The organism is Bradyrhizobium sp. UFLA05-153 (genome assembly GCF_054185185.1).
Genome location: NZ_JBBIAM010000005.1, coordinates 112,096 through 166,228, shown reverse-complemented (window position 1 = coordinate 166,228; position 54,133 = coordinate 112,096). Strand labels below are relative to the sequence as shown.

Here is a 54,133-nt window from a genome sequence, read left to right as displayed (position 1 = left end):
GCGGCACAGGCGAAAGCTTGCAGCACAACGAGCAGTCACCGCAGCGTCTCATCGGTGCCCGTATCCCATCTTGCACATTTTAACCGCGCGGCTTTGCCGCTGCTTTGCATCGTGTTCCGATGTGTCGAATGATTAGTCTGACGATTGTGGCGAAATATTTTTTGCCGCAGACGTTTCCAGCACTGCTAAAGTTGAAATGCGAGTTGAGTGATTATCTAGCTGTCGTCCGAGTTGACTATGGCCAACCCGAACGACAACCTTTAGGACATAATGACCGGCGAGGAAGACTTGCACATGCCCGATAAAATCGGGTCCACCTTGCCGACACTGCCCGCCCTTCGTCATCCGAAGGGCGGGCTTTTTTTCACCAGCGACTCGCGAGGTCAATTTTTTTCTGGCGACGTGTCATATGTTGTTGCGTGCAAATGGGATGATCCGGCGCGGCTGTAAATTGTCGAAGTCGACATTGTAAGAAATGACGATGGCCGCCGAGCAGAGCGGCCATGCGTAGCCTACAAGGCGAGCGGGCGACTTGTCCGGACGCGATCCATACAATCCGAAGTTCTAATGTGCGGGTCATCTTTGCGTCACAAACGCCGCCATTTATTCCGCCGCACGGCCGATGTTTGGAAAGATTTCTAGAGCGAGGCCATCTGAGAAAGGGCGCCTGCTCATGGACCGGGAAGTCTTCGAATTCATCGCTAACCTCGCGCCCCTGACTGACGCTGCAAGCGTCACGAATGCGATGGGTGAGATGCTAGAGCAGCACGGCATCGACCACTTCTGCCTCAGCTTTCTCCCTGGCCCGAACCAGACTTATGACGATGTGGCCATCGAGGACCGGATGCCCACCGGGTACGTGCCGACGTACATCGAAAAGCAGTACACGCAAGACGACCCCGTGTTTCACCACTCGAGAACGACTGTGCTGCCCTTCCGGTGGTACAAGGAAACGCCGATCGATCCCGAGCGAGAACCGCGCGCCGCCGAGATAGTGCAGTTAACGAGAGACTTTGGCATGGTGGATGGCGTCGTAGTCCCGGTCGCCTCGGCTGCGGGCAGGATGGGCCAGGTGTGGTTCGGCGGGCGCGAGTTCGATCTGCCTGAATACAAGCTGCCCGCGCTGCATCTGATGGCGCACTATGCCTTCGACCGGTTGCTTAGGCTCAAGGGCTTGCCAGGCCAGCCAGAACAACCGCTCTCGCCGCGTGAGCGGGAAGTGCTGACGTTGGTTGCCTTGGGCATGACGAGCGCGGCCATCGCCGACCGGCTTGCCATCACGGAGCGGACCGTGATCGCGCACATCACGCACTGTTGCCGGAAGCTCGGCGCGGCAACCCGCACGCAGGCTGTAGCCATCGCGATACGCGACGGGATCATTCAGCCGTGGTGACCGGCTCCGTGCCGGTAGCTATAAAGGTCGGATGATCACCGAGGTCCTTGCCCAAATCCGCGCGCCCAATTTCACGGCAGGCATCGTCCTGTTCGACGACAAGGTGGTCGAGACCGCGCCGATCGTCGGCTACATGCGAAGCTGGTCGAGAGATCGGGTGCGGGCCGAGTGCCAGCAGCGCGGCTGGACCGTGTCGGTGGTGCATCAGATGCAGCGCGATGACGTGACCGCGCCCCCGATGCCGAAGGCGGGCATCGTGCAGCACGAGGAGAGCTTTGAGGCCGTTCGCGCTGACGGGTCGGTCGAGTTCTTCTATTTCGATGACAATGCCGGACGGCGGGTGATCACGGGCAGGCTGTCGCGCGAGGCGGCGTTTGCAAAGGCGCACGCCTAGCCAAGTGAGCGGCAACGCGTCGGCCGCCCTGGTATGCGAGCGAAAGAGAGTCAGATTTGCCGGGACGGTTTAGGCCGCGTTCTTGACCCTCGCGCGAGTCTGCGCTTTCGTCATCGCTCAGGCTGGCTTTGGGGGGAACAATCACAGTGCTGAAGCAATGGATTGCAGCGATGATCGTGGTCGCGTGCTGTGCGCCTACCCCTGCGGCTGGTCAACCGATCCTGCTGACCTGCACCGGCACGTTCGGCCAGTTGGGGACGGAGTGGATACAGGGCAAACTGTCGCCGACCTCTGCCGCCATCGATCTCGACCGGCGCACCGTGCAGGTTCTCGGCGTCACCTACGACATCGCCCTCATCAAGGAGACTGAACTCGTGCTGTCCGGCTCGTCGTCCGAACTTGTTTTTTTTGGCACGGTTGACCGTACCGCAGGCACCATAAGCATCTCTGGCATGCTGCCCGAGGAATACGCCAAGCTCCAGAACGGCAAGTCGGCCCAGGCGTCGACGAATTTCTCTCTGACATGCGCGCCTGCCAAGCAGCGCCTATTCTAATCGACGCCCGTGATCCCACGGGTTTTGTTCCCAGGGCAAGCAAACCGGCACCGCGCCTTTTTAGGGAGAAGAGCGTAAATGAAGACTGCACTACTCGCCGTGGCATTCGCTACGGTAGCACTGCCTGCGTTCGCAGCAGGCGATGACTATCCGATCAAAGTGCGGTGCGACCGCTGGCCCAAGCGCGAGCTTGTCGACGTGAAACTTGATGACAAAAAGGTCGCCGTTGTTTTTCGCGGTCGCAATGAAACCTACAAAGAAATATGGGCAGAAAAGACGTTTCCTATCTACAGAGTGACGGGGAAAATCAGCAAGACTGGCGACGGGGCGACGCCAACCAAAATCGCCTTGGGCCAAAAACTCCCACCAGACAACGAGCAGAGTTGGACGGTTTATTTTGGCGATCATGGTGAGGACTCTCTGACTATGTCGCTTACCAGCCACAACTACGGCGAACTCATCTACCGCTGGAAGGGTCAGTTGAATATGCAACCGGGTGTCAAGGAGGACCACTGTTCCATCAGCGACTACTGAATTGGCCAAAGGTAGGGATTTCCCAAATCTCGTCGTCCATGTCGTGGATCACTCACAACCAAGTGCCGCGCGGCGTTTCAGGCTTTTCGCTCCAGAGGGGATTGCCCGCTGCTTCTGCGGCGAGGTAATCACGAGTCCCACCTTGCACGATCACGTCCGAATCGCCCACCAACTGACAGCCGCATGAAGCTCACCGCCGAACGTCCTTTCGCCAAACCGGAAACCGCCGCCCGCAAGCTGATCGAGATCGCCAACGGCATCGTGCCCGTGCAGGACGGCCGCATCCACATCGAGAAGATCAACGCGCCATTCCTCTACACGCTAAAAGCTAGCGGCGGGGAGTTCGGCGCCGGGATCAAGGATGCAGTCGAACGCGGCTGGCTGGAGCTGCACGAGAGCGGCACATATGTTCGGCTCCTCACCGGCGGTGAGATGATATAAATTCTGTGGGCAAGCGACTGTGTGCGCAGGGGACTAATCCATGGCGAAGGAAATCAAACAGCTGCGTAAACAAGCGGAAAAAGCTGCGCGTGCCGCAAAGGCAGCGGCGGATGCGGAAGTGTCAGAAGAACTACAGGCTCTAGCACGAGCCTTCCAAAGCCAAGCGGACGTTCTGAAATCGAAAAAGGGAGCAGGCAAGAAGAAGCGGTGACTTTGATCCCTGAGGACGCTCGTACAATGGGCGATGGGTTAGGTAGGCAAGCTTCTTTTACTGATCTTGATGCTGTTGGCCGTCGCCGCTGCCGTTGTCGGAAGCGTACATTTGGGTGTCGCGACAATACGGCGCGTGACTGACTTGCTGCTTGGACGGTGCTGGGGGATTTCAGGGGGCCCAGCAGCAGGCGCCGATGTTCGTGCGGCTCATTCGAGAGACGACCAAAACGCTCTCGCCTCCATCGCGAACTTCGAAGAGGCCGCCGGACACAAGGCAGCTCAATCTGTTCAAGTAGCAGCTCTTGAGTGAGCGCCGCCCGCGATTCACCAAATGTGCTGTACTGGGCGCCCGATCACGGTTTCAAAGCGTTCTTCCAGCACGGCGCGCTTGATCCGCTCCGCCAGATCTCGGGAAGCTCGCGGCGACAGGAAGCGCACATCGTTGGCCTCCTTCCACGCCTCGACGATCTTGATCGCGCGGCCAAGCGTGGTGCCGTCGTCAGGTTTGCTGGTCACTGTTTGGTCCTCTGTTGGAGAAAGTCTAGGCCGCCGACCGCGCGCCGTCTAGCGTTGTCGTCGGCCGAAGTTTTCGAACTTGTAGACGATCGAGGGCTGATCCGGAACGACGCTCGCCTGCCAACCCTTGTCCTTGATGTAGGCCCGCGCCTCGTCGTCGCTCATGCCGACGAGCGCCTTGAGGATCGGCGCGGCGCGGCGGACCGTGCCGTCCGTTTCGTACCCGGCAGCGAAGTCCGGGCCGACGACGCGGATCAAGGCGAGATCGGGTTTGGCGTTCATAGGGTGTGTACTCATGAAGCGGCAGCGTCAGCTTCTGTGAAGGGTTTCGGATGCCGGCCGCTTGAGAGACGGCGCCGCGTATTCGGCGGCTCAGGAAGCGGCCGACCGCGATCCTGACGCTGGGGCATCTGACCGGGTCAGAAGCGTCACGCGGGCGTGCCGAGCGCAGCACCGGCGACGAACGGCCAGAGCTTTCGCCAGCGCGGCGTAGTTTCATCCCATGCCCCTCAGCTAGTTCGGCAAGATCCTCCTTAGAGGAGGGAAGCTTGACGAATTTGTTTCTCTTTTTGTTTGCGATCTTTTCTCGCCCGAAAGATTATTCTACATCGCCGGGAACTTAATCAGCCCCGCTGGTTCGGAAACATTATCTCGGTTAGCGGCTGGAAGCAGTGGCGGGCAACGGCAGAGGTTCGTTCCCGAGCGTGGAGTTGATAACGGACGCAGGAGCAACAGGCGACCTGTTATCGAAATCGGAGCGTGGACACACGCGCAGCGATTCGGACATTTCCGGTGGGGATTGAACATGCGAAGACTCTTGATTGGAATCATCGCTGCAGTGGCGTTTTCCCTGTCTGCGCAAGCCGCCGACGTCAATCTGCTGAACGTATCCTACGATCCGACGCGGGAGCTCTGGCGCGACATCAATGCCAACTTCATCCGGCTGTACGAGAAGGAGAAAGGGGTCAAGGTCACGATCAAGCAATCACACGGTGGTTCGAGTACGCAAGCGCGCGCCGTCATCGACGGATTGGATGCCGACGTTGTTACTCTGGCGTCCTATCTGGACACCGACGCGATCAGCAAGAAGGGGCTTATCAAGAGCGATTGGACAGACAGGCTGCCTAACCGCTCGCTCCCTTACACGTCAACCGTGGTCTTCGTCGTTCGCAAGGGAAACCCGAAGGGGATCAAGGATTGGCCTGATCTAGTAAAGCCCGGCGTTGAGATCATCACCCCGAATCCGAAGACTTCCGGAAACGGCTACGTCAGCTTCTTTGCCGCCTGGGGTTCTGTGACCGTGCGCGGCGGCTCGCGCCAGGACGCGATTGACTACGTCACGAAGCTCTACAAACAGGTACCGGTGCTCGACTCAGGCGCCCGCGGCGCGACGACGACCTTCGTTCAGAAGGGGATCGGCGACGTGCATCTGGCCTGGGAAAACGAAGCGCATCTCGAAGTGCGCGAGGCGAAGGGTGAATTGGAGATCGTCAATCCACCGATCAGCCTCTTGGCTGAGCCGCATGTAGCCGTGGTGGATGATAACGTGGATCGGAAGAAGACTCGGGAAGCCGCGGAAGCCTACTTGAAGTACACCTACACCGATGAAGCTCAGGAGATCTTCGCCAAGCACTTTTACCGGCCGACCAATGAGGCTATCTTGAAGAAGTATGTGGGTACGGTTTTCGGAGACATCAGGCGGTTCCCGATCACGGACATCGCCAAGGATTTTCCCGACGCTCACAAGCAATTCATCGGTGAAGGCGGCGTGTTCGACTCGATCTATAAACCCAAGAGGTAAATGCGTCTGGGCTTACCGATGTAGTTGCTTGGTCGCCCTCGCGCCAAAAGCGCAGGGCGGCCGTTCAAATGATGGCTGAATATGGCAAGCGTTAACAGGCAAGTGCTGCCAGGGTTTTCCCTGACCTTGGGATACACGGTCTTTTATCTTAGCATTCTCGTCCTTCTTCCGATCGCTGCACTGCTCTTCAAAGCGGGCTCACTGTCTTTCGAAGAGTTCTGGGGGGCGGTGTGGACGGAACGGGCACGGGCCGCCTATCTCTTGACGTTCGGGGCCGCTTTTGTCGCTGCGGTAGTGAACCTGTTCTTAGGGCTGCTGATCGCCTGGGTTCTCGTCCGTTACCCGTTTCCCGGGAAGAAAGTCGTGGATTCGCTGGTTGATCTGCCGCTGGCTTTGCCAACCGCGGTGGCCGGCCTTGTTTACGCGGCCCTCTACGTGCAGAAGGGCTGGCTGGGGCAGTATCTTGTCCCCTTGGGCATCCACGGCGCCTACACCCGCCTCGGCATTGTCTTGGTACTGGTCTTTGTCGGCATGCCCTTTGTGGTGCGAACGGTGCAGCCGATCCTCGAAGACATCGATCCCGAGGCGGAGGAAGCCTCCGCTTCGTTAGGTGCGACGCGCTGGCAAACCTTTCGGAACATCATTCTCCCGACGCTGTATCCGGCCTTGATCACGGGCTTCGCCCTGGCCTTTTCCCGCGGCGTTGGCGAGTACGGCTCGGTGGTCTTTGTCTCGGGAAACAAGCCGTTCGACACCGAGATCGCCCCGATCCTGATCGTCGCGCGGCTTGAGGAGTTCGCTTACGGCGAGGCCACCGCGATCGCCGTGGTGCTGCTCGTCATTTCCTTTGCCATGCTGGTGTTGATCAACCTGCTGGAGCGTTGGAGCGTCCGTCATGAGCGTTGAGGCGGCGTCGGCAACATCCCGACCCGTTGTGGCGGCACAGTCTCGGAAGGCCCAGGAGGATCCTGCCTGGGTGCGCTGGGGTCTGATTTCCATCGCCTTGATAGTCGTTGGCGTGCTGATCGTCATTCCGGTGATCAACATTTTCGTCGAAGCCCTGAGCGAGGGCGTCGCCACCTATTGGAGCAATCTGGTCGACGATCCGGACACGCGGGATTCGATCTTGGTGACGCTGACCGTGGTCCCAATCGCGCTCCTGGCCAATTTGATCTTCGGGATCTGCGCGGCCTGGGCAATCGCCCGATTCGATTTTCCTGGACGGACCTTGCTGACGGCAGCGATCGACTTGCCATTTTCGGTGTCGCCCGTAGTTGCCGGGCTGATGTTTGTGCTGATCTTCGGACTTCAGGGGTATTTCGGGCCGTTCCTCCGCCGGGACGGCTATGCTGTGATGCCCTATCTGACCTCGTTCTTGGCCGTGGTCATCTTCATCCTACTGTTCTTTCTGTTCTGTCCCAGCAGCCCGAAGGCGCGAGGCGGTCTCTGGAGTTATCCGCTTTCAGTGTTGTTGGTGGGAAGTGCCATTGTGTTTGGCGTTTTCTTCTTTGGTCAGCAGTACTTCCAGGTTTGGCCTCGCAACCAGAGCCTGAAGATCATTTTCGCCACGCCAGGGCTCGTGCTTGCGACCGCATTCGTCACCTTCCCGTTCGTGGCGAGGGAGCTGATCCCCGTGATGGAGGCCGCCGGCCCGGACGAGGAATTGGCGGCCGTCAGCCTGGGCGCCAGTGGCTGGCAAATGTTCTGGACCGTGACGGTACCGAACGTCAAATGGGGCCTGGTCTACGGGATCATCCTGTGCAACGCCCGCGCCGTCGGAGAATTTGGTGCTGTTTATGTGGTGTCCGGTCACATCGCCGGCCAAACCGACACCATGCCCTTGCGTATCGAAAAGCTATTTCAGGAGTATAATCTGCCTGGATCTTTCGCAGTGGCATCCGTACTGACGCTGCTGGCGATTTTGACTTTGATTGCAAAGATCAAGCTAGAAAGAAAGGGTCCCGTGGCGGCTGATCTTCCTAGACTAAAGAGCGATGAGGCACAGTCATGAGTATAGTGCTTCAAGACGTTTCCAAGACCTTTGGCAATTTCGTGGCCCTCGACAAGGTCAATCTCGAAGTGCCTGACGGAGAGCTGCTTGCGTTGCTTGGTCCCTCGGGCTCCGGGAAAACCACGCTGTTGCGCATCATCGCCGGCCTCGAGGTCGCCGATTCCGGAACCGTGCTCCACGGGAGCGAAGACATCACCGACTATTCGGCGCGCGATCGCAAGGTAGGCTTCGTTTTTCAGCATTACGCCCTGTTTCGTCACATGACCGTGGCCGACAACATTGGTTACGGTTTGCGCGTGCGGGGGGCGCCCAAAGCCAAGATTCGTGAGCGTGTCGAGGAACTGTTGCAATTGATTCGGCTCGAGGGCCTGCAGGCCCGCTATCCGGGGCAACTTTCTGGCGGCCAACGGCAACGCGTTGCACTGGCTCGGGCCCTGGCCGCTCAGCCCAGAGTCTTGCTCCTTGACGAACCTTTCGGCGCTCTCGATGCGAAGGTGCGGCAGGAACTGCGGCAATGGCTGCGCAGGCTCCACGAAGAAATCCATGTCACCAGCATCTTCGTCACGCACGACCAGGAGGAAGCTTTCGAGGTGGCCGACCGCGTTGTGGTGATGAACCATGGGCGCATCGAGCAGATTGGTAAGCCCGACGAGATTTATGATCATCCAGCCACTCCGTTCGTCTATCAATTTCTCGGCAATGTGAACCGCTTCCATGGTCACCTTCGCGAGGGGCGGTTGCGACTGGGCGACGCCGAGCTTCATTTGCCCGAACACGGAGAGGTCAAGGATGCGGACGTGGTCGCTTACGTTCGTCCCCACGAGATCAAGGTGCGCGCGCAATCGCACGGCACATCTGTTATCCCGGCCACCATCAAACACGTAAACTCTGCCGGACCGTTGGTGCGTCTCGAACTGGAGCGCACAGACGACGGCACTCGGCTAACAGTCGACTTGACCAAAGAGGAAAGCAGCCAGATATCGTTGCAACCCGGCTGCCAAATCTTCGTCGAATTGAAAAACGTGCGCGTGTTCTCAGAGGACCCCCATGTCTGAAGCTGTCCTCAATCCAGTCCTCTTGGCACGACACGGGTTGTCGGTCCCATCGATTGAGCGTGACTGCAGCCGGAAGTTACGGCGAACCGGTCAGTCCATCGACGTTCGCTGAAGTGAAGAAGAGGAGTGCAGCGATGAATCGAAGATGGATTTTGGCCAGCGGTGGCTTGCTGCTGTTGGGAGTAGCCGCCGTCGCGATGGCAACTGCCGAGCCGAAAAAGGGCGCTGTCTTCATTGCGGGGGATCAACCCGTCACCGAGGATCAGGTACGTCAGAGACCGCAATCCGACGTCTGGTCCATTGCGGAGATCGTTCGCGAAGGAAGATCTCGAAGCCATCGGCTCGAAAAACGGCCAAACTAGTAAGGTTGCGTCGACTACGAATGACAGAAGATCCCCGCGATCCGTTCGAGACTCTTAACACCTTGCTCGGGTACGTCATTGCCATCCTCGCTATTGCCATGCTGGTTTACGCTATTTTTCCAGCATTTCACTTGCAGCCATAAGGCGAGCAGCACACCAATTCCTCGCGGCGTGCCGAATGGGCTTGGAGCCTGGTATCGAAGCATCGCTACCGCGCCTATCGCGGTGGCCGTTGCGCGCATTGGGTCAAGATCAAAAATCCGGCGCATCCGGGCTATAGCCGCGTCCAGGGTGCCCCATGGGCGGCGCGCAGAAAAAATACTTGAAAAGGCTTGAAAATAGCTATTCCCGACACCTGACGGACACTCGCGGCGTTAGGTATTGAGACTGTTGAGTTTTTCCGGGAAATAAGCTTCCCCTTGTGGGAGAGGGGGGATCGCATCGGCCTCGATGCGGAGCGCGGCATCAACGATGGCCGGGAAGCGGTCGGCCCAGTTATACCCGTTGCGGGTGAAGCAGCGGACCTTCGGGCCATCCCGGCGCACCATCAGCCGGTAGCCGTCGTGCTTGATCTCGTGAAGCCAGTCAGCCCCGGACGGCGGCCGGGCCACCTTCGACGGCAGGCACGGTTCAATGAAGCCGGGTGGGCGCTGCCGTTGGACCATGACGGGAGGATAGGGCAGCGTGCGACGGGTTCAATCTTCGAGAAAGTGCCCTCGCGTTAACCCTCAACCTTTGGCAGTGTGGTAGTGCTTCGTCGGGGGGCTGCTGGTATGGCCAAACAGACAATCACACACGATCCCGACGACGGGCTTATCGTCGGGCAGGTTGGCCGATGGGCCGCTGAGAAGCATGACCGCCTGCGGAAATATATCGACGCTTCGCACAATGCGCGCGCGAAATTCTTGCCGCCGATCGGGAGGGCGCGCGCGAGTTACATCGAACTTTATTCGGGTGCAGGCCGTTCGGTCATCAAGCATACGACGAACATCATCGACGGCAGTGCCGTGGTCGCTTTCAAGGCGTCGAAGGCGACCGCCCATCCGTTCTCCGATATGCACCTGTCCGATCTGAAGCCGGAGAACTCATCGGCGCTGGGGCAGCGCATCAAGGCGCTTGGCGGTGCCGCTACTACGACAAGCTATGTGGGCCCAGCCGACATCGTGGTTGATTCAGGTCATTCGAGCCATCAATCCTGCCGGTCTTCATCTCGCCTTCTTGGACCCGTTCAATCTGGCGCAGTTGCCGTTCTCGATTATCGAACGCCTGTTGAGGGTGCGACGGATGGACCTGATAATCCATGTCAGCCTTCAGGACCTGCAACGTAATTTGGACGAATACACTCGTGAGGGTGGGACCTTCGACAGCTTTGCGCCGGGCTGGAGGGATGTCGTCAACGTGCGACAAGCGATGGCACCCCTGCGCGCTGCTATAGTCGAGTATTGGTTGGGCCTTGTCCGTTCGCTCGGAACGCAACCTGCGACAGGCATTCCCCTGATCGTCGGCGGAAAAGGTCAGCGCCTCTACTGGCTTGTCTTCGCAAGCTCAAATCCGCTTGGCGTGAAGCTGTGGAACAGCGTGCAGAACCTGACGAAGCAAGGATCGCTTTTCAATGGCTGACACCTCGATCGAATGGACGCACGCAACGTGGAACCCGGTTGCGGGCTGCACAGTGATCTCTCCCGGCTGCACGAATTGCTACGCGATGCGCATGGCGGCCCGTCTCGATGCGATGGGCATGAAGAAGTATCGCGGGCTCACCCGCAAGAGCGGCAAGCGCGCGGTGTGGACCGGCAAGGTCAGGCTCGATCGGGAAGCGCTCAGCATCCCGGCAGGTTGGAAAAAGCCTCGCCGGATTTTTGTGAACTCGATGTCGGACCTTTTTCACGACGCCGTGCCGGCCGAATTTGTCGCCGCCGTCTGGGGCGCGATGCAGGCAACGCCGCAGCACACCTATCAAATTCTGACGAAGCGGCCGGATCGGATGGCGGACATCACCGCCTCATTGCCTCTGCTTCCGAACGTCTGGCTCGGGACGAGCGTCGAAAGTGCCGACTATCTCGGGCGCATTGATGAGCTGCGCAAGGTCGATGCCGTCGTCAGGTTCGTTTCGTTCGAGCCACTACTCGGGTCGGTGGCCGGCGCCGATCTTAGAGGTATCCATTGGGCGATCGTCGGCGGCGAGAGCGGCCCGCGCGCGCGACCGATGGAGGAACGGTGGGTAGCGGAGATTGAAACCGCATGTCGCAAGGCGCGGACGGCCTTCTTCTTCAAGCAGTGGGGCGGCGTTCGCAAAAAGAGCACCGGCAGGCACTATCGCGGGCGCACGTTCGATGAGATGCCGCGCGCCGCCACGATGTCCTGATCACCGGCGGTCCGCCAGCAAAGGGCTTCGCAAAGGAAGTCGATGCGCCAGAAAACGATTGTTGTCGCCAAACTCATAGGGTGCCTTCCGATAGCTTGGTTCGGCGGGAATGTAGTTTTGGTATTTTAGCTACCGGCACGTGGATTTTTGTCGCTCTCTTTTCTTTTTTGCCAGACGCTGTTTTCGAATTGATCGCTGTGACTTTTCTTTGGCTCAGTCGTATCGGTCTCTATGTCGCGCTCTTGGTTTTCTGGGCGTTTGAGCGTCCACCGACCGCTCCTAAAACCCGCGCCTCCAGCTCATGAAGAACCGGCGTGGCCCTTGGCTTCGTGACAGCACCGCAAAGGCCAGTGAGTTCGGCTACAGCGCCAGCCACCAAACCGCCAGCGCGACCATGACGACGATCACCGCGACGAAGATCAGCGCCCCCGTGTTCGACATGCGCCACATCGCGCACCGCCTTTGTGTGCGAGATGGTACAATAGTTAAGCGCGATATGATCTGAGGCAACCCGCAGCAAGAACGATGCCGGAGCGTCAGTCCTGCTCAGCGAGCGATGGTTCCACTCGTCCGCCTTGGCAAGAGCGGCTGCCGCCATCTCGCGCCGGACCTGATCCACGACCGCGTCGATACTGCGCCGAACCTGCATGTCGCGCGAGCATCGGGCCGCCATGCGGGATAGATGCGTCAGCGTAATGCCAGCGAGTTCATCGATCAGGGCATCGACATCGTCCCGGCGCACCAGTTCGCGCCGCTTCTCCATCAGCCGCAGTTGCAGCATCTCGGTCTTTGCCCTGACGTGATCTGCGTCCGCCTCACTGCGCGGCGATTGTCGCCTCTCGCGCCGCAAGTATCGAAGGTAGGCAACGCGGCTCTGATCAAGCGGGAAGCCGTCACCTTGCCGCTGGATCACGCCTTCCGCTTCGAGCTTGCCGATGTAGGCCCGGCTGCAATCGAGGCGGATCGCTAGTGCCGACGCGCTGACCTTTCCGGATCGCGGGCAAAAGGCGACGGGCGCGCGATCATTGGTGACGGCCTCAGTAATCGTGTTCGCTCGCGTTGCGTCGCGGCAGGATACCTCACTTCCGCTTCCGGCGGCATAGCGGACGATAACTCCGACTTGCCCCTGGGCTCAGTCGGTCGCGAATGACCCGAGGAGAAATTTGCTCCGCCCTGAACCACTGCATCAAGCTTAGCCTGCGCACGAAGACGGTAGGCTCGCGGCGTGGTATCATTGCCATCGGTAGGCGGCTCTCCGGGGAGAGGCAGATGCCAGCCACAATCGGACGGCGAGAGTTGATAGCTGCAGTTGGCGGTGCCGTCGTCGCTTGGCCATTGACTGCGCCCGCGCAGCAGCAGCCCATACCCGTCATCGGTGTTGTGCTTCTCGCCAAGCGTGGGGAAAATACGCATTTTGAGGACGCATTTCGTCAAGGCCTGACGCAAGCTGGTTACGTCGAAAATAAGAATGTCGTCATAGAATGGCGGTGGGCGGAAGGCCGTAACGAACGCTTGCCGGGCATATTGGCCGAACTGGCCGGTCGTCGGCTTGCTGCCATCGCAGTGCCGGGATCCACAGCGGCGGCGCTCGCTGCGAAGGCAGCCACACAAACCATTCCAATAGTGTTCATGATAGGGGGTGACCCCGTCGAGTTCGGCCTCGTCGCGAGCCTCGCGCATCCGGGAGGCAACCTCACAGGGGTTGCCATGCTTGAGGTCCCTGTGGTCGCGAGGCGGCTCGATCTGTTGCATCAATTGGCACCCACTGCGGCGACTATCGCACTGCTGACAAATCCAGCAAATCCATTTGAAAAGGCGGAACGCCGGGTAGTTGAAGCTGCGGCGCGATCTCTGGGGCTGCAACTGCATGTCGCTGAGGCGACACTTCAAGATGAAATTGATGCTTCATTTCCGGATCTGGTCGCCCTAGGCGCCCGCGCGATTGTGATTGGGGCCGATGGATTTTATTTCAACCAGCGCAGGCAAATCGCAGCTCTGGCCGTCCGGTATGCCGTCCCTTCCGTCGCGGCATGGCGCGAGTACCCCGCGGCCGGCGGCTTGATAAGTTACGGGACCAACCCCGCCGACCTTTATCGTCTGGTAGGAATATATGTCGGTCGCATCCTCAGGGGAGAAAAGCCGGCCGATACGCCGGTGCAGCAGGCGACCAAGTTCGAGTTGGTTGTCAACCTCAAGACTGCGAAGGCGCTCGGCCTCACCATTCCAGACAAGCTGCTCGCGCTCGCCGACGACGTGATCGGATAAGGCCGGGTACGTTGGCGTGTCGCCCATCGCGTCATTTCGCGGTGATGCGGAAGTTGGTCGCCATCGGGGCATAGCGGACCATGCCGGATTTGCCGCTGGCTCAACCGGTCGCGAATGACCCGGAGCGACCCGGCACGCGGTCAGACAGGCCGCTCAATAGCCCCACCGCAAGACGACAAGATGCTAGTATCTGAATGCATCAGCGTGGTCCGATGGAGGGTGCCATGCGACGTCGGCAGTTCATCCTGTTTGTTAGCAGCAGTTTTTTAGTATGTCCTTCCATTGCTTTGGCTCAACAGGGTGCGAAGCAGACAAAAATTGGCTGGCTTGCTGCTTACTCACGAGACGAACGCATCACTGCGAAGATGTTGCAGACCTTTCGCCAGCACCTTGAACATCTCGGCCACATCGAGGGCCGGGACATTGCTATCGAATTTCGCTACGCGGACCTCAACAACGACCGACTTCCGGCCCTCGCCGCGGAGCTTGTCGAGCAAAAGGTAGGCATCATCGTTACAATAAGCACGCCAGCGACTGTAGCTGCCCGCAAAGCCACCAGCACGATACCTATCGTGGCGATTTCAATTACTGATCCAGTCGGACAAGGCCTCGTCGAGAGCCTCGCGAGACCGGGCGGCAACGTGACCGGCCTGACTTTTGGTGTGGGTCTCGACATCTTCAGCAAAGGTCTGGAGCTTCTGAAGGAGGCCGTGCCGGGCTTACAGACAGTTGCGTTGCTGATGAACCCAGCTAATCCTGTCCATAAAGCTGTGGCAAGCCAAATGGAAGCAGTCGCGCTCACGTTGAATTTGCGTGCTGGCGTGTTCCAAGCGCGTCATCCTGAAGAAATCGCAGCAGCCTTTGAAGCGATTGCGCAATCCCACTATGGAGCCGCGTGCATTGTCGCGGATACACTTTTTGCTCGGGAGCGCTCACGGGTCGTGAAACTTGCAATGACGTATCGGCTTCCGTCCATGCACCAATTGCGCGAAGAAGCCGAGGCAGGAGGGCTAATGTCCTATGGGCCCGATCCCACGGAAATGTATCGTCGCGCGGCCGCGTATGTTGACGCCATCATAAAGGGTGCAAAGCCTGCCGACCTACCTGTCCAGCAGCCCACGAAATTTGAGCTTGTGATAAACCTCAAAGCTGCCAAAGCGCTCGGCCTCAATGTGCCACCCTCATTACTCGTTCTCGCCGACGACCTGATCGAATGACTTCTGTAGTTGACCCATCGCGTCATGGTCGGTGCGACGCGGAATTTGGTCGATCGGGACATAACCCGACATTGAGTAGGACGCACCTTCCCTGTAACTGCAACCACGACTTCTTTCGTACCCAAATATGCTCAGTATGTGCGGTCGCGCGGTCCCCGCCTTTCGGGCAGGCCCCAAAGGACCCGCACGACCTTTGGGAGGGCCGCCATTCCTTCGACGGTCCCGCCACGTCGCCGTCGCGCGCATCACCTCGACCATACGCACGGCTCGCACGGAGCGTCGCCCGCGCCACCATCGCCACGACGGGCACGCCTCAAAGGCAAATCGGCCAGTGTGGCCGATTTGGGCTTACGGTGGCTACGAACTTAGGAAGGCGAGGTCAAACCGGCGTCGGATTGCCGCATGTGTCGGAAATCGAAGGTGTGAGAGGCTCCACTGTCCGTCACCGGAAGTGGGGGGTCCTCCGATGTCATCCCTAAAAGGAAAGACGCTGTTCATCTCCGGCGCGAGCCGCGGCATTGGGCTAGCGATCGCATTGCGCGCGGCCCGCGACGGCGCCAACATCGCGATCGCCGCGAAGACCGCTGAGCCGCATCCGAAGCTCAAGGGCACCATCTTTACCGCCGCCGACGAGGTGCGCGCGGCCGGTGGTGAGGCGCTGCCAATCATCTGTGATATCCGCGATGAAGCCCAGGTAGTCGCAGCCGTTGAAAAGACCGTCGCCGAATTTGGCGGCATCGATATCTGCGTCAACAATGCCAGCGCCATTAGCCTGACCAACTCCCAAGCAACCGACATGAAGCGGTTCGACCTTATGATGGGCATCAACAGCCGCGGCACTTTCATGGTGTCGAAATACTGCATCCCGCATCTGAAGAAGGCGGAAAACCCGCACATCCTTATGCTATCGCCGCCGCTGGACATGAAGGCAAAATGGTTCGGGCCCTCCACAGCCTATACCATGGCGAAGTTCGGCATGAGCATGTGCGTGCTTGGACTATCGGCCGAGCTGAAGAGTGACGGCGTCGCCGTCAACGCGCTATGGCCGCGTAGCGCGATCGCCACCGCGGCAGTCGCCAATCTCTTGGGGGGCGACGCCATGATGCGCTCCAGCCGCACGCCCGAGATCATGGGTGATGCGGCCTATATCATCCTTACGAAGCCATCGCGCAAGTTCACCGGGCAGTTCTGTATCGATGACAAGCTGCTCTATGCCAGCGGAGTGCGTGATTTCGATCGCTATCGCGTGGATGCCTCCGTCCCGCTGGCGTTGGACAAATTTGTGCCCGACGACGACGAGCCGCCGCCGGGCGTCACGGTCGTGCCGTTTGGCTAGGCCCTCGACCATTGCAATCGTCCGCGCACTTCCGGCGGCGCAAGGGTCAGCCATCAGGGGCAAGGCCGCAGGCAGGCCGCGAAGCCGGGGCTAGAGCGCGTCCGCCGAAGCTGGTAGGACGGATACGACCGGCCCGGCGGAAGGCCACTCAGCGGCCTTCTAAAGGGCCTCCAGCGGATTGGGACACAACGGAGGACACTCCGGGTCTAGCTCCTTGTAATCATTATGTTATTTCCTCTTTCCCGGTTCCCGCAAGGGGAGAAGGAAGAAAGCGCGCGCGGCCTACTTCTGCGGCGGGCCGAGGTCGAGCGGGGGCAGGTCGATCTGCGGCACCTCGATCTTCACCTTGTCGAGATCGACATTGACCGGCTTGTCGAGCAGGCCCGTCACCACGGACGGGAAGACGATCACGAGCAGCACCATGATCATCTGCAATCCGATCCAGGGCACAGCGCCCCAATAGATGTCCGAGCTCTTCACCGAGCGCGGCGCGACGCCGCGCAGGTAGAACAGTGCGAAGCCGAACGGCGGATGCAGGAACGAAGTCTGCATGTTGACGCAGAGCATGACGCCGAACCAGATCAGCGCGGCGTCGGGGCCGACCACCGGCGCCAGCATCTTCTGCGCGATCGGCGCGATCATCGGCAGGATGATGAAGGCGATCTCGAAGAAGTCGAGGAAGAACGCGACGAAGAAGATGAAGAGGTTGATGAAGATCAGGAAGCCCCAGACGCCGCCGGGCAGGGAGGTGAGCAGGTGCTCGAGCCAGACGCCGCCGTTGCAGCCCAGGAACACGATCGAGAAGCAGGTCGAGCCGATCAGGATGAAGGTGACCATGCAGGTGATGCGCATGGTCGTCTCGTAGCCCTGCTTGATCAGGTCGCGCAGATCGGGGATGCGGGCCGCCTCGATGCAGATCCAGGCGACGGCAAGGTAGGTGATCGCATAGGCGATCTTGAAGACGATGTTCTCGCTGAACAGCATCGCGACGATCGTGCCGATGCCGGCGGTGATGACGCCGATGATCAGGATCTTGCGTCCCGTGGAGGAAAAGTCCTTGTGGTGGATGGCGGCGAGGACGATGGCGCCGACCGCGCCCATCGCGCCGGCTTCGGTCGGGGTCGCAAGGCCCAGCATCATGGTGCCGAGCACCACGAAGATCAGGACCGCGGAGGGGATGATGCCGAGCAGGCACTTCTTCCACAGCGCCCATCCGGTCAGCGTGCGCGCCTCTTTCGGCACCGCCGGAACGTGGCTCGGCTTGAAAATGCCGAGCATGAAGGTGTAGCCGGCGAACAGGATGATCTGGAAGATCGAGGGGCCCCAGGCGCCGAGATACATGTCACCGACGGACTTGCCGAGCTGGTCGGCGAGCACGATCAGCACCAGCGAGGGCGGCACGAGCTGCGTGATGGTGCCGGAGGCCGCCAGCACGCCGGTGATGTAGCGGATATTGTAGCCGTAGCGGATCATCACCGGCATCGAGATCAGCGCCATGGCGATGACCTGCGCCGCCACCGTGCCGGTGATGGCGCCGAGGATGAAGCCGACGATGATGACGGAGTAGCCGAGGCCGCCGCGGATCGGCCCGAACAGCTGGCCCATGGAATCCAGCATGTCCTCGGCAAGCCCGCACCGCTCCAGCACCGCGCCCATGAAGGTGAAGAAGGGAATGGCGAGCAGCAGCTCGTTGGCGAGCACGCTGCCAAACACGCGGCCCGGAATCGCCTGAAGGAAGTTCAGGTCGAAGAAGCCGAGATGGATCGCGAGAAAGCCGAAGGAGAGGCCGAGTGCCGCCAGCGTGAACGCGACCGGGTAGCCGATCAGCATCGCGATCACCAGGCCGCCGAACATCATCGGCGGCATCATCTCCAGCGTAATGGTCATTGGGTCGGTCTCTCGTACTTGGCGTCGATCGTCACATAGCCCTGGAGAGCCGCGATACGCTTGATGACTTCAGACACACCCTGCAGCGCCAGCATGACGAAACCTGCGGGGATCACGAACTTGATCGGCCAGCGGATCAGGCCGCCGGCGTTGCCGGACATCTCGCCGACGTCATAGGCCTGCATGAAGAACGGCCATGAGAGTTTTGCGAGCAGGAGGCAGGAGGGGATCAGGAAGAAGAGCGTGCCGATCAGGTCGAGCCAGAGCTGGCCGCGCTCGGACAGCATCAGGTAGAAGATCTCGACGCGGACATGCTCGTTGCGCTTGAAGGTATAGGACGCGCCGAACATCACGAGCACGGCGAACATGTACCATTGCAGTTCCAGCCAGCCGTTCGACGAGTAGCTGAAGGCGTAGCGGATCATGGCATTGGCGGCACTGACGAGGCACGCCAGCAGCACCAGCAGGTTACAGATGTTGCCGATCTTTTCATTGAGGAGGTCGATGGCGTTGCTCACCGCCAACAATGGACGCATCTTACTTTTCTCCGCCGCGGCCTTTATTCATTGAGGCGCAATTCATTGGGGCGAATTCGCATGCATCGCTCGGCCGGCGTGCGGATGCACGCGACTTTACGGCTCATCGTCCGGAGCGATTGCAGCGATAGTCCTCCCCCTCATGCCTTGCCGTCTTGACCGCGACCATCGAGGGTCGCGCCGGTTTATGCTGCCGGGCGAGCCAAGGCGCAGGCACCATTTCAGCGGCTTGTCGCGCCGTCAATCGGAAAATGGGCAAATTGACGCGCGGTCAGGGGGTTAGGGTTGCGGAAGATACGGTGATTCTACGCGTCGAGATCGGGATTATCGTCTGATTGCTCTAGCCGCCGGTGACGCTCATGTGCCGGCTGACGCTCGGGCGGTTGTGCCGGCGGTCGATGATGAAATCGTGCCCTTTGGGCTTGAGGCCGATCGCACGGTCGATCGTGGCCGCTAGCAGCGCATCCCCAGTGGACTCCCGCAGTGGCTTGCGCAAATCGGAGGCATCCTCGTGACCGAGACACGTGTGCAGCGTGCCGGTGCAGGTGATGCGCACCCGGTTGCAGGCTTCGCAGAAGTTGTGGGTCATCGGCGTGATGAAGCCGAGCTTGCCGCCGGTCTCCGCGACGCTGACATAGCGCGCCGGGCCGCCGGTCGTCTCGCTTAAGTCCGTCAGCGTAAATTGCTGGGCAAGCCGCGCGCGCACGAGCGACAGCGGCAGATACTGGTCGATGCGGCCCGAGCCGATCTCGCCCATCGGCATCACCTCGATCAGCGTCAGGCCCATGCCCTTGCCGTGCGCCCACTGCATGAGCGAGGGGAGTTCGTCCTCGTTGAGGTTTTTCAGTGCCACGGCATTGATCTTCACCGCGAGCCCGGCCGCGCGTGCCGCCTCGATGCCCTCGAAGACCTTGTCGATCTCGCCCCAGCGGGTGATCTCGCGAAACTTCTGCGGATCGAGCGTGTCGAGCGAGACGTTGATGCGGCGCACGCCGCAATCGGCGAGTTCCCGCGCGTGCTTGGCCAGCTGCGTTCCATTGGTGGTCAGCGTCAATTCACCGAGCGCGCCGCTCGCGAGGTGGCGCGACAGCGAGCGCACCAGCGACATCACGTTGCGGCGGACCAGGGGCTCGCCGCCGGTCAGCCGCAGTTTCTTCACGCCCTTGGCGATGAAGGCCGAGCAGAGCCGGTCGAGTTCCTCCAGCGTCAAGAGGTCCGCCTTGGGCAGGAAGGTCATGTCTTCCGACATGCAGTAGAAGCAGCGCAGGTCGCAGCGATCGGTGACGGAGACCCGCAAGTAGGTGATGGTCCGGCCGAACGGGTCGGTCATCGGGCTCGACAGCGGGGACAGGGGACTCACAGCGGGTCCGTTCATTCAACAAGCCTTGTCACGATCACTATCACCGCGGTTTGCGCGGTGACAAATACATTAGATGCAATCTAAGCATCCCCGCCATTGCCGACAATCGTGCGCTGCACCGTATTAGCGCGTGGGGGCGGGGGCTTCGGGCGGCGGCGCGACGGCAGGCGGCGCCGAGTTCGGGTCGGGGAACGGAGAACCGGCCGCGGCGGGCGCTGCTGCTTTCGGCGCCTTCGGCTTCTTTGGTCGGTGCGGCTTGTTCACCGGTTTCGGCGGCACGGCCGGTTGCAGCTCGACGAATACCGGATTTGGATCGGTCGTCACCGAGGCGGGTGTGGAGAAATCGCCGGGGGTCTTGATGACGTTCACCGGCACTGAGGCCGGCAGAAACTGGTTCAGCGTGTAGTTGACCGTGAACGGCACATCCGACGCCGGAACCGAGACCGCGCAGGGGGTTTTGCAGCCCGGGCCGAGCGAGGTGACGGCCTCGGCGCCAGGCGGGTTCGATTCGAGTCGGACCTGGACGGCGGGGGGCGTCGACTTGAACAGGTCCCACGAGACCGAGGAGCAGCCGGCCAGGCTCGCACCCGCAAACGCAATCGCGATCACACGATGCATGACCATCACAACTCACTGCGACGAACCGCTGCAATCCCCGAGCGAACCTTAGGTGCGTCGGTTTGCCCGCGCAACGGGCCGGGTGCGTATAGCTAATAGACGGTTAATGTTTCGGTTTACGTAACGATATCAAGCGCTTGCCTCGGCGCTTAGGCGCCCCATCAGGCTCGTCGCCGCCGCCGGCAGGTCGCGCATGTGATGGATCAGGCGGTCCGGCTTGAGTTCCTCGATTGGCACATCGGTATAGCCGAAGCTGACGCCGATCACGGGAACCCCGGCACGCCGGGCCACCCCAACGTCGGTTCCGGCATCCCCGACCATGATGCTGGCGGCGAGCTGTCCGCCGGCGCGGGCCACCGTCTCGCGCAGGATGGTCGGGTCGGGCTTCTGCACCCCAAAGGTATCGGCGCCGCAGATGGCGGCAAAGCGCCGGGAGAGGCCCAGCGCGTCGAGCAGCCGCCTGGAGAGCCATTCGAGCTTGTTGGTGCACACCGCGAGCCGGTGGCCACGCTCCGCGAGGCGGTCGAGCGCGGCCTCCAGCCCCTCGAACGGGCGCGATTCATCGGCGATATGGTCGGCGTAATAGGCGATGAAATCCGCCGTCAACCGGTTGATGTCCTCGACGCCGACGATCCGGCCTTCGGCCTCCAGGCCCCGCTCGATCAGCTTGCGGGCGCCGGCGCCGATCATGTTGCGGGCCGATTGCATCGGCACGGGCGACAGCCCCTCGCGGTCGAGCACGTGGTTCAACGCGCTGATCAGGTCGGGCGCCGTATCCACAAGCGTGCCGTCGAGATCGAAGACGATGGTGTGAGCGGTCATGATCATGCGCTACCGGCAAGGCGGAGCTTCTGCAAGCGGACCGGCCATAAGATCAGCTTATAACCTCGTTCCGCAGGCCTGTTCTCCGGGCCAAAACGGGGCTAGATAGGCCGCCGAATGCGACTTATTTCGGCGGTCTCTCAAATGAGATCTCAAGTGAGACCTTGAAGCCACACACACAAAGGGCAGGCCCGAACGTGGACATGGACCAGTTGAAGCGACAGGCGGCTGCTCGCGCCCTCGAGGAGGTGCGCGACGGCATGCAGCTCGGTCTCGGCACCGGATCGACGGCCAAGCATTTCGTCGAGCTGCTCGGCGAGCGGGTGCGCGCCGGCCTCAAGGTGATCGGCGTGCCGACCTCGGAAGCCACACGGGCCGACGCGGTCCGTTGCGGCGTGCCGCTGACCACGCTGGACGAGATCGACCATCTCGACATCACGGTCGACGGCGCTGACGAAGTCGATCCCGAGCTCAACCTGATCAAGGGCGGCGGCGGCGCGCTGCTCCGCGAGAAGATCGTCGCGGCTGCCTCCGATCGAATGATCGTAATCGCTGACGACAGTAAATGGGTGGCGACGCTCGGCCGTTTTCCGCTGCCGGTGGAGGTCATCCCGTTCGGGCTTGGCGCGACACGGCGGGCGATCGAGAAGGCATTTGCGCAATCCGGCGTTTCCGGGCAAATGGCGCTCCGCAAGGCCAAGGACGGCCACGTTTTCGTCACCGATGGTGGCCACTGGATCCTCGATGCCCATCTTGGACGGATCGAGGATCCGGCACGGCTCGCGGTCGCCTTGAGCGCGATCCCCGGCGTGGTGGAGCATGGACTGTTCATCGGCTTGGCCGGCTCTGCCGTCCTGGCGGGCGGCGAAGGAATCCGCGTGATTGAACGGCGAAAGCCGAAAGGAGACTAGGAATGAAGAGCGTTTTGAAGATGCTGCCCGTGGCAGGCCTCGCCCTGGGACTGGCTGGCCTGGGATTGGCTTTTGGCGCCGTCCCGGCGGCGGCACAGCAGGCGGCAGCGCCCAAGGCCTCGCCCGCGGCGATGGCGGCCGCCAAGGAAATCCTGACCATGAAGAACGCCAGCGCGCTGTATGCCAACGCCGTTCCCGGCATGGTGGAGAAGGTCAAGGGTGCGCTGATCGGGCAGAACCTCAACTACCAGAAGGACCTCAACGAGCTGGCACCGGTGGTGGCGCAGCAGCTCGCCGGCCGTGAGAAGGAGATCGGCGACGGCATGGCGCAGGCCTACGCCGCCCAGTTCACCGAGCAGGAGCTCAAGGATCTCGTGGCGTTCTACAAGTCTCCGCTGGGGCAGAAGCTGATTAACGCCGAGCCGCGCGCGATCGAACAGGGCATGGCCTTCACGAATTCATGGGCGCAGAATTTCTCCGAGATCGTCGCGAGCGCGTTCCGCGCCGAGATGAAGAAGCGCGGCAAGGATATGTGACGAGGAGAAAGGCAGAGAGGTCGGAGTGGACAATGGCTGAATTCGACGTCGACCTCTTTGTCATCGGTGGTGGTTCGGGCGGCGTGCGCGCCGCTCGCATCGCGGCCGGTCACGGCGCACGCGTGATGATCGCGGAAGAGTACCGCATGGGCGGGACCTGCGTGATCCGCGGCTGCGTGCCGAAAAAGCTGTTCGTGATCGGATCGCATGTCCGCCACGAGATCGAGGATGCCGCGGGCTTCGGCTGGACCATTCCGTCCGCAAGCTTCGACTGGCCGACGCTGATCGCCAACAAGGACAAGGAGATCGCGCGGCTCGAGGCGGCCTACACAACGAATGTCGAGAAGTCGGGCGCGCGGATCGTCAAGAGCCGCGCGGTCATCGAGGATGCCCACACCATCCGCCTGCTCGAGAACGACAAGACAATCACAGCAAGATACATCCTGATCGCCACCGGAGGCGCGCCCAACCATGGCTCGGCGATCCCCGGCATCGAGCATGTGATCTCCTCCAACGAAGCGTTTCATCTCAAGAAGTTGCCGAAGCGGATCGTGATCCAGGGCGGCGGCTATATCGCGCTGGAATTCGCCGGGATTCTTGCCGGCTTCGGCTCCGACGTCACCGTGATCTATCGCGGCGACAATATTTTGCGCGGTTTTGACGACGACGTCCGCGCTCATGTCCGCAGCGAGATGGAGAAGCAGGGCATCACCATCCTGACCGGCTGCACGGTGACCAAGGTCGATCGTTACGGTGACGAGTTCACCAGCCATCTGTCGAACGGCTCGAGCGTCGCCTCGGACCAGGTGATGTTCGCGATCGGCCGCCATCCCGCCGTCGCCAATCTGGGCCTCGAGAAGGCCGGCGTTGCCATCAATCCGAAGAACGGCGGAATCGCGGTCGACGGCTTCTCGAAGAGCTCGGTCGACAGCATCTACGCCATCGGCGACGTCACCCATCGCCACAATTTGACGCCGGTCGCGATCCGCGAGGGCCACGCCTTCGCCGACACCGTGTTCGGCAAGCGCGAGGTGCGGGTCGACCACGCCAACATCCCGACCGCCGTTTTCTCGCAGCCGGAGGTGGGCACCGTCGGCCTCACCGAGACCGAAGCGCGCGCGCAATTCAGCCACGTCGACATCTACAAGGCGACGTTCCGCCCGATCAAGGCGACGATGTCCGGCCGCGACACCCGCGTCTTGATGAAGCTCATCGTTGACGGCACCTCCGACCGCGTGCTCGGCTGCCACATCGTCGGCGATGCCGCCGCCGAGATCATCCAGGCGGTCGCGATCGCCGTGAAGATGAAGGCGACCAAGGCCGACTTCGACGCCACCATCGCGCTGCATCCGACCGCGGCCGAAGAGCTCGTCACCATGCGCACCCCGACCGCGCGCCACGTGCGGCAGGCGGCGGAGTAGGGGTCTTCACTTGGCGCTCTTCGGCGCCTGAATGTTCTGACTGCGGAGGGCTTCGATCTCCTCTCTGGAGAGGACGCCGTCAGCGTCGCTGTCGAGCCTGCGAAAGGCTGCCTCTGCGGCCTGAAGATATTCCTCCCGCGTGACCCGACCGTCACTGTTCTCATCGAGCGTGAGCGCGATTGTCTGCGGGGAATTGCTATCGAAGTGGATCGCGCGCTTCGCGCCGATCGCAAGCATCTCCGCGGCATCGATACGGCCGTCGCCGTTGGTGTCCGGCGCCATCGCCTGCGTGACCGCCGACTGAAATTGACGTTCTGCGGCGGCGGTGTCGCCGCCGCTCTGTTGCATCAATATCGTGATCATGCTTCCGGCGAGGAAGGTTTCGACCTCTGCGCGCGTGACCACACCGTCGCCTTCGAGATCGAACTGGAGCAGCGACGGCAGCGTCCCGGCGCGAGCGGCGGCCTCGTTGAGCTGGTATTGCAGCTTGAGGTCGGCCTCGGTGATCCCGCCATCGCCATTGACGTCGATCTTGCGAAACTCCGCGCGGCACCTGTCGAGATATTGCGCGAGCGTGTCACCGGTCCGGATGGCGCGTCCGAACGGCGATTGCGTGGGCGCGGCCGGTGCTGGCGCGCGTTGGGCGAATGCGCCGCCAGTGAGCAGCGTCATCGCGATCGCGAGCAACGGCAGAACCGGCAATGACAGTTTGTTCAGGACGTGGCAGATCATGGCACCATCTACTCCATTGTCACCTTGGAGTGGCCGGGATGGCCGGCTGGCCGGGGCACGCCGTTGGGAACGATGAAGCTGACGGAATTGCCGCCTGCCAAGCCTGCCGGAAAGCGGGTCTGGCGGGTGACGACGAAGTCCCCGCGCGCATTGCGGACAAGCGCCCCTTCGGTCAGCAGTTGCAACAGCCCGGCCTGGACCGGCAAGACCTCGTAACGTGTGACGGGCTGGCCGCCGAGGACCGAGTCGGGCTCCACGGACATCAGCCCTCCCGGGCAAGACTGAAGAAGGTCTTCGCGAATATCGCGCCACTCAGGATTCAGATTGGCAAATGTCCCGGTCTGGTCGGCCTCGCTCGGAGCGGAGATATTTCCCGACGGCAGCCTGAGATTCCACATTCGCTTGGCGGTCACGGCAATGTCCGGTTCGCGTCCGAAGAGGAGCCTGGTTCGAAAAGACGTCTCCTTCGGATTGCGTTCGGTCATGTTGACCCAGAAGCTGTCACACCGGCCCGATTTGCCAATCGTGACGTTCTCCCTGGAAAGCCCGGTGGCGCCGACTGCGGGGCCTTGGCCTTCGTTGCCCGATCCCCCGGCCAGGACGAGGTGCTTCACGCGGTCGACCGCGCCTTCGAATTGCCAGATCGTGCGGTTCGACGCGATCATCACCAGGTACAGTGGCTCGCGGCCGGGCTCGATGATCACCTTGGTCGTAAACGTTTTTTTGTCCTGAGAGCCGATCGCGGCCGTCGACAGGGCGAGCGGCTCGTAGCCGTTGAAAAGCACGAACCTGTCGTCCTTTGCAGGCTTGGGAACGGCGCACTCGATCGCCAGCTTTTCGTCGTAGCTTAGTTGCGTCTCGATGACCCTCGGCGCCGGCAAACCCGATCGTTGCCAATAGCCGTCGAATTCGGTCCGCGAGATCACGCCGTCGCCGTCGGTATCGACGTCGGCAAACCGCCGCTCCATCGCGTCGGCATATTCCTTGAACGTGGTCTTGCCGTCACCGTCGGCGTCATAGCTCGCCAGGACGCGGTAGACCGCGTCGAAATCGATTCCGAGTGGTGTCGGGAATTTTCGCGCGTGAGCTATGGCCTCATTCCAGTCGATCTTGCCGTCGCCATCGATATCGGCGCGCATGCTGCTCTCGACGACGCGGCGCGCCTGCTCGCTCCGCCGCGCGTCGGCCTCGGGTCCTTCGCCAGGAACGAAATGCGACAGATGGCGCGCGAAGATCGTGAGCTCCTCGGCGGAGACCGTGCCATCACCGTCCAGGTCGGCCTGGAACATCAGGCTGATCTGCCGCCCGCGCTGCATGGCCTCGTGGCGCTGGCGGTTGCGCTGGCGGTCGACCTCGGTGATCGCGCCGTCGCGATCGAGGTCATGCAGCATGAAGGGGACTTTGATCTTCTCCTGGAACGCATAGTAGCGCAGCTCCGGCGCCAATGTCTGTGCGATATGCGCCTCGAGATCGTACGTGACGATGGGGCTCGACGGCTGAGCGGGAGCTTGAGGGGCATTTTGAGCAATTGCCGTGACTGGCAAAGCCAGATGCGCGACCACGAAAGCCAACGCGGTCAGGAACCGCCAATTTGGCCGCATGTTGCTATCCTCCGAACCTCACCGATGCCGCCGGTTATGCCTTTTGACGGGTTCTGCAACGTTTAACGTAACCAAAAGGTGTGCATGATGGTGCGCAAGTAGTGATCCCAATGGTTACGATTCGATCTTTGCCGGACTTCTCTCCAATGCGCACAGCCACGCCGTCGACCGCGCTGCATCCGACCGCCGCCGAAGAGCTCGTCACCATGCGCACCCCGACCGCGCGCCACGTGCGGCAGGCGGCGGAGTAGGGGCGCCTTACGCGCCGACCTTGCCGTGGTCGGCGTTCTCCTGCCGTTCGCGATCGCCGAGCTCGCGCACCAGCTCCTGGAGGAACGACTCGGTATAGGCGGGCAGGACCCGTTCGGCGCGAACATAGACGCCGAGGTCCGACCACACCGGACTGCCGGCGTTGTCCAGCGGCAGGAATTTGAGCTGTCCGCTATTGGCGAGGCGGCCGATGCCGATCTGGGTCTGGATCGCAACGCCGACGCCGCGCGCCGCAAGCTCGCGCATCAGGTCGATGGAATTGGCCTGCACGGCGGGCTCGGGCGTTTCGGCAAGCTGCGCGATGAGCGGTTGCAGCAGGTGGTAGATCGACAGCTCCGGAAGCGCGTGAATGATCGGAAAGGCGAGGGATTGCGCCAGCGTCACGGTCCGGCGCCGCGCCAGCGGATGATCGGCCGCAACGATCGCCCCTAACCGGAAGCGCTTCAGCGCGACCTGGCGCAGATCCTGGGGATGGCGCAGCGCCATGGCAATGCCGATGTCGGCTTCGCCGCGGCTCAGCGCGTCCAGCACGTCGGCTGATCCCATCACCTGCGTGGTGAAAGTGACGCGGCGGGCGCGGCCGCGATGCGACGCGATCAGGCCGGGCAGCAGCGATTCAGCGAGCGACTCGATGCAGGCGATGCTCACCGAGCCGCGCCATGTCCCGGACAGCGACTGGACGTCGGAGCGAAAGCGGTCGTGGTCCTGGAGCACGGTCATGACGTGCCGGGCGAGCATCTCGCCGACCGTGGTCAATGTCAGCCCGCGCGCCGTCCGCTCGAACAGCGGCGCGCCGATCTCCTCTTCCAGCTTGAGGACCTGCCGGCTGACCGCCGAGGAGGCGACGTTGAGGGTCCGCGCCGCGGCGCGGATCGAGCCGGTCCGGCGCACGGCGTGGAAGTAGTACAGGGCGGGGGCATGAAATCGCATCGCGCGACTATAGCTGTTGCCGATTCGGCAGCAAGGCGTACGAAATTCTCTGCTTTTCGAGAACAGCCTCTGGCCCTAGTTTTCGCCCGCGGCGGCCAGGGGGCGCGGCCGAACAGGGGGATTTGGGCGGTGGACGGGAAAAGCGCGTGCGCGCTGGCGGCGGAGCCGCACGGTTTGATCGATCGGCGCCGCGCGGCCGCCTATGTCGGCGTCACCGCCGGCCGCTTCGAGCAGCTGGTCCGCGACAATGTCGTGCCGCCGCCGGTCATGGTGGACAGGAGCCGCCGATGGCCGGTCGCAGCACTCGATCTCGCCAAGCAATCGGTCAGCGCAGGGGCGACGAAGGCGGCGGTGGTCCCGGAGACTGCGCCGTGCGGCGAGCCGATCGAGCCATCGCGGGTGTTGCCCGATGAGGCCTGGCTCCAGCAGAGGGCAAAACTGGTGCGGCGGGTCCGCAGGTCGCTGCTGTCGGGCAACGAGATCCGCGCGTTGCGCGAGTTCAGGGCGCAGCGACAGAGCCAGATCAGCATGCACGGCTATTACGGGAGCTTCGAAGCGCTGATGGTCCGCGGTTACGTCGTCGAAATCGCGCGCAAGCCGCCGTCGAGCCGTCCGCTGGTGACCTACCGCTTGACGGAGCTCGGCGGACAGGTGCTCTCAGCGCTCAGGGACGAGTAGGGGGCGCGACTTCACTTCAGCACGGCGCACACCGTGGAATGCTCGGCTTCGACCGCGCAGGGCGAGGGCGTCGCGATACGCTGCCACCACGCATCGAGCGCGTGGCGCTCGCAGCGGAGCTTGACGCTCATGCCGCCGGCGAACTTGATCCAGTCGGCGAAGTGGTCGTTTGCAACCGCGATCACCACGGGGATGTCGGCGTTGAACGCCCGCTCGATCAGATAAGCCAGCCCCTTGCCATTGCGCTCCCGTTTGCCGAAGCGGTTGATGATGACGAGGTCGGCGCCATGTGCCAACGCCTCGGCGATCTGCTCGCCGGCGTTCTGGAGCCGCGCAAGATCGAGCCGGCAACCGCTCGCGGCGGGATCGAAGTCCTGCGCCAGCAGCAGTTTCTCGCCGTTGTGAAGCAGCACCGCCGACAGGCTGGAGTCCGCGCAATGGCCCGCCTGCACCATGCCCACGACCCGCAACCCGCGCGCATTCAGGTCGGCCGCGAAGCCGCGCAAGATGGTGTCGGGATCCTGATGCGGTTCATAGACCAGGGCGGCAAGATCGCTTTGTGCATCGAACATCGTCCGCCTCCGCTTGAGTGAGAATGAGCGGGGCCGCGGCGGTTGCGCAGCGACCCCGGATTTCGCCTCAGGCCGCAGGCGGCCCGTTGATGATCTGAAGCTGGGTGAATTCGGCAAGGCCCTCCTCGGCGAATTCGGTGCCGATGCCCGACTGCTTGGCGCCGCCGAACGGGATGTTCGGAGCCATGTCGAGATGCTTGTTGATCCACACCGTGCCGGACTCGAGCTGGCTCGCGACCTCGTGCGCGCGCTTGATGTCCGACGACCACACCGAGGCGCCGAGGCCGTAGGTCGTGGCATTGGCGCGGCGGATCACGTCGTCCTTGTCGGAATATTTGATCACCGGCAGGACGGGGCCGAACTGCTCCTCGTCGACCAGCTTCGAGCCCTCCTGAATGTCGCGCACGATGGTCGGTTCGATGAAATAGCCGGGACGGTCCATCGCCGAGCCGCCGGCGATGACGTTGCCGTTCTTGCGCGCGTCCTCGAGAAACGTTTTCACCTTCTCGTACTGCATCTTGTTCTGCAGCGGCCCGAGCTTGGTGCCCTGCTTCGATCCGTCATCGACCACGGTGTTCTTGGCGATCGCGACCAGCTCGTTGCAGAGCTCGTCATAGACGGACTCGTGGACATAGAGCCGCTTGATGGCGAGGCAGACTTGCCCTGAGTTCTGGAACGCGCCTTCGAAGATTCCCGGCGCGACCTTCTTCGGATCGACGTCGTCGAGCACGATGCCGGCATCGTTGCCGCCGAGCTCGAGCGTGATGCGCTTGAGCGTCTGCGCTGCGCTCGCCATGACCTTCTGGCCGGTGGCCGAAGAGCCGGTGAAGGAGATCTTGCGGATATCAGGGTGCTTGGTCATCTCGCCGCCGAGATCGTTGGCGTCGGTGATGACGTTGAGCACGCCTTTCGGCAGCACGTCCTTGACGAGCTCGGCAAAGCGCAGCGTCGCGAGCGGCGTGGTCGGCGCGGGCTTCACCACCAGCGTGTTGCCGGCGAGCAGCGCCGACGGCAGCTTGAAGCTGAGGATGAGCAGCGGATAGTTCCAGGGAATGATGGCGCCGACGACGCCGAGCGGCCGGCGATACGCCTCGACCTTGCGGTCGCCGGAGTTCTCGATCACCCGCATCGGCAGCTCGAGCGAGCCGAGATAACGGAAGAACGCGGCCATGCCGAGGACCTCGCCGGTGGCGTCCGTGAGCGGCTTGCCCTGCTCGGCGGTCAGAAGGCGCGCGAGCTCGCCGGAATTGGCCTCGATGACGTCAGCCATCTTGATCACGAGCTTGCGCCGCTCCTCGATCGGCGTCGCGGCCCAGGCCGGGTAGGCGGCTTTCGCCGCGGCCACGGCCGCGTCGAGCTGGCTCTTCGAGGCGCGCGGGCACTGCGCCAGTACGTCCTCGGTCGCGGGATTGAGCACGGGCATGGTCAGGTCGCCGGGCACCATCTTGCCGTCGATGAGAAGGTTGTAGTCGCTCATTGGCTTGTTCGCTCCCTGTCAAAACGGGCCGTTCGGGCCTCGCTATATCCATACGTATATCACGCATTCGGTGAGTGAGCCATGCTGTGCGTTTCGAGCGGTTCCAAAAAAAGGCGGCTGGACGAGGCGGCCGATATCGATATATCGTGAGCGATATAGCGAAGGCGTGCATTTGTCGGAGCGTGCAATGGAAATCAGCGTCAAATCGCTCACGACCTGCGAGGTCGCGCCCGATGGCGGCGCGATCGCGCTGCGGTTCGAGGATGCTGCGGGCAAGCCTGCCGAGGTCCGCGTCTCGCTCAACCAGGTCGGCGCGCTGATCATGACATTGCCCGGCCTGCTCGAAGCCGCGCTGAAGGCCCGCTATGGCGACCAGAGCCTGCGCTACGCCTATCCGCTGGCAGCCTGGGTGGTCGAGCAATCAACGGACACGACCCAGCGCATCATCACGCTGGAGACCGAGGACGGCTTCAAGGTCCGCTTCTCGATCCCGAAAGCCGAGCAAAGCCTGCTCGGCGAGGCGCTGATCCAGCCGGCGCCGGAGATGGCGGTGCGGCCGAACTAGGGCAATCCCGCGCGCCGCAGATCCACTAATCCATCGAGATCGACGTGCTCACGCGTGCCCGGGCAGCGGGCATTGCGGAGATGGCGGTCACCCTCTTACTTTGTTCTTACCCGAGGTGGAAAAGAGGCGTAGAATTATCCGCCGAAAGAGTAGCGCCGCGACCGGCAATCGTCCATTCGCATTGCAGAACCCAAGTCCAGTGAACTGAGGGGTTTCATCGAAGCCGGAGCGACTATCGTTCGGCTAAGAGCGAGGGCCACGCAGTTGCAGGATAAGCCCGAGCAAACAAGGCTAACGCAGCGGCGGGGGAGCGCGCTGATAAATATGGCCGTCGCAGCGCTGATTATTGCTGCGCTGTATTTCGGCCGGGAAGTTTTCGTTCCGGTCGCACTGGCCGTTCTCTTGAGCTTCGTTCTCGCGCCTTTCGTCATCCGCCTCTATTCATGGCGAGTTCCGCGCACGGCTTCCGTACTCGTAGTCGTCTTCTTCGGATTTGCGATCATATTCAGTTTAGGCGGGCTCATGGTATCGCAGGCAACGCGCCTTGCCGCCAAGCTGCCCGGATATCAGCAAACGCTGAGTGACAAGATCGAGAGCCTTCGCGGGTTGATGGGCGGTTCTGGAACGTTGGAACAGGCCTCTGCCGTTCTCAAGGAGCTGGGGACAGAGCTGCAACATGGTGAGGCGACGACTGGTCGGTCGGACAATGGGCTCTCGAGACAAGCGTCAGATAGAACGCTTCCGATACCCGTTGAGGTCAAGCAGCCCGACCCGGGTGCTCTGACGACGCTCGCCAAAATTATCGAGCCTTTGCTTTCGCCGCTCACGACGACGGGAATCGTCGTCATTTTCGTAACTTTCATCCTGTTGCAACGCGAGGATCTGAGGAATCGCCTCGTCCGTCTTGCGGGCTCGAGCGATATTCAGCGCACGACGGCAGCCCTTGACGACGCGGGCAAGCGCCTGAGCAAACTCTTCCTGACCCAGATCATCTTCAACGCGGTGTTCGGTCTGGCAATCGGCTTGGGTCTCGAATTGATCGGCGTGCCCTCCGCTCCGTTGTGGGGGCTGCTAGCGATGATCCTAAGATTCGTTCCGTATATTGGTGCGCTGATCTCAGCCATATTTCCGCTCATTCTCGCTGCCGCTGTTGGTTCGGGCTGGCAAATGCTGGTGCTGACAGCTCTGTTGTTCGTGGTTCTGGAACTGCTCGCCGGCCAGGTACTTGAACCATTGATCTATGGCCATAGTTCTGGCCTGTCTCCCGTCGCAATCATCCTGTCTGCGTCATTCTGGACGTGGCTCTGGGGTCCGGTCGGACTGGTCATGGCGACGCCTCTGACAATATGTCTCGTTGTCGTGGGACGGCATGTCGAGCGGCTCAAGTTCCTTGAAATCATGCTGGGCGACCGACCTCCTCTGAGTCCGCCTCAGCTGGCTTATCAACGAATGCTGGCGGGGGATCCTCTTGAAGCCGCGGAGCAAGCACATGAGTTCCTCAAAGGGGCGTCACTTGAGGAATACTGCGATACGATCCTGCTCGAGGGACTGAGGCTCGCGGAAGCCGACCGCCGATTGGGCCATCTCGACGAAGAACGGCTAAATCGCATTGCTTCGACCGTCGACGAGCTGGTGGCCGACCTGGAAGCGCACCACGATTTGGACTCACCGGCCTTGGACATGAGCGCGAACCCCGGTGCCGCGATCGCAATTGAGCAGGCAAGGGCGCAACGCAAGTTGATCGAGGAAGAAAGCAGATCACCGCGTTCGGTGCTCTGCATTCCAGGATCCGGAAAGCTCGACGAAGCGACGGCGCTGGTGTTGTCCTATTTGCTGCGGCACCGTGGTATCGAGGCGATCGCGGAAGAAGCGGACGCGCTATCAACGGCGAAATTCTTTTCGCTGGATATGACGGATACCTCGCTTGCGTGCCTCTGCTACGTCAGTCAACCGTCCACCGCCAAGATTCAAGATGTCGTTCGCAGGCTCAATAAGAAGAACGCCGATACCCGCATTCTGCTCGCCCTGTTCGGAACAGGTGCCGCCACGCCGACGATGGGTGCGGTTGGTGCGACGGTTTGTGCTGGATCATTTGGCGCCGCGTTAGACGCAATAGTTCAGACGGCTGCCAGGCAGCGCGACCCTACAATCGTCGACACCAAAGATATTACTGCTACCTAACACGAGTCGGCGCGTTCGGACTCACGCCTTGCGCGAGCGCTTGATGTCCGTCCTCAGCGCCATCAGCTCCTTGCGCACGGCGCGCGCGGCGTCGCGCTCGATCTTGCGGTAGCGCGCGACGAGGGCGGTGCCGAACGGGGTCAGCATCGCGCCGCCGCCGTTCTTGCCGCCGGTCTGGGGCTCGACTGCGGCGTGTCCGCAGATACGGTTGATCTCGTCCACGAGATCCCAGGCGCGCTTGTAGGACATGTCCATGGCGCGGCCCGCGGCCGAGATCGAGCCGTGCTCCCGAATATTCTCCAGGAGCTGGATCTTGCCGGGCCCGATCCGGTCCTCGGCGTCCAGATCGATCCGGACGCTCAGTTGGGGAAGCGATTTTGCGCCCAAGCGCGACATGACTGGCTCTCTTCGGTCGTCCAGCGCGAGATTGCCACCACGCAGGCCGGCGAACAAGGTAAACGGGACGGATATCCCTTACGGCGATTTTATGAACGGCGCGCCGCGTTCCCGCGGCTGCTGGTCGCAGCTCGGCCGGCTTGATTTGGCCTGGGCGAGCTTTATCTCTCCCTTCAACAGAATCCGGGCCCCTCTGACGAGGCCGCCGATCCCTCGGCCAACCTCGTGATGTCGGATGACCTGTCCCGCGCGCGAATGCGTTTGGATTGGACGATCGTTGGGCCCAGCGCACCTGCTCTCATCGACCAGTCATCCTCATCGCTTCCCGCGTGCGGTCACAACCGTAAGCTTGAGGAGCTATGATGCCTGACGCAGAAGCTTTGCGCCCCATCCAGGGCGAGATTACCGAACCTTCCAGCCTGCATGAGCAGGCCGCCGCCGCGCTCGTGATTGCCGGCGCGCTGGTCGCCGTCGCCGACCGCCGTGTCGCCGCGGTCGAGCGCGAGGAGGTGACCCGCTTCATCCGGGAGCACGGGCTCGCTCCGCATGTCAGCGAAGCGCGGCTTGCTGCGATGTTCGACGAGCTCGCGGAGCGGCTGGAGCAGCCTGATTTCGCCAATGTCGTCATCGACACGCTCCGCCCGGTCTCGGACCTGCCGCTGGCCGCGCATCTCATCGACATCTCCGAGCGGGTCGCCGCGGCGGACGAGGACGTGCATCCGCATGAGGTGCAGGCGATCAAGCTGCTCCGCCTGCTCACGCTGGTGCTGCCGCGCTCGAAGCCGGTTAGCCGGGTCACGCCGCGCGGCGAGGGCCGCCTCGCATCCGGAGCGTGAGCATGAGCGCAGGCACCGACGATCACGCGAGGTCGCGCGAGCGCGCCACCGGCGAGGCCGCCGGCGGCGATCCGCGCCTTGACGCGCTCGTCGGCCGCCTGCCGCCGCGCGTTAGCGGCACCGTCACCTACCTGCTGCGACCCTCGAACCGCTGGGTGCGGATGCCCGCCGGCGCGCTGCTGGTCGTCGGCGGCGTGCTGTCGTTTCTGCCGGTGCTCGGCATCTGGATGCTGCCGCTCGGCCTTGCCCTGCTTGCCGAGGATGTGCCGGGCTTGCGCTCGCAGCGCTCGAAAGTCCTGGACTGGATCGAGCGCCGCAAGCCGCACTGGCTCGGTGCAGCCTCGCGTCCGAATGATCAGACATGAGCGAATTCATCACCCCCGAAGCGCTGACGGCGCTGTTTCAGGTCGTCCTGATCGACCTCGTGCTCGCCGGCGACAATGCCGTCGTCATCGGCCTTGCCGCGGCGGGCCTGCCTGCCGGCCAGCGCCGCCGTGCCATCATCGTCGGCATCGCGGCTGCGACCGTGCTGCGCATTGTTTTCGCCGGCGTTGCGACCCAGCTCCTCCAGGTGCTCGGCCTTCTGCTGGCCGGCGGCGTGCTGCTGCTGTGGGTCTGCTGGAAGATGTGGCGCGAATTGCGCGAGCAGTCGTCCCACGCCGGCGTGCTGGCGCTCGGTCATGCCGGGGCCGGGAGCACGGCGCATGCGCAGGCGCCGCGCAAAACTTTTCGGCAGGCGGTGCTCCAGATCGTCGCCGCCGACGTCTCGATGTCGCTCGACAACGTGCTGGCTGTCGCGGGCGCCGCACGCGAGCATCCGTTCATCCTGGCCTTCGGCCTGTTGCTGTCGGTCGCGCTGATGGGCGTCGCCGCAGATCTGCTCGGCCGCGTGCTCCAGAAGCAGCGCTGGATCGCCTATGTCGGCCTCGCCATCATCGTCTACGTCGCCTTCGAGATGATCTGGCGCGGCTCGGTCGAGCTCGCGCCGGTCATCGCCAGCCTCTGATCCAGGCCTTTCCGACTTCTTTTCGGAAAACCGCTTCGCACTTTTCCGGATCATGCTTGTCGGAAACGTCTTGCTGTCAAGGAACGAGCGAGGACACCGCCAGCGTCACCACGCACGGACGATCAGTCAATGACAGAGAAGTTTCCGCCGCCTTACCCGGTCGGATCAGACCCGGCCGACGATCAGTTTGAGGGAGCCGCCAAAGGAGGGCAATTTTCGATGCTCGCCAAATCGCTCGTCCCAGTGGCCGGACGCCAGATCGCGGCCGAGGGCATCCTCGAAGCGCTGCACTGCATCGTCGTCGACGAAGCTCCAAGCTGAGCAGGCGAGCCGCGCGGCGGGATCAAGCAGCATCTCCGGCCGGCCGTAATAGGCTTCATTGAAGCCATCGGTGCAATCCAGCGGAATGGGAACGGACAGGATCTCGGAGTTGGCCCCGAGTGCCTGCGCAATGTCGTGCACCGGCGGATATCTCACCGACTCGACTGCGATCACCTCGGGGCAATAGGCGTCGAGCCAGAAGCGATCGAGTTCGCTCGGCTCGCAGCTCATGATGATGACCGGACCGCGTGTGACCCGCCGCATCTCGCGCAGGCCCGCATTGAGATCTTTCCATTGATGCACGGAGAAAGTCGACATCGCGGCGTCGAAGGAAGCGTCCTTGAAGGGGAGGTTTTCGGCAACGGCGTCGATCGCTGCGGGAAGATGCGGCGGGCGCTGGTCGCGCATCGACTGTGAGGGTTCAACCGGGGTCACCGTGCGGTCCTTCGGCTCGTACGAGCCGGCACCGGCCCCGACGTTGAGAACGGTCTGTGCATCGCCAAGCGCGACCCCGATCAGGCTGGCGATGCGCGGGTCGGGACGCCGAAAATTCACATAGCCCTTGCCGATCGCGCCGTAATTGGCGTCGCCGGCACTGCCGTCCTGATGACGCGGCGATTCGTTTTGCATGAAGGCTCCTACGGCGCAGCCGTGCGCAGCGATGCGTCACGGTGCCCGATCTGGCGAAGCCAGTCGGAGAATACGCGATCCGCCTCGCGCGCAAGTCCGCCTGAGAGTTCTGCGGTCCGTGTCCGAAGCTGCGACACCGAAATTTTCGTCGCCGCAAGCTCGATAGCGTGGCCGACATACCACTCCTCGAGTTGCCGCGGATCGGCCTCGAGGTGGAATTGCAGCGCCAGCGCATGGCCGTCGCAGGAGAATGCCTGGTTTTCGTAGTTCTCGTTGGCGGCAAGCCGCGTTGCGGAAGCCGGGAGATCGAACGTGTCGCCATGCCAATGCAGGACCGGCGTGGTGCCGGCAAGCGGTTTCAGGCAGGAGGCGAGGCCTGCCTCCGTCAGCGAGACCGGTCCCCAGCCGATCTCCTTGACGTGACCGCCAAGTGCCTTCGCCATGAGCTGCGCGCCGAGGCAGATGCCGAGTGTCGGAAGATCCCGGCCGAGGCGGTGCTCGATGAGCGCGATTTCCCGCGCGATGAACGGATAGCTCTCGGTCTCGTAGACGCCGATCGGGCCGCCGAGAACGACGAGGAGATCGGCATCCCTGATCGAGGGATGGCTGAGATCGTCGACCGGTGCGTCGCAGAAGGAGACGTTCCAGCCTTCGCGCTCCATGACCGGCGCGAGCAGGCCGAGATCCTCGAAGGCGACGTGACGGAGCGCGACGGCAGATCGGCGGCGTTGAAACATTCAGCAAGTCCTGTTGCGCGAGTTAGCCGGGCCAGCATCCGCTATATTCAAACTGATATAGCGTGTCCCGGACCTCGTCCAGTCGGTTCGGGCTAATGCGGCGTGGGCATGACCGCATGGCTTCACCGTACGGCGTGCATCTCCAAAAAGGCCTTCACGCCGGTGACGTCGCCGGTATCGGTCGGCTGGTAGCCCGGGAGGACGGCGACAGCGGCCCGAAACTCGGCGCTGCGGATGATCTCGAGGATGCGCCGCATCGGCTCGGTATCCAGGAATGCGCGCTTGCAGACGAAGAAATAGTCCTCGGTCACGACCCGGATGAAATCGAGGCCGAAATGCCGGGCGGCCGCTTCCACGCCAAAGCTCACGTCCGCCATACCGCTCGCGACATAGGCGGCGACTGCGGCGTGAGTGAATTCGATCTGCTGTGCGCCGTTGATGCGGCTCTCGTCGATGCCGTTCGCGGCGAGCAACTGGTCGAACAACAGGCGCGTGCCGGAATCATGGTCGCGGTTGACGAAGCGTACCCTGGGAGCGGTCAGATCCTGGATCGATCCGATGCCTAGCGGGTTGCCGCGCGCAACCATCAGCCCCATCTCGCGCGTGACGAAATTGATGATGCGGTCCTCACGCGGATCGAGCCATTCGCGCGCCGCCTTGATGCCCTGCGCTCGCAAGGCGCCGTGCGGCAAGTGGAGGCCCGAGAGGTCACAGGCGCCCTGCGCCAGCGAGACCAGCGAATGCTGGTTGCTGACATAGCGCAGGTCGACGCCTATGCCGGGCTCGCGGTCGAGGAACTCGCGAAGCTTCGCCACCGCAAAGCCGTGGCTGGCATGAACGCGGATCACCGAGGGGCGCTGCTCGAGGAACGGCTTGATCTCGCTCGCCAGTTCCTGCGCGAGATTGTCGAGCTGGGGTCCGAGCCGCGCCTGCATGCGTTCGCCGGCCCATACCAGCCGCTCGCCGAACGCGGTGAGCTTGGTGCCCTTGCCGCGCTGGGTCTCGACGAGAGGCGTGCCGAAGAACTCCGACCATTGCTCGATCAGATTCCAGACGTGCCGATAGGACAGATGCGCGTCATTGGCTGCGCTGGTGATCTTGCCGGTCTTCCTGATCTCCTTGAGGACGCCGAGCATGATCACGGCGGTGCGCGGGCTTCCTTCGCGGCGAAACCGCCAGACGGCCTCGATCTCGATCTGAAGCATTGGCTTTCCTTATGAAGTTCGCTTCATATGAGAAGCGTCCATTTGCACACGATATCATATTTACTACAGCCAGTCGGCGCCTAGTCTGGCATACCAGAACAGGAGGAAATATGATGTCTGTTGCATATGACTTTGCGCACTCGCCGGCCAGCGAGTTCATGTCCCGGCCGCAGCATCTATTGATCGACGGCCGCCGCATCCCCGCCAGCTCCGGGCGTACCTTCAAGTCCGTCAATCCTGCGACCGGGCAGGTCATTGCTACCATCGCCGAAGGCGACGAGGCCGATGTCGAGCACGCGGTGGCGGCTGCGCGGCGCGCGTTCGAGGGCTCCTGGCGCACCATGCGCGCCTCCGAACGCGGTCAGATCCTGCTCCGCTGGGCGGAGCTTCTCAAAGCCCACGCCGACGAGATCGTCGAGCTCGAGTCGATCGATGCGGGCAAGCCGATCGCTGCAACGCTGCGCCAGGATTTCCCGGCTGCCGTCGACACTTTGATCTACTACGCTGGCTGGGCCGACAAGATCAGCGGCGACGTCGTGCCCGTGCGCGACGATGCCTTGACCTACACGGTGCGTGAGCCGGTTGGCGTCGTCGCGGCGATCGTGCCCTGGAATTTCCCGCTGATGATCGGCATGTGGAAGCTCGCGCCCGCGCTCGCCTGTGGCTGCACCGTGGTGATGAAGCCGGCCGAGCTGACCTCGCTGTCGGCGCTGCGCATCGCCGAGCTTGCCCTCGAAGCCGGCCTGCCGCCGGGCGTCTTCAACGTCGTCACCGGTCCGGGCCGCGTCGTCGGTGATGCGCTGGTCAATCATCCCGATGTCGACAAGGTCACCTTCACCGGCTCGCCGGGTGTGGGGCGCGGAATCATGAAAGGCGCAGCCAGCAACTTCAAGCGAGTCTCGCTCGAGCTCGGTGGCAAGTCGGCCAACGTCATCTTCGACGACGCTGATCTCGAAGCAGCCGCGAAGGCAGCCGGCTCCGGCATTTTCTTCAACGCAGGCCAGGTCTGCTCGGCCGGCTCCCGCGTGCTGGTGCAGGAGGGCGCTTATGACGAGGTGGTGGAGCGGCTCGCCGCCCGCGCAAAATCGCTGCGTATGGGCGATCCGCTCGATCGCAAGACCACGCTCGGCCCCGTGATCTCCGAAAAGCAGATGAAGTCGATCCTCGACTATGTCGATATCGGACAGAAGGAGGGCGCAACGCTCGTCACGGGCGGCGAGCGGGTCGGCGATCGCGGCTATTTCATCAGCCCCGCCGTGTTTGCAAATGTCGAGCACGAGATGCGGATCTCGCAAGAGGAGATCTTTGGTCCCGTGGTCAGCGTCATCAAGTTCAAGGACGAGGCCGACGCGCTGCGGATCGCCAACGGCACGGCCTATAGCCTTGCGGCCGGCGTCTGGAGCCGCGACATCGGCAAGCTCCAGCGTTTTGCCAAGAAGGCAAGGGCAGGTACCGTCTGGATGAATACGTATGGCTACACCGACGTGCGCCTGCCCTGGGGCGGCGAGCGCGACTCCGGCCTCGGCCGCGAGCATGGCACTGCCGCGCTCGACAATTTCACCGAGCCCAAGGCGGTCTGGATGAACCTCGCCGTCTGACGGAGACGGATCGCGTGACGGCGGCCGGAGCATCCCGTAAGGAAGCTCAGGCCGCCCGGGCCGGTGGGCCTGCGGCCTCGAGCTCGGCGACTTCCTCGTCGGTAAAGACTCGGCTGCGTGTCAGAAACCGCACGCCCTCGGGTGCTTCGACGGAAAATCCCGATCCGCGTCCGGGAACGACGTCGATGATGAGCTGGGTGTGTTGCCAGTACTCGAACTGCGCGGCGCCGATATAGAAGTCGCATCCGGCGATATTGCCCAGCAGCACGTCCTGCGGTCCGACCTTGAAATCGCCGACCGGATAACACATCGGTGCCGAGCCATCGCAGCATCCGCCGGATTGATGAAACATCAGCGCGCCGTGCTGGGCCTTGAGACGTTCGATGATTTCGGCGGCCTTTGGTGTGATCTCGACCCGGTTGACCATGGCGTGCATCCCATAAAAAAGGGGCGCAAGCGCGGTCAGGCCGCGCCTGCGCCATCAGGCGGCGAACGATCAGAAGAAGCCGAGCGCCTTGGTCGAATAGCTGACGAGGACGTTCTTGGTCTGCTGATAGTGATCCAGCATCATCTTGTGGGTCTCACGCCCGATCCCGGACTGCTTGTAGCCGCCGAACGCTGCGTGCGCGGGATAGGCGTGATAGCAGTTCGTCCAAACACGGCCGGCCTGGATGGCGCGGCCGAACCGGTAGGCACGGTTGCCGTTGCGGGTCCAGACGCCGGCGCCGAGCCCGTACAGGGTGTCGTTGGCGATTGCGAGTGCGTCTTCCTCGTTCTTGAATGTCGTGACGGAGACGACCGGTCCAAAAATCTCTTCCTGGAAGACCCGCATCTTGTTGTTGCCGGCGAAGATGGTCGGCTCGACGTAGTAGCCTTCGGCGAGTTCGCCTTCCAGCTTGGCCCGGTTGCCACCAGTTAGAACTTTTGCGCCTTCCTGCTTGCCGATGTCGAGGTAGGACAGGATTTTCTCGAGCTGGTCGTTCGAGGCTTGGGCGCCGATCATGGTGCTGGGGTCGAGCGGATGGCCCTGCTTGATCTTTTTGGTGCGCGCGACCGCTTTCTCCATGAATTTGTCGTAGATCGACTCCTGCACCAGTACGCGACTCGGGCAGGTGCAGACCTCGCCCTGATTAAGCGCGAACATGGCAAAGCCTTCGAGTGCCTTGTCCAGGAAGTCATCATCGGTCTCGGCGACGTCGGCGAAGAAGATATTCGGCGACTTGCCGCCGAGTTCTAGTGTCACTGGAATGAGATTGTCGGACGCATATTGCATGATCATGCGCCCCGTCGTCGTCTCGCCGGTGAAGGCGATTTTGGCGATCCGTTTGTTCTGCGCGAGCGGCTTGCCGGCCTCGATGCCGAAACCGTTGACGACGTTGACGACGCCTGGCGGCAGGATGTCCGCGATCAGCTCCATCACGGCGAGGATGCCGAGCGGGGTCTGTTCGGCCGGTTTGAGCACCACGCAATTGCCCGCGGCCAGCGCTGGCGCCAGCTTCCAGGTCGCCATCAGGATCGGGAAGTTCCAGGGAATGATCTGGCCGACGACTCCGAGCGGCTCATGGTAGTGATAGGCGACAGTGTCGTGGTCGATCTCGGAGATGCCGCCTTCTTGGGCGCGTACCACGCTGGCGAAATAGCGCCAGTGGTCGACAACGAGCGGCATGTCGGCGTGGGTCGTCTCACGGATCGGCTTGCCGTTGTCGAGCGTCTCGACGAGCGCGAGCAGGTCAAGATTGGATTCGAGCTTGTCGGCGATTTTGTTCAGGAGCCGGGATCGCTCCTGCACCGACGTCTTGCCCCAGGCGTCCTTGGCCTTGTGCGCAGCATCGAGCGCAAGCTCGATGTCGGCGGCGGTGGAGCGGGGCACGGCGCAGAGCTTCCTGCCAGTGATTGGGCTCGGGTTATCGAAATACTTGCCTTCCACCGGGGCCACCCATTTGCCGCCGATGAAATTGTCATAGCGTTCGCGGATAAGGAGTTGTTTCGAGATTTGGTCGAGCGCTTGCTGGAACATGCATTTCCTCCGTGGGATTGACGAGTTTTTTTGTACTTGTCGTCTGCGGTCCCGCGCCTGGTTGACCGTGTGCGCCGATCGCGGCGGTGCAGCACGACGCAACAGGTTGGCTAGGAGCGCAGCAGGCTCCAGCAGCGAGTGGGGATTCAGTTATCCCGGCGAAACCATCAGGAATTCTGCGCTGAACGCAGACATTCGTCAACGTTATATCCGTACGGATATCGCGACGGTTTAGGACCTAAGTAGTAGGCGATATCGCCGGGGCGCGAACTCGTGGGAGTAGTGCGCCCCGGCGCCGGCAAGGCGGATGATTTTATTTCGGTAAGGCGACGGACTTCAGTACGAACGGTCCTGGGTCCTTGTCCTTGTTGGGGCCGATGAGGTGAGACAGCTTGCCTTCGGCGACCCATGCGACATCGCCGACCTGCGTCACCGAGACAGGCTCCGCAAGGCCGTCTTTGACGACCTCGATCTTCGCGTCGTCACCACTCACCGTAACCTTGTCGAGGCGGCCCGCGCCCTCGATCAGGAGCAGCCCGCTGCCATGGGCGCGCAACGCATCGGCATGATCCAGCGCTTGCGATGGCCTGAGCTCGGTGATCGCACCGGGCTTGCCGTCCTTCACCGCAACCCTGAAGAGTTTTGCGGGAATGTAGGTCGTCACATAGATGTGACCATCAGCTCCGACGGCGATGCCATCGAGGCCGACGCCATCCTTGGCCGGCGCCAGCGCAGGATCCGTTGCCCAGACCTCGAGCGCTGTCGCACCGGGCTTCAGGCTGTAGACATAGGGGGCAAAGGAATCGGTGACGTACGCCGTGCCGTCGTTACCGACCGCGATGTCATTGCAGAAGGATTTGTCGTCTTTCAGGGCGAAGCTGCCCATGGCCGCTCCAGTCCGGAGATCGAATGTCTTCAGCCATGCGCCCTTGCCATCGCCCGGGCTCGCTACGGCGAGGTCGGTGAGGTCGTTGGAGCAGACGTATAGCGTGCCGCTCTTCTCGTCGGCCAGAACCCCAAGGGTGGAGCGGCTGCCGCCGGCGCCCGGCGAGATGAAGGCATCGACCTTGCCACTTGGGGTGATCCTCGTCACGCCCCCGAGGTTGAAGCTGCCGACGTAAAGCGCGCCGTCGCTGGTTGATGTCACGCTTTCGGGGAAGCTCCTGTCGGCAAGGCTGATTGGTGCGTTCTGCGCATCCACGAAGCCTGCGGTCAGTCCAAGGACAGCGATGGTCCATGCGGCCGCGCCGAGTGTGCGACCGGCCTTGAGCGTTTCTCTCTGCTTACTCGAAGCAGCGTCATATTGTTGTTTCATGATTGAAAGTCCTGATGAATACGGGGCTATTCTTCAGAAGCGGTGCGGTGTCGACGGGAGGCTGCTCCGCCTTGCCGCGATCGATATATACCGATAAATATAGCGAGACGAAGGCTGAGGACCGTACAGAGGATTGCGCGATGAACCGCCATGGTTCGCTTGGGCGTGAAGCCGCCACGGATTCCTGGGTGGACACCCAGCACAGGTGCCTGAGCTGCAATGGCGTCATCGCCGGCCTTGCCGGCCAGGATCTGGGGCTCGGCCTCGACACCAGGTTTGGTCTGGTGTCGGATGAGTGCGCGCTGATCTGCAACGAGTGCACTGCAAGATTGATTGAGCCAAAACTGATCGAGCCAAGGGCGCCGGCTGTCATGGCGATACCCCGGCGGTAACGCATTCGTTCAAATTGTCTGCAATTTGCTGACCCGCGGCCAACCCTGCCGACAAGTGCCGCACGGTCTTAAACCTTGCCTTTGGAACCGGCCTGCATCCTCCCGGAAAAGGGTGGGGCATCAACATGTCGGTTCTCAAGGAAATCGTCGCTGCGATTGCGGGAGTCTACGCACTCCTGTTCGTCTGCGACGCATTGTTCGGCATCAACGAGACGCGTTTCGACGACGCCTATTACAGCCGCGACTTCTACGCGCCGCGGCCGAAAGAATTTCGCTTCGCCAGCGATACGCCGCCGGCGGTCCGCGTCAGCGACGCCTTCGCGCAGTTTTCGCCGGGTGAGGCAAAGCCGGGCAAGCGCTACTCGGCGCTGACGACCATCATTCGCTAGCCCCTCACTCCCCCTGGATCCATTCCGCCACACCGCGCCAGAGCGTGTCGCGGTGGTCGGGGCGGAAGAAGCCGAAGTGGCCGATTGTCTTGACGCCGACGTCGGACGGCTTGACCGTGAGCACCTCCGGCTTGATCGCGCTGAAGCCGGAGCAGAGCAGCTCGACCGCGGGCCGCGTCGCCCAGGGATCGTCGGCGAAGGCGAGGGCGCGCAGCTCGCCCTTGTAGCTTGCGAAGTTTGCCAGCGCCGGCAGGTTGGAATCAAAGAGGTGGCGCGGGCTGCTCACCCATTTGGCGCCTTGCAGGAACACGCCCTTGGGCAAATCTTCGCCGATGCCGAGCCAGCGCGGCGCGTAGCCGAGCAGGTGGGTCACGGGCACGCCGATGAAATTCATGAACACGAACACGCGGAAGTTTTCCGGCGGCGGAATCAGTTTCCACGTCGCGGCTTGGGACGCCACGAACAGCGCGCGCGAAATCTCGGAGTTGTTCGCGATCAGCCCAAGCGCCTGGCCGCCGAAGGAATGACCGACATAGTTGAGCGGCAGGGTATGATAGCGCTCGCGCATCCATTTGACTGCGGCGGTGACGTCGAGCGCGGCCCAGTCGGACATCGAGGCCTTGAAGCCGACCAGCGATTTCGGCTGGTTGTAGCCGACCAGCGCCGGCAGGCGGGAGTCGCCGATGCCGCGATAGTCGTAGGTCAGGACCGCGCAGCCGCGGTTGGCGAGGTACGAGGCAAAGCCCCTATAGACTTTGCGGGGGACGGCGGTCGCGGAATTGATCAGGACGGCGTGGCGCTTGACGCCGCGCGGCAGAAACAGGGTGCCGGTCAACGAATAGCCGTCGACGGCCGGAAAGCTGATGTCGTCGATAAATACGTCGTCGATTGCCGCGTCCATGAGCAGCGCACGCCCCAAGGTTTCTCCGCACGCCCCCAGCAAATGCGAATTCGGCTTTGTTCGCAAGGGCTTGCATGCGGAAACGGATTTACAACTGGCGAGGCGATGCTAGCCTGTGTATAAGGCGGCTCGCGCAACCCACAGATCAGGTTGCAGTTTTTGCTTTAGGAAAGAGGATTTACGATGTCCGAGCGGTGGACACCCGAGAGCTGGCGCAGCAAGCCCGTGCTGCAGGTCCCCGACTATCCCGACGCCAAGGCGTTGGCCGATGTCGAGGCGCAGCTTGCGAGCTTTCCGCCGCTGGTGTTCGCGGGCGAAGCGCGCAATCTGAAGAAGGCGCTGGCTCGCGTCGCTGCAGGCGAAGCGTTCCTGCTCCAGGGCGGCGACTGCGCCGAGAGCTTCGCCGAGCACGGCGCCAACAACATCCGCGACTTCTTCCGCGTGCTGCTCCAGATGGCGGTCGTGCTGACCTATGCCGGGGCCGTCCCGGTGGTGAAGGTCGGCCGTATCGCCGGGCAGTTCGCAAAACCGCGCTCCTCGCCGACGGAAAAGGTCGATGGTATCGAGCTGCCGAGCTATCGCGGCGATATCGTCAACGACATCGCCTTCACCAAGGAAGCGCGTGTGCCCGATCCGCAGCGCCAGCTGATGGCGTACCGCCAGTCGGCGGCGACGCTGAACCTGCTCCGCGCGTTCGCGACCGGCGGCTTCGCCAATCTCGGCAGCGTGCATCAGTGGATGCTCGGCTTCCTGAAGGATTCTCCGCAGTCCCGCCGCTACAAGGAGCTGGCCGACCGCATCTCGGACGCGCTGAACTTCATGCGCGCCTGCGGCCTCGATCTGGAGAGCCATCCCGAGCTGCGCGCGACCGATTTCTACACCAGCCACGAGGCGCTGCTGCTCGGCTACGAGCAGGCGATGACCCGCGTCGATTCCACCACCGGCGACTGGTACGCGACGAGCGGCCACATGATCTGGATCGGCGACCGCACGCGGCAGCTCGACCACGGCCATGTCGAATATTTCCGCGGCATCAAGAACCCGATCGGGCTGAAGTGCGGCCCGTCGCTGAAGCCCGATGAGCTCTTGAAGCTGATCGACGTGCTCAACCCCGACAACGAGCCCGGACGGTTGACGCTGATCGGCCGCTTCGGCTCCGACAAGGTCGGCGAGCATCTGCCGAACATGATCCGCGCCGTGCAGCGCGAGGGCAAGGTGGTGGTCTGGTCCTGCGATCCCATGCACGGCAACACCATCACCTCCACCACCGGCTACAAGACGCGGCCCTTCGACCGCATTCTGTCGGAGGTGAAGTCGTTCTTCGCGATCCACGCGGCCGAAGGAACGCATGCCGGCGGCGTGCATCTGGAGATGACCGGCAAGGACGTCACCGAATGTCTCGGCGGCGCGCGCGCGATCACCGACGAGGATCTCAACGACCGCTATCACACGGTCTGCGACCCCCGCCTCAATGCCGAGCAGTCGATCGACATGGCTTTCCTGATCGCGGAGCTCTTGAAGCAGGATCGTGCCGGCAAGGCCAGGCCGATGCCGGTCGCAGCGGGGCTCTAGGACCTTGCTCCGGCTCTGGAAGGCCACGATCAATTCCCGTAACGGTCTGGCCTTCGCGTTTCGCTCGGAGCAGGCCGTCCGCGAGGAGATTCTTGCACTCCTCCTGTCGCTGCCGTTCGCCTGGTTCATCGGCGCGACCGCGATGCGCGCGGTCGAGTTGGTCTGCGCGGTCGCGTTCGTGCTGGTAGTCGAGCTGCTGAATACCGCGATCGAAAAGCTCGCCGACCGCCTCACCATGGACCACGACAAGCAGATCGGCCGGGTCAAGGACATGGGCTCCGCCGCGGTCGGCGTGGCATTGCTGATGGCTGGCGCGTTCTGGATCTTCGCCCTCGTCGAGCGATTGGGGTTCGTCTAGCTGGATGATCGGAGCGCGGCGCCCATGACCGAACGTCTCAATGAATTCGCCGTGACGCTCGCCCAGCTCAATCCGACGCTGGGCGATATCGACGGCAATGCCGCAAAGGCGCGCGCGGCGCGCGCGCACGCCGCTGCAGACGGCGCCGACCTCGTGCTGTTTCCGGAATTGTTCATCGCCGGCTATCCGCCCGAAGACCTCGTGCAGAAGCCGGCCTTCCAGGCCGCCTGCCGCGTCGCGATCGAAAGCCTCGCGCGCGAGACCGCCGATGGCGGCCCCGCCATGCTGGTCGGCACGCCCTGGGTCGAGGACGGCAAGCTCTACAATGCCTGTGCGTTCCTCGATGGCGGCCGCATCGCGGGCCTGCGCTTCAAGGCCAACCTGCCGAACTACGGCGTGTTCGACGAGAAGCGGCTGTTTGCGCGCGGCCCTGCGGCCGGCCCGGTGACCGTACGTGGCGTGCGGATCGGCGTGCCGATCTGCGAGGACATCTGGCTGGAGGAATCCGAGGACTACGAGAACGTCGTCGAGACGCTGGCCGAGACCGGCGCCGAGATCATCCTCGTGCCCAACGGCTCGCCTTACGCCCGCGACAAGGGCGACGTGCGCTTGTCGGTCGCGGTCGCGCGCGTGACCGAAAGCGGCCTGCCGCTGGTCTATCTCAATCAGGTCTGCGGCCAGGACGAGCTGGTGTTCGACGGCGCTTCGTTCGCGCTGAACGGCGATCTCTCACTTGCCGCGCAGCTGCCGGCATTCGAGGAGAGCGTCACCACGCTGCACTTCACCAAGACCGGCGATGATTGGCGCTGCACGGGTCCGGTTGCGCAACTGCCTGAAGGCGACAGGGCCGACTATATGGCCTGCATGCTCGGCTTGCGCGACTATGTCGGCAAGAACGGTTTTCCCGGCGTGTTGCTCGGCATTTCCGGCGGCATCGATTCGGCCCTGTGCGCGGCGATCGCCGTCGATGCGCTCGGCGCGGATCAGGTGCATGGCGTGATGCTGCCGTATCGCTTCACGGCGCCAAGCTCGATCGCGGATGCCGGCGAGCTCGCAGGCCACCTCGGGATCCGTTACGAGGTGCTTCCGATCGCAGAGGCGGTCAACGGTTTTGGGACCATCCTCTCCGATATCTTCAAGAATCTGCCGCCCGATATGACCGAGGAAAACCTCCAGGCGCGCACCCGCGGCACGCTGCTGATGGCGATCTCCAACAAGACCGGCTTGATGGTGGTGACCACCGGCAACAAGTCGGAGATGTCGGTCGGCTACGCCACGCTCTATGGCGACATGAATGGCGGCTTCAACCCGATCAAGGACATTTACAAGACGCAGGTGTTTCGGCTGGCGTCCCTGCGAAATAGCTGGAAGCCGGATGGCGCGCTTGGCCCCTCCGGCGAGGTCATTCCGCCTGACATCATCACGCGCCCGCCGACGGCGGAGTTGCGCGAGAACCAGCTCGATCAGGACTCGTTGCCGCCCTACGAACTGCTCGATGCGGTGCTCGAGCGCCTGGTCGAGCGCGAGGAGCCGCTGGAAGAGATCATTGCCGCAGGCTTCGATCGCGCGATGGTGACGCGGATCGACCATCTCCTCAACATCGCCGAATACAAGCGCCGCCAGGCAGCGCCGGGCGTGAAGGTGACGCGCAAGAATTTCGGTCGCGACCGCCGCTATCCCATCACCAACCGCTTCCGCGACAAGGGCGATCCACTGCCTGTGCCGGACGACACGCTGGTGTCACGCGGCAGCCGCGCCTCGATCGACGCGTTCGAGGGGTAATGGTTAGCGCATGCTGGTGAGGCGGACGGTCCCGCCGCCCACTACGCCGTCATCATCCGCGAAAGCGGATGATCCAGTACTCCGCGGCGGACGTTGTAGAAACCGACTCCTGTCGCGGAGTACTGGATGCCCCGGAGCCTGTCATCGGGCTCGCCGAAGGCGAGACCCGGTGGCGGGGCATGTTCGCGCGAGGTACGAACTCGCGTACTGCTAAGATGGGGCCGCGAAGAACAGCACCCGCAGGAGGTGCGTGTACTCGGATTCGAGCACCATGATCGCCACGAAGACCAGCACCGCGATCGGCGGCGCCAGGATGGCATAGGCCAGGGCCAACCGTTCCCAGGCCATGTGCATGAAGACGGCGACGATCAGGCCCGCCTTCAACACCATGAACAGCAGGATCAGCGACCACCTGAGATAGCCATGCAGGCCAAAGTAGTCGACCAGATAGGAGCAGGTGCTGAGAACGAACAGCCATCCCCAGACCACGAGGTAGAGCTTGATCGGGTGCTGCTGACCCTTGGTGTGTACGGCAGGCACTGCGACTGCATCATGCGCATGAGCCTGGAGCTGTCCTTCCATGGGTAATGCTGCGTTTGTCATGCGCCGACCTCACCAAAGATAGAAAAGCGCAAAGATGAAAACCCATACGAGATCGACGAAGTGCCAGTACAGGCCCATGATCTCGACGATCTCGTAATATCCCTTGCGGCTCGTGAAGAAGCCGCGCCTGCCGACGTCGAAGTCGCCGCGCAGGACCTTACGTGCGATCGCGATCAGAAAAATCACGCCGATCGTCACATGGGTGCCGTGGAAGCCCGTGATCATGAAGAAGCTTGAGCCGAACTGCTCCGCGCCCCACGGATTGCCCCAGGGCCGGACGCCCTCCCTGATCAGCTTGGTCCATTCGAAAGCCTGCATGCCGACGAAGGTTGCGCCGAACGCCGCCGTGACCAGCATCAAGGCTGCGGTTCTGACGCGATCGCGGCGATAGCCGAAATTGACGGCCATGGCCATCGTCCCGCTGCTGCTGATCAGGATGAAGGTCATGATGGCGATCAGGATGAGCGGGATCTGCTTGCCGGCGAAGTTGAGGGCGAAGACTTCGCTGGGGTTGGGCCACGGCACGGTCGTCGACATGCGCGCCGTCATGTAGGAGAGCAGGAAGCAACTGAAGATGAAGGTGTCGCTGAGGAGGAAGATCCACATCATGGCCTTGCCCCAGGACACGTTCTTGAAGGCGCGCTGATCGGACGCCCAGTCGGCGGCGATGCCGCGCCAGCCTTCAGGCCGTGCAGGCGATTGTCCGGAGGTTGTCAGCACAGTCTCTGCCATCTGGTCTCGCCCTCCCTAGCTCAGCAATTGGCGGCAGATGTCGACGAAATTGTCCGTCCATCCCGTGAGCAGCCCGAGCAGAACAAGCCAGACCAGCAGCAGGAAGTGCCAGTAGATGGTGCATAGTTCTACGCTCAAGCGCATGTCGGCGATCTCGGCGCCGCGCCACACCTTGGCCGAGGTTCGCCCGAGGGCCACCAGGCCGCCCGTCAGATGCAGCCCGTGCACTGCGGTCAACAGGTAGAAGAAGGAATTCGCCGGATTGGACGCCACGAAATATCCGGCCGCGCTGAGCTGCTGCCAGGCCAGGAGTTGCCCGGCCAGGAAGATCACGGCAGCTACGCCGCCCGCGAGCAGGCCGACCATGACGCTCTCGGCGTCGCCCCGGCGCGCAGCCACATATGACCATTGCAGCGCGACGCTGCTCAGGACCAGGACGCCCGTGTTGAGCCACAGCAGTTTCGGCACGGGCAGGGCCCGCCAGTCCACCACGGACATGCGCATGGAGTAGGCGCTGATGAAGAGGACGAACAGACAACTCGCGACAGCGAGGAACACGCCTAGTCCGACCTTCGCCGCCGGCCATGCCATGGCGTCGCCGCCGGGGAAATCGCCGACCGAACCTTCCTCCAGCCATGGCTTGGCCGTCAGCCGTTGCTGCGAGAGCCACCATCCGGCGATGATCGCGATCATCGCCAGGAAAAGGACGATGGCGCTCACGAAGCTGCTCCCTGAACGGCTCTCGTTGCACGCGGCGGCTGGTTCTGCGGAATGAAGTCCTCTTCGGCGCCGGGTACGCTGTAGTCATAGGCCCAGCGATAGACGATCGGGAGCTCCTTGCCCCAGTTGCCGTGCCCGGGCGGCGTCTCCGGCGTCTGCCACTCCAGCGTCGTCGCCCGCCACGGATTGCCGCCCGAGGGCTCACCTTTGAACAGGCTCCAGGCAAGATTGAACAGGAACACCATTTGGCTGAAGCCGACGGTCAAGGCCACCACGGAGATGAAGGCGTTCAGTGAATGGGCCGAGGGCGGGATGAACGCTGCGTCGCCGAGTTCGAAGTACCTGCGTGGAACTCCGAGCAGCCCGAGATAGTGCATGGGGAAGAAGATCAGGTAGGCGCCGAGGAAAGTGACCCAGAAGTGAAACTTGCCGAGCGCGTCGTTCAGCATCCGCCCCGTGACCTTGGGGTACCAATGATAGATCGCCCCGAGCACGACCATGATCGGCGCCACGCCCATCACCATGTGGAAATGCGCGACCACGAACATGGTATCCGACAGGGGCACATCCACGACGACGTTGCCGAGGAAGAGGCCGGTCAGTCCGCCGTTCACGAAGGTGATGATGAAGCCGAGGGCGAACAGCATCGGCACCCTGAGATGAATGTCGCCGCGCCACAGGGTCAGCACCCAGTTGTAGACCTTGATCGCGGTCGGGATGGCGATGATGAGCGTCGTGGTGGCGAAGAAGTACCCGAATTGCGGGAACATGCCGCTCACATACATGTGGTGCGCCCAAACGATGAAGCTGAGCGCGCCGATGGCCACGATCGCCCAGACCATCATGCGGTAGCCGAAGATGTTCTTGCGCGCATGTGTGCTGATCAGATCGGAGACGATCCCGAAGGCGGGCAGGGCTACGATGTAGACTTCGGGGTGGCCAAAGAACCAGAACAGGTGCTGGAAGAGCAGCGGGCTGCCGCCACCATATTTCGACAGCTGGCCCATTTCGACGAGGGAAGGCATGAAGAAGCTGGTTCCCAGCAGACGGTCGAGCAGCAGCATCACCGAGGCAACGAAGAGCGCGGGGAATGCCAGCAGCGCCATGACGGTCGCCGTGAAAATGCCCCACACCGTCAAGGGCAGCCGCATCAACGTCATGCCGCGGGTGCGCGCCTGCAGCACCGTCACCACGTAGTTCAGTCCGCCCATGGTGAAGCCGATGATGAACAGGATCAGGGACGACATCATGAGAATGATGCCCCAATCCTGCCCGGGCGTTCCGGAGAGGATCGCCTGCGGCGGGTACAGCGTCCAGCCGGCGCCGGTCGGGCCGCCGGGCACGAAGAATGTCGAGGCCAGCACCAGGACTGCGAGCAGGTAGACCCAGTAGCTCAGCATGTTCACATACGGGAAGACCATGTCGCGGGCGCCGACCATCAGCGGGATCAGGTAGTTGCCGAAGCCGCCCAGGAACAATGCCGTGAGCAGGTAGATCACCATGATCATGCCGTGCATGGTGATGAACTGGAGGTACTGGTTGGCATCGATGAAGGAGAAGGTGCCGGGGAATCCCAATTGCAGTCGCATCAGCCACGACAGCGCCAGGGCCACCAGCCCGATCGCCGAGGCTGTCAGCGCGTACTGAATGGCGATCACCTTGGCGTCCTGCGAGAAGACGTACCGTGTCCACCAGCTCCTCGGATGATAGAGCTCGACATCAGGTACTTCGGCAGGCGGAATGCCGGCGACGGTATCATATGGGACATCGACCATAGAAATATCTCCTCGGTCGTTTCCTTCGGGGACAATGAGCTGGTCTCACGCACCCGATCTATTTTCCCAGCGGCACCTTCTTACTTACCGCCGGATTGGTACGTCGCCTTCACGACGGCTTTTGCCGGCGACAAGTCTGCGAACGTTTTCTGCTGCTCCAGCCAGGCGTGATATTCGCCCTCGTCGTCGACGATCACCTTGGCACGCATTTGATAGTGCGCAGCGCCGCAAAGCTCCGCGCAGAGAACGTCGAACGTTCCGGTTCGGATCGGCTTGATCCAGAAGAAGGTGACCATGCCTGGGACCATGTCCATTTTGGCCCGGAATTCGGGCACGTAGAAATCGTGCAGGACATCAACCGAGCGGAGAAGAATCTTGACCGGCTTTCCCACTTGAAGGTGCAGATCGCCGTTCTCGATCACGACGTCGTCCTGCGCGTGCGGATCGTCGCGATTGAGTCCCAACGGATTGTCGGAACCGATGTTGCGGACATCGGATGTGCCCAATCGCCCATCCTTGCCCGGAAGGCGGAAGCTCCATTGCCATTGCTGGCCCATCACCTCGACCTCGGTGGCATCCGCAGGCACCGTCACGAACTGGTGCCAGACCACGAGGCCGGGCGCCAGCATGGCCGCGACGCCGACGCCGGTCCCGACGCTCAGCCACCATTCGAGCTTTTTGTTTTCCGGATTGTAGTCAGCCCGTCTTCCCTCTTTGTGGTGAAAGCGGAAGACGCAATAGGCCATGAAGGCGATGACCGCGACGAAAACGAAGCCCGTGATCCAGAACGTGATGTTGATGGTGTGGTCGATATACGCCCAGTCGGTGGCGATCGGCGTCCACCACCACGGGCTGTAGAGGTGAAACAGCACCGAGCCGATCGCGACCAGAAGCAGTATCAGTGCGACAGCCATCCTGATCCATCCTTGCCATCGAAGGCTGCGGATACGATTCCAGGGCGGAGCTCACGTCTGTCGCGATGGCTGACTAAGTTGGCATCTACGTTGGCATGTTCGCCATCGCCGCGCCTCTTGCTTCGCCCATTCCACCGGTCGCAAAATCAAGAAAAGGTCGCGACCGTCAATTTCATCGGAGCTTTGGGTGTCTGCGTTTTAAAATGATCCCCGCCGAACCCGGCGTCAATAGCGCATGCTGGAGTTCATTTGGCGCGGACGAACTGTGCACTGCCGCGCAAGACGATGGGCGTCAGTCGCCGGACTTGTCGGGTTGCGCAGCGCACAAATCCGCGCGGATGCACGATCACCCAACCGTGAGCACAGCGGTGCGTCGTGCG

61 protein-coding genes are annotated in these 54,133 nt (G+C 62.4%); 34 read left to right on the top strand and 27 right to left on the bottom strand.

What is annotated here, in order from left to right; genetic code table 11:
- The first annotated feature begins 673 nt into the window (after positions 1–673).
- From Q2941_RS05630 to Q2941_RS05605, 6 genes are all read left to right on the top strand, one after another.
- Entirely contained in the window at positions 674–1,393 is a 720-nt protein-coding gene (locus tag Q2941_RS05630) for a helix-turn-helix transcriptional regulator (RefSeq protein ID WP_458191880.1), read from the top strand.
- A 31-nt stretch (positions 1,394–1,424) separates the two neighbouring features.
- Positions 1,425–1,787 carry a hypothetical protein gene (locus Q2941_RS05625; protein ID WP_458191879.1) on the top strand — a complete coding sequence of 121 codons (363 nt, stop codon included), beginning with the start codon at positions 1,425–1,427 and terminating at the stop codon, positions 1,785–1,787.
- 146 nt (positions 1,788–1,933) lie between these two features.
- Positions 1,934–2,341: a hypothetical protein gene (locus Q2941_RS05620; protein ID WP_458191878.1), complete on the top strand. Its 408-nt coding sequence runs from the start codon at positions 1,934–1,936 to the stop codon at positions 2,339–2,341.
- Between the two features lie 78 nt (positions 2,342–2,419).
- Positions 2,420–2,875, top strand: a complete 456-nt coding sequence (locus Q2941_RS05615; protein WP_458191877.1) for a hypothetical protein — start codon at positions 2,420–2,422, stop codon at positions 2,873–2,875.
- A 183-nt stretch (positions 2,876–3,058) separates the two neighbouring features.
- Positions 3,059–3,316, top strand: a complete 258-nt coding sequence (locus tag Q2941_RS05610; RefSeq protein WP_458191876.1) for a hypothetical protein — start codon at positions 3,059–3,061, stop codon at positions 3,314–3,316.
- Between the two features lie 40 nt (positions 3,317–3,356).
- On the top strand, positions 3,357–3,527 hold the full coding sequence (locus Q2941_RS05605; RefSeq protein ID WP_458191875.1) for a hypothetical protein: 171 nt from the start codon (positions 3,357–3,359) through the stop codon (positions 3,525–3,527).
- Between the two features lie 326 nt (positions 3,528–3,853).
- Here Q2941_RS05605 and Q2941_RS05600 read toward each other — a convergent pair whose 3' ends face one another.
- Both Q2941_RS05600 and Q2941_RS05595 read right to left on the bottom strand, forming a co-directional pair.
- The gene (locus Q2941_RS05600; protein WP_458191874.1) at positions 3,854–4,045 is read right to left on the bottom strand and encodes a hypothetical protein; all 192 of its coding nucleotides are present in this window, start codon (positions 4,043–4,045) and stop codon (positions 3,854–3,856) included.
- Positions 4,046–4,093: 48 nt separating this feature from the next.
- A complete protein-coding gene (locus Q2941_RS05595; protein WP_458191873.1) occupies positions 4,094–4,327 on the bottom strand; it encodes a PASTA domain-containing protein in 234 nt (77 codons plus the stop codon).
- 523 nt (positions 4,328–4,850) lie between these two features.
- On the opposite strand from Q2941_RS05595, the gene Q2941_RS05590 reads away from it, so the two are divergent.
- From Q2941_RS05590 to Q2941_RS05575, 4 genes are all read left to right on the top strand, one after another.
- Positions 4,851–5,846, top strand: a complete 996-nt coding sequence (locus Q2941_RS05590; protein ID WP_458191872.1) for a sulfate ABC transporter substrate-binding protein — start codon at positions 4,851–4,853, stop codon at positions 5,844–5,846.
- 81 nt (positions 5,847–5,927) lie between these two features.
- Complete coding sequence (gene cysT / locus Q2941_RS05585) at positions 5,928–6,752, top strand: sulfate ABC transporter permease subunit CysT (RefSeq protein WP_458191871.1); 825 nt, start codon at positions 5,928–5,930, stop codon at positions 6,750–6,752.
- Positions 6,742–7,857: a sulfate ABC transporter permease gene (locus Q2941_RS05580; protein ID WP_458191870.1), complete on the top strand. Its 1,116-nt coding sequence runs from the start codon at positions 6,742–6,744 to the stop codon at positions 7,855–7,857. The genes cysT and Q2941_RS05580 overlap by 11 nt, the downstream gene beginning before the upstream one ends.
- Positions 7,854–8,912 carry a sulfate/molybdate ABC transporter ATP-binding protein gene (locus tag Q2941_RS05575; RefSeq protein WP_458191869.1) on the top strand — a complete coding sequence of 353 codons (1,059 nt, stop codon included), beginning with the start codon at positions 7,854–7,856 and terminating at the stop codon, positions 8,910–8,912. The genes Q2941_RS05580 and Q2941_RS05575 overlap by 4 nt, the downstream gene beginning before the upstream one ends.
- Before the next feature lie 76 nt (positions 8,913–8,988).
- Here Q2941_RS05575 and Q2941_RS05570 read toward each other — a convergent pair whose 3' ends face one another.
- Together Q2941_RS05570 and Q2941_RS05565 are read right to left on the bottom strand one after the other, a co-directional pair.
- Positions 8,989–9,147, bottom strand: a complete 159-nt coding sequence (locus Q2941_RS05570; RefSeq protein WP_458191868.1) for a hypothetical protein — start codon at positions 9,145–9,147, stop codon at positions 8,989–8,991.
- Between the two features lie 501 nt (positions 9,148–9,648).
- On the bottom strand, positions 9,649–9,939 hold the full coding sequence (locus Q2941_RS05565) for an ATP-dependent DNA ligase (protein ID WP_458191867.1): 291 nt from the start codon (positions 9,937–9,939) through the stop codon (positions 9,649–9,651).
- A gap of 108 nt (positions 9,940–10,047) precedes the next feature.
- On the opposite strand from Q2941_RS05565, the gene tcmP (Q2941_RS05560) reads away from it, so the two are divergent.
- The 8 genes from tcmP (Q2941_RS05560) (at position 10,048) to Q2941_RS05525 (ending at position 16,457) form a co-directional block, all read left to right on the top strand.
- Positions 10,048–10,602, top strand: a complete 555-nt coding sequence (gene tcmP, locus Q2941_RS05560; RefSeq protein ID WP_458191866.1) for a three-Cys-motif partner protein TcmP — start codon at positions 10,048–10,050, stop codon at positions 10,600–10,602.
- The gene (gene tcmP / locus Q2941_RS05555; RefSeq protein ID WP_458191865.1) at positions 10,493–10,894 is read left to right on the top strand and encodes a three-Cys-motif partner protein TcmP; all 402 of its coding nucleotides are present in this window, start codon (positions 10,493–10,495) and stop codon (positions 10,892–10,894) included. The genes tcmP (Q2941_RS05560) and tcmP (Q2941_RS05555) overlap by 110 nt, the downstream gene beginning before the upstream one ends.
- A complete protein-coding gene (locus Q2941_RS05550; protein ID WP_458191864.1) occupies positions 10,887–11,639 on the top strand; it encodes a DUF5131 family protein in 753 nt (250 codons plus the stop codon). The genes tcmP (Q2941_RS05555) and Q2941_RS05550 overlap by 8 nt, the downstream gene beginning before the upstream one ends.
- A gap of 556 nt (positions 11,640–12,195) precedes the next feature.
- A complete protein-coding gene (locus Q2941_RS05545) occupies positions 12,196–12,321 on the top strand; it encodes a hypothetical protein (RefSeq protein ID WP_256375321.1) in 126 nt (41 codons plus the stop codon).
- Positions 12,322–12,609, top strand: coding sequence for a hypothetical protein (locus Q2941_RS05540; RefSeq protein WP_027526620.1), 288 nt, complete (start codon positions 12,322–12,324; stop codon positions 12,607–12,609). It abuts the gene before it with no gap.
- 299 nt (positions 12,610–12,908) lie between these two features.
- On the top strand, positions 12,909–13,904 hold the full coding sequence (locus Q2941_RS05535; protein WP_458191863.1) for an ABC transporter substrate-binding protein: 996 nt from the start codon (positions 12,909–12,911) through the stop codon (positions 13,902–13,904).
- A gap of 224 nt (positions 13,905–14,128) precedes the next feature.
- Positions 14,129–15,121 (top strand): ABC transporter substrate-binding protein, encoded by a 993-nt coding sequence (locus Q2941_RS05530; protein WP_458191862.1) that lies wholly within the window; start codon positions 14,129–14,131, stop codon positions 15,119–15,121.
- A 466-nt stretch (positions 15,122–15,587) separates the two neighbouring features.
- Positions 15,588–16,457, top strand: coding sequence for an SDR family oxidoreductase (locus Q2941_RS05525; protein WP_458191861.1), 870 nt, complete (start codon positions 15,588–15,590; stop codon positions 16,455–16,457).
- A gap of 282 nt (positions 16,458–16,739) precedes the next feature.
- Here Q2941_RS05525 and Q2941_RS05520 read toward each other — a convergent pair whose 3' ends face one another.
- From Q2941_RS05520 to gph, 5 genes are all read right to left on the bottom strand, one after another.
- On the bottom strand, positions 16,740–18,344 hold the full coding sequence (locus Q2941_RS05520) for a TRAP transporter large permease (RefSeq protein ID WP_027523608.1): 1,605 nt from the start codon (positions 18,342–18,344) through the stop codon (positions 16,740–16,742).
- Complete coding sequence (locus tag Q2941_RS05515) at positions 18,341–18,880, bottom strand: TRAP transporter small permease subunit (RefSeq protein ID WP_027523609.1); 540 nt, start codon at positions 18,878–18,880, stop codon at positions 18,341–18,343. Before Q2941_RS05515 ends, Q2941_RS05520 begins: the two co-directional genes overlap by 4 nt.
- 340 nt (positions 18,881–19,220) lie before the next feature.
- Complete coding sequence (gene moaA, locus Q2941_RS05510) at positions 19,221–20,255, bottom strand: GTP 3',8-cyclase MoaA (protein ID WP_458191860.1); 1,035 nt, start codon at positions 20,253–20,255, stop codon at positions 19,221–19,223.
- Positions 20,256–20,363: 108 nt separating this feature from the next.
- On the bottom strand, positions 20,364–20,858 hold the full coding sequence (locus tag Q2941_RS05505; protein ID WP_458191905.1) for a hypothetical protein: 495 nt from the start codon (positions 20,856–20,858) through the stop codon (positions 20,364–20,366).
- 129 nt (positions 20,859–20,987) lie between these two features.
- Positions 20,988–21,686 carry a phosphoglycolate phosphatase gene (gph, locus tag Q2941_RS05500; RefSeq protein WP_458191859.1) on the bottom strand — a complete coding sequence of 233 codons (699 nt, stop codon included), beginning with the start codon at positions 21,684–21,686 and terminating at the stop codon, positions 20,988–20,990.
- A 191-nt stretch (positions 21,687–21,877) separates the two neighbouring features.
- Between gph and rpiA the strand changes: the two genes are divergently transcribed.
- From rpiA to gor, 3 genes are read left to right on the top strand one after another with little or no spacing between them, the layout of a single operon-like run.
- Positions 21,878–22,591, top strand: coding sequence for a ribose-5-phosphate isomerase RpiA (gene rpiA / locus Q2941_RS05495; RefSeq protein WP_027523613.1), 714 nt, complete (start codon positions 21,878–21,880; stop codon positions 22,589–22,591).
- Between the two features lie 2 nt (positions 22,592–22,593).
- The gene (locus Q2941_RS05490; protein ID WP_027523614.1) at positions 22,594–23,127 is read left to right on the top strand and encodes a DUF2059 domain-containing protein; all 534 of its coding nucleotides are present in this window, start codon (positions 22,594–22,596) and stop codon (positions 23,125–23,127) included.
- A 32-nt stretch (positions 23,128–23,159) separates the two neighbouring features.
- Positions 23,160–24,548: a glutathione-disulfide reductase gene (gene gor / locus Q2941_RS05485; RefSeq protein ID WP_458191858.1), complete on the top strand. Its 1,389-nt coding sequence runs from the start codon at positions 23,160–23,162 to the stop codon at positions 24,546–24,548.
- A gap of 6 nt (positions 24,549–24,554) precedes the next feature.
- Here the strand turns inward: gor and Q2941_RS05480 are convergent, their stop codons facing one another.
- Positions 24,555–25,280 (bottom strand): EF-hand domain-containing protein, encoded by a 726-nt coding sequence (locus Q2941_RS05480; RefSeq protein ID WP_254112943.1) that lies wholly within the window; start codon positions 25,278–25,280, stop codon positions 24,555–24,557.
- 8 nt (positions 25,281–25,288) lie between these two features.
- A complete protein-coding gene (locus Q2941_RS05475; protein WP_254112942.1) occupies positions 25,289–26,881 on the bottom strand; it encodes a CREC-EF hand family protein in 1,593 nt (530 codons plus the stop codon).
- Between the two features lie 128 nt (positions 26,882–27,009).
- On the opposite strand from Q2941_RS05475, the gene Q2941_RS05470 reads away from it, so the two are divergent.
- Positions 27,010–27,132, top strand: coding sequence for a hypothetical protein (locus Q2941_RS05470; protein WP_256576076.1), 123 nt, complete (start codon positions 27,010–27,012; stop codon positions 27,130–27,132).
- Between the two features lie 7 nt (positions 27,133–27,139).
- Here Q2941_RS05470 and Q2941_RS05465 read toward each other — a convergent pair whose 3' ends face one another.
- Entirely contained in the window at positions 27,140–28,081 is a 942-nt protein-coding gene (locus tag Q2941_RS05465; protein WP_254112941.1) for a LysR family transcriptional regulator, read from the bottom strand.
- Positions 28,082–28,210: 129 nt separating this feature from the next.
- Here Q2941_RS05465 and Q2941_RS05460 point away from each other — a divergent pair, with 129 nt between their 5' ends.
- Positions 28,211–28,759 (top strand): hypothetical protein, encoded by a 549-nt coding sequence (locus Q2941_RS05460; RefSeq protein WP_254112940.1) that lies wholly within the window; start codon positions 28,211–28,213, stop codon positions 28,757–28,759.
- Positions 28,760–28,770: 11 nt separating this feature from the next.
- On the opposite strand, the gene Q2941_RS05455 is transcribed toward Q2941_RS05460, so the two are convergent.
- Positions 28,771–29,331 carry a DUF2478 domain-containing protein gene (locus Q2941_RS05455; RefSeq protein ID WP_027523618.1) on the bottom strand — a complete coding sequence of 187 codons (561 nt, stop codon included), beginning with the start codon at positions 29,329–29,331 and terminating at the stop codon, positions 28,771–28,773.
- Positions 29,332–29,398: 67 nt separating this feature from the next.
- The gene (locus tag Q2941_RS05450; protein ID WP_458191857.1) at positions 29,399–30,808 is read right to left on the bottom strand and encodes an aldehyde dehydrogenase family protein; all 1,410 of its coding nucleotides are present in this window, start codon (positions 30,806–30,808) and stop codon (positions 29,399–29,401) included.
- Positions 30,809–30,995: 187 nt separating this feature from the next.
- On the opposite strand from Q2941_RS05450, the gene Q2941_RS05445 reads away from it, so the two are divergent.
- Positions 30,996–31,373 carry a hypothetical protein gene (locus Q2941_RS05445; protein WP_027523620.1) on the top strand — a complete coding sequence of 126 codons (378 nt, stop codon included), beginning with the start codon at positions 30,996–30,998 and terminating at the stop codon, positions 31,371–31,373.
- Positions 31,374–31,697: 324 nt separating this feature from the next.
- Positions 31,698–33,554: an AI-2E family transporter gene (locus Q2941_RS05440; protein ID WP_458191856.1), complete on the top strand. Its 1,857-nt coding sequence runs from the start codon at positions 31,698–31,700 to the stop codon at positions 33,552–33,554.
- 21 nt (positions 33,555–33,575) lie between these two features.
- Here Q2941_RS05440 and Q2941_RS05435 read toward each other — a convergent pair whose 3' ends face one another.
- Positions 33,576–33,950, bottom strand: coding sequence for a winged helix-turn-helix domain-containing protein (locus Q2941_RS05435; protein WP_458191855.1), 375 nt, complete (start codon positions 33,948–33,950; stop codon positions 33,576–33,578).
- A 362-nt stretch (positions 33,951–34,312) separates the two neighbouring features.
- On the opposite strand from Q2941_RS05435, the gene Q2941_RS05430 reads away from it, so the two are divergent.
- From Q2941_RS05430 to Q2941_RS05420, 3 genes are read left to right on the top strand one after another with little or no spacing between them, the layout of a single operon-like run.
- A complete protein-coding gene (locus Q2941_RS05430) occupies positions 34,313–34,786 on the top strand; it encodes a TerB family tellurite resistance protein (RefSeq protein WP_458191854.1) in 474 nt (157 codons plus the stop codon).
- A gap of 2 nt (positions 34,787–34,788) precedes the next feature.
- Complete coding sequence (locus Q2941_RS05425; protein ID WP_254112932.1) at positions 34,789–35,151, top strand: hypothetical protein; 363 nt, start codon at positions 34,789–34,791, stop codon at positions 35,149–35,151.
- On the top strand, positions 35,148–35,792 hold the full coding sequence (locus Q2941_RS05420) for a TerC family protein (RefSeq protein ID WP_458191853.1): 645 nt from the start codon (positions 35,148–35,150) through the stop codon (positions 35,790–35,792). Before Q2941_RS05425 ends, Q2941_RS05420 begins: the two co-directional genes overlap by 4 nt.
- A 165-nt stretch (positions 35,793–35,957) precedes the next feature.
- Here the strand turns inward: Q2941_RS05420 and Q2941_RS05415 are convergent, their stop codons facing one another.
- The 3 genes from Q2941_RS05415 to Q2941_RS05405 all read right to left on the bottom strand — a co-directional run bounded on the left by Q2941_RS05415 (position 35,958) and on the right by Q2941_RS05405 (position 38,685).
- On the bottom strand, positions 35,958–36,743 hold the full coding sequence (locus Q2941_RS05415) for a class I SAM-dependent methyltransferase (RefSeq protein WP_458191852.1): 786 nt from the start codon (positions 36,741–36,743) through the stop codon (positions 35,958–35,960).
- Between the two features lie 8 nt (positions 36,744–36,751).
- Positions 36,752–37,480, bottom strand: coding sequence for a glutamine amidotransferase (locus Q2941_RS05410; RefSeq protein ID WP_458191851.1), 729 nt, complete (start codon positions 37,478–37,480; stop codon positions 36,752–36,754).
- Positions 37,481–37,602: 122 nt separating this feature from the next.
- Positions 37,603–38,685: a substrate-binding domain-containing protein gene (locus Q2941_RS05405; RefSeq protein ID WP_458191850.1), complete on the bottom strand. Its 1,083-nt coding sequence runs from the start codon at positions 38,683–38,685 to the stop codon at positions 37,603–37,605.
- A 113-nt stretch (positions 38,686–38,798) separates the two neighbouring features.
- On the opposite strand from Q2941_RS05405, the gene Q2941_RS05400 reads away from it, so the two are divergent.
- Positions 38,799–40,283 carry an aldehyde dehydrogenase family protein gene (locus Q2941_RS05400; RefSeq protein WP_458191849.1) on the top strand — a complete coding sequence of 495 codons (1,485 nt, stop codon included), beginning with the start codon at positions 38,799–38,801 and terminating at the stop codon, positions 40,281–40,283.
- A gap of 46 nt (positions 40,284–40,329) precedes the next feature.
- Here Q2941_RS05400 and Q2941_RS05395 read toward each other — a convergent pair whose 3' ends face one another.
- The 3 genes from Q2941_RS05395 to Q2941_RS05385 form a co-directional block, all read right to left on the bottom strand.
- Positions 40,330–40,710, bottom strand: coding sequence for a DUF779 domain-containing protein (locus tag Q2941_RS05395; protein WP_027523630.1), 381 nt, complete (start codon positions 40,708–40,710; stop codon positions 40,330–40,332).
- A gap of 69 nt (positions 40,711–40,779) precedes the next feature.
- The gene (gene adh, locus Q2941_RS05390; protein ID WP_458191848.1) at positions 40,780–42,300 is read right to left on the bottom strand and encodes an aldehyde dehydrogenase; all 1,521 of its coding nucleotides are present in this window, start codon (positions 42,298–42,300) and stop codon (positions 40,780–40,782) included.
- Between the two features lie 313 nt (positions 42,301–42,613).
- Complete coding sequence (locus Q2941_RS05385) at positions 42,614–43,615, bottom strand: NHL repeat-containing protein (RefSeq protein ID WP_458191847.1); 1,002 nt, start codon at positions 43,613–43,615, stop codon at positions 42,614–42,616.
- A 140-nt stretch (positions 43,616–43,755) separates the two neighbouring features.
- Between Q2941_RS05385 and Q2941_RS05380 the strand changes: the two genes are divergently transcribed.
- Together Q2941_RS05380 and Q2941_RS05375 are read left to right on the top strand one after the other, a co-directional pair.
- A complete protein-coding gene (locus tag Q2941_RS05380) occupies positions 43,756–44,007 on the top strand; it encodes a hypothetical protein (protein ID WP_156944366.1) in 252 nt (83 codons plus the stop codon).
- A gap of 125 nt (positions 44,008–44,132) precedes the next feature.
- A complete protein-coding gene (locus Q2941_RS05375) occupies positions 44,133–44,396 on the top strand; it encodes a hypothetical protein (RefSeq protein WP_458191846.1) in 264 nt (87 codons plus the stop codon).
- Between the two features lie 4 nt (positions 44,397–44,400).
- Here the strand turns inward: Q2941_RS05375 and Q2941_RS05370 are convergent, their stop codons facing one another.
- Positions 44,401–45,297 (bottom strand): alpha/beta hydrolase family protein, encoded by an 897-nt coding sequence (locus tag Q2941_RS05370; RefSeq protein ID WP_458191904.1) that lies wholly within the window; start codon positions 45,295–45,297, stop codon positions 44,401–44,403.
- 183 nt (positions 45,298–45,480) lie between these two features.
- Between Q2941_RS05370 and Q2941_RS05365 the strand changes: the two genes are divergently transcribed.
- Genes Q2941_RS05365 through Q2941_RS05355 form a run of 3 tightly spaced genes read left to right on the top strand, consistent with a single transcriptional unit; the run spans position 45,481 to position 49,009 of the window.
- Positions 45,481–46,869, top strand: coding sequence for a class II 3-deoxy-7-phosphoheptulonate synthase (locus Q2941_RS05365; protein WP_027523636.1), 1,389 nt, complete (start codon positions 45,481–45,483; stop codon positions 46,867–46,869).
- A gap of 4 nt (positions 46,870–46,873) precedes the next feature.
- Positions 46,874–47,227, top strand: coding sequence for a diacylglycerol kinase (locus tag Q2941_RS05360; protein WP_254112929.1), 354 nt, complete (start codon positions 46,874–46,876; stop codon positions 47,225–47,227).
- 24 nt (positions 47,228–47,251) lie between these two features.
- Positions 47,252–49,009 (top strand): NAD+ synthase, encoded by a 1,758-nt coding sequence (locus Q2941_RS05355; protein ID WP_254112928.1) that lies wholly within the window; start codon positions 47,252–47,254, stop codon positions 49,007–49,009.
- Between the two features lie 210 nt (positions 49,010–49,219).
- Here Q2941_RS05355 and Q2941_RS05350 read toward each other — a convergent pair whose 3' ends face one another.
- The 5 genes from Q2941_RS05350 to Q2941_RS05330 all read right to left on the bottom strand — a co-directional run bounded on the left by Q2941_RS05350 (position 49,220) and on the right by Q2941_RS05330 (position 53,753).
- A complete protein-coding gene (locus tag Q2941_RS05350; protein ID WP_027523639.1) occupies positions 49,220–49,612 on the bottom strand; it encodes a cytochrome C oxidase subunit IV family protein in 393 nt (130 codons plus the stop codon).
- A gap of 9 nt (positions 49,613–49,621) precedes the next feature.
- Positions 49,622–50,344, bottom strand: coding sequence for a heme-copper oxidase subunit III family protein (locus tag Q2941_RS05345; RefSeq protein ID WP_027523640.1), 723 nt, complete (start codon positions 50,342–50,344; stop codon positions 49,622–49,624).
- 15 nt (positions 50,345–50,359) lie between these two features.
- Positions 50,360–51,064: a cytochrome c oxidase subunit 3 gene (locus Q2941_RS05340; RefSeq protein ID WP_027523641.1), complete on the bottom strand. Its 705-nt coding sequence runs from the start codon at positions 51,062–51,064 to the stop codon at positions 50,360–50,362.
- Positions 51,061–52,839 (bottom strand): cbb3-type cytochrome c oxidase subunit I, encoded by a 1,779-nt coding sequence (locus tag Q2941_RS05335; protein WP_027523642.1) that lies wholly within the window; start codon positions 52,837–52,839, stop codon positions 51,061–51,063. The genes Q2941_RS05340 and Q2941_RS05335 overlap by 4 nt, the downstream gene beginning before the upstream one ends.
- A gap of 80 nt (positions 52,840–52,919) precedes the next feature.
- Positions 52,920–53,753, bottom strand: coding sequence for a cytochrome c oxidase subunit II (locus Q2941_RS05330; RefSeq protein ID WP_254112927.1), 834 nt, complete (start codon positions 53,751–53,753; stop codon positions 52,920–52,922).
- Positions 53,754–54,133 lie beyond the last annotated feature (380 nt).

Bases quoted from the DNA above. Each gene is read 5' to 3' on its own strand.
- Q2941_RS05425 (WP_254112932.1), top strand. From the start codon at position 34,789: ATGAGCGCAGGCACCGACGATCACGCGAGGTCGCGCGAGCGCGCCACC.
- Q2941_RS05550 (WP_458191864.1), top strand. From the start codon at position 10,887: ATGGCTGACACCTCGATCGAATGGACGCACGCAACGTGGAACCCGGTT.
- Q2941_RS05565 (WP_458191867.1), bottom strand. From the start codon at position 9,939: ATGGTCCAACGGCAGCGCCCACCCGGCTTCATTGAACCGTGCCTGCCG.
- Q2941_RS05515 (WP_027523609.1), bottom strand. From the start codon at position 18,880: ATGCGTCCATTGTTGGCGGTGAGCAACGCCATCGACCTCCTCAATGAA.
- Q2941_RS05575 (WP_458191869.1), top strand. From the start codon at position 7,854: ATGAGTATAGTGCTTCAAGACGTTTCCAAGACCTTTGGCAATTTCGTG.
- Q2941_RS05615 (WP_458191877.1), top strand. From the start codon at position 2,420: ATGAAGACTGCACTACTCGCCGTGGCATTCGCTACGGTAGCACTGCCT.
- Q2941_RS05370 (WP_458191904.1), bottom strand. From the start codon at position 45,297: ATGGACGCGGCAATCGACGACGTATTTATCGACGACATCAGCTTTCCG.
- Q2941_RS05450 (WP_458191857.1), bottom strand. From the start codon at position 30,808: ATGAGCGACTACAACCTTCTCATCGACGGCAAGATGGTGCCCGGCGAC.
- Q2941_RS05350 (WP_027523639.1), bottom strand. From the start codon at position 49,612: ATGACAAACGCAGCATTACCCATGGAAGGACAGCTCCAGGCTCATGCG.
- Q2941_RS05355 (WP_254112928.1), top strand. From the start codon at position 47,252: ATGACCGAACGTCTCAATGAATTCGCCGTGACGCTCGCCCAGCTCAAT.
- gph (WP_458191859.1), bottom strand. From the start codon at position 21,686: ATGATCATGACCGCTCACACCATCGTCTTCGATCTCGACGGCACGCTT.
- Q2941_RS05395 (WP_027523630.1), bottom strand. From the start codon at position 40,710: ATGGTCAACCGGGTCGAGATCACACCAAAGGCCGCCGAAATCATCGAA.
- Q2941_RS05455 (WP_027523618.1), bottom strand. From the start codon at position 29,331: ATGTTCGATGCACAAAGCGATCTTGCCGCCCTGGTCTATGAACCGCAT.
- Q2941_RS05590 (WP_458191872.1), top strand. From the start codon at position 4,851: ATGCGAAGACTCTTGATTGGAATCATCGCTGCAGTGGCGTTTTCCCTG.
- Q2941_RS05505 (WP_458191905.1), bottom strand. From the start codon at position 20,858: ATGCATCGTGTGATCGCGATTGCGTTTGCGGGTGCGAGCCTGGCCGGC.
- Q2941_RS05630 (WP_458191880.1), top strand. From the start codon at position 674: ATGGACCGGGAAGTCTTCGAATTCATCGCTAACCTCGCGCCCCTGACT.
- Q2941_RS05525 (WP_458191861.1), top strand. From the start codon at position 15,588: ATGTCATCCCTAAAAGGAAAGACGCTGTTCATCTCCGGCGCGAGCCGC.
- Q2941_RS05385 (WP_458191847.1), bottom strand. From the start codon at position 43,615: ATGAAACAACAATATGACGCTGCTTCGAGTAAGCAGAGAGAAACGCTC.
- Q2941_RS05415 (WP_458191852.1), bottom strand. From the start codon at position 36,743: ATGCAAAACGAATCGCCGCGTCATCAGGACGGCAGTGCCGGCGACGCC.
- moaA (WP_458191860.1), bottom strand. From the start codon at position 20,255: ATGAACGGACCCGCTGTGAGTCCCCTGTCCCCGCTGTCGAGCCCGATG.
- Q2941_RS05465 (WP_254112941.1), bottom strand. From the start codon at position 28,081: ATGCGATTTCATGCCCCCGCCCTGTACTACTTCCACGCCGTGCGCCGG.
- Q2941_RS05595 (WP_458191873.1), bottom strand. From the start codon at position 4,327: ATGAACGCCAAACCCGATCTCGCCTTGATCCGCGTCGTCGGCCCGGAC.
- tcmP (WP_458191866.1), top strand. From the start codon at position 10,048: ATGGCCAAACAGACAATCACACACGATCCCGACGACGGGCTTATCGTC.
- Q2941_RS05420 (WP_458191853.1), top strand. From the start codon at position 35,148: ATGAGCGAATTCATCACCCCCGAAGCGCTGACGGCGCTGTTTCAGGTC.
- Q2941_RS05345 (WP_027523640.1), bottom strand. From the start codon at position 50,344: ATGGCAGAGACTGTGCTGACAACCTCCGGACAATCGCCTGCACGGCCT.
- Q2941_RS05580 (WP_458191870.1), top strand. From the start codon at position 6,742: ATGAGCGTTGAGGCGGCGTCGGCAACATCCCGACCCGTTGTGGCGGCA.
- Q2941_RS05530 (WP_458191862.1), top strand. From the start codon at position 14,129: ATGCGACGTCGGCAGTTCATCCTGTTTGTTAGCAGCAGTTTTTTAGTA.
- Q2941_RS05330 (WP_254112927.1), bottom strand. From the start codon at position 53,753: ATGGCTGTCGCACTGATACTGCTTCTGGTCGCGATCGGCTCGGTGCTG.
- Q2941_RS05570 (WP_458191868.1), bottom strand. From the start codon at position 9,147: ATGAAGACAGCGCCCTTTTTCGGCTCGGCAGTTGCCATCGCGACGGCG.
- Q2941_RS05435 (WP_458191855.1), bottom strand. From the start codon at position 33,950: ATGTCGCGCTTGGGCGCAAAATCGCTTCCCCAACTGAGCGTCCGGATC.
- Q2941_RS05625 (WP_458191879.1), top strand. From the start codon at position 1,425: ATGATCACCGAGGTCCTTGCCCAAATCCGCGCGCCCAATTTCACGGCA.
- Q2941_RS05545 (WP_256375321.1), top strand. From the start codon at position 12,196: ATGGTTCCACTCGTCCGCCTTGGCAAGAGCGGCTGCCGCCATCTCGCG.
- Q2941_RS05445 (WP_027523620.1), top strand. From the start codon at position 30,996: ATGGAAATCAGCGTCAAATCGCTCACGACCTGCGAGGTCGCGCCCGAT.
- Q2941_RS05440 (WP_458191856.1), top strand. From the start codon at position 31,698: ATGGCCGTCGCAGCGCTGATTATTGCTGCGCTGTATTTCGGCCGGGAA.
- Q2941_RS05480 (WP_254112943.1), bottom strand. From the start codon at position 25,280: ATGATCTGCCACGTCCTGAACAAACTGTCATTGCCGGTTCTGCCGTTG.
- Q2941_RS05365 (WP_027523636.1), top strand. From the start codon at position 45,481: ATGTCCGAGCGGTGGACACCCGAGAGCTGGCGCAGCAAGCCCGTGCTG.
- gor (WP_458191858.1), top strand. From the start codon at position 23,160: ATGGCTGAATTCGACGTCGACCTCTTTGTCATCGGTGGTGGTTCGGGC.
- cysT (WP_458191871.1), top strand. From the start codon at position 5,928: ATGGCAAGCGTTAACAGGCAAGTGCTGCCAGGGTTTTCCCTGACCTTG.
- Q2941_RS05380 (WP_156944366.1), top strand. From the start codon at position 43,756: ATGAACCGCCATGGTTCGCTTGGGCGTGAAGCCGCCACGGATTCCTGG.
- Q2941_RS05375 (WP_458191846.1), top strand. From the start codon at position 44,133: ATGTCGGTTCTCAAGGAAATCGTCGCTGCGATTGCGGGAGTCTACGCA.
- Q2941_RS05490 (WP_027523614.1), top strand. From the start codon at position 22,594: ATGAAGAGCGTTTTGAAGATGCTGCCCGTGGCAGGCCTCGCCCTGGGA.
- Q2941_RS05405 (WP_458191850.1), bottom strand. From the start codon at position 38,685: ATGCTTCAGATCGAGATCGAGGCCGTCTGGCGGTTTCGCCGCGAAGGA.
- Q2941_RS05400 (WP_458191849.1), top strand. From the start codon at position 38,799: ATGTCTGTTGCATATGACTTTGCGCACTCGCCGGCCAGCGAGTTCATG.
- adh (WP_458191848.1), bottom strand. From the start codon at position 42,300: ATGTTCCAGCAAGCGCTCGACCAAATCTCGAAACAACTCCTTATCCGC.
- Q2941_RS05520 (WP_027523608.1), bottom strand. From the start codon at position 18,344: ATGACCATTACGCTGGAGATGATGCCGCCGATGATGTTCGGCGGCCTG.
- Q2941_RS05610 (WP_458191876.1), top strand. From the start codon at position 3,059: ATGAAGCTCACCGCCGAACGTCCTTTCGCCAAACCGGAAACCGCCGCC.
- Q2941_RS05605 (WP_458191875.1), top strand. From the start codon at position 3,357: ATGGCGAAGGAAATCAAACAGCTGCGTAAACAAGCGGAAAAAGCTGCG.
- Q2941_RS05335 (WP_027523642.1), bottom strand. From the start codon at position 52,839: ATGGTCGATGTCCCATATGATACCGTCGCCGGCATTCCGCCTGCCGAA.
- Q2941_RS05475 (WP_254112942.1), bottom strand. From the start codon at position 26,881: ATGCGGCCAAATTGGCGGTTCCTGACCGCGTTGGCTTTCGTGGTCGCG.
- Q2941_RS05535 (WP_458191863.1), top strand. From the start codon at position 12,909: ATGCCAGCCACAATCGGACGGCGAGAGTTGATAGCTGCAGTTGGCGGT.
- Q2941_RS05430 (WP_458191854.1), top strand. From the start codon at position 34,313: ATGCCTGACGCAGAAGCTTTGCGCCCCATCCAGGGCGAGATTACCGAA.
- Q2941_RS05410 (WP_458191851.1), bottom strand. From the start codon at position 37,480: ATGTTTCAACGCCGCCGATCTGCCGTCGCGCTCCGTCACGTCGCCTTC.
- Q2941_RS05540 (WP_027526620.1), top strand. From the start codon at position 12,322: ATGCGTCAGCGTAATGCCAGCGAGTTCATCGATCAGGGCATCGACATC.